The organism is Pseudoalteromonas maricaloris (genome assembly GCF_024746855.1).
GTDB classification, from domain to species: Bacteria; Pseudomonadota; Gammaproteobacteria; order Enterobacterales; family Alteromonadaceae; genus Pseudoalteromonas; species Pseudoalteromonas maricaloris.
Genome location: NZ_CP024625.1, coordinates 590,515 through 648,185, shown reverse-complemented (window position 1 = coordinate 648,185; position 57,671 = coordinate 590,515). Strand labels below are relative to the sequence as shown.

The window sequence follows — 57,671 nt, the reverse complement described above, 5'->3', positions numbered from 1 at the left end:
GCTCGATATAGGATTTGTCAACATTATACACTCCGACATCTTTGGGATTTGTGGACTTACATGCCGAAAGAGTGAGTACCGTGATCATACTAAAGCAGAATGACTTATTAATTTGTTTCATGAGCTTTACTGCACCTCTTGTGAAGCTGTTGGAAGTTGGAACATCGTTAACTGTATTTTTTGTTCACGGCTTTCAATTGTTCGAGTTAGTTCTATACTCAATGTGTTGATCACTCTGACTTTAAAACTAAACAAATCACTATTATTTGTCACCTGTGAAATAGATAACTCACCAGTTTGCTTATTTTCCACTTCAATAATAACCTGAAAACTTTCGCCTTTACTGATAACTGCCTTCAACTTTAAAACATTGTTATCAACAAAAACTTCTGTCAACGAACCACTTTGGGTGTATTCGTCTTCTTTTGTAAACTGTTTTTCTACCGGTTCAGACGATTCGACTTCTTCATATCTATATCCATCAAAACTTTCTTTATACTTAGATATAGTTTGGTTTGAAATCCCCCACTGAACTCGTGCCAATGCGCTAATATCGACTTCATTAGGCGATATTTCGCTTGATGCCCAAAAGGCTTTATCACTGAAGTCTATAACACAAAAGATTATGGTTAGACTCATGGTTAGCATAACAATTTTTGGATAAATCCCGCCCACTTTAGCATTCATATTAGCTAGAACCATGATTACTCCTGAAAACCGGCACTATTGGGATCAAAATAAAACTTACGATTAAGGTATACACTAAAAATGCCAAGCTGTTGTTCTCTTTGACCCCGAAAAGATAATCTAAACTCTGAGTCAATTGCTAACTTATCTTTAGCTTTTATATCGAGCAAATAGTCAACAATTTTATCGCCATCCCCTTCTATTTGAAGCTCTAAATCTAATCGGCCAAGTCCAGAAACTGGTTCGATAAAAGGCGTTTTCCAACCAAAGCGTTTAATTCGCAACTCTTGACTTTCAGCTAAAGACTGCCATCTAGTTTGCTCTTCTAACTTAAAGTCTTCTATATTTTCTACTTTATACAGTAACCGCTCAACATCATCAGCAACTACTTGGAGTTGCTCTGAGGTTGCATTAATATGTTCTTTATTTTCTATAACTGATTTTGCCTTGTTCAACTTCTTTTGAGCCAAAAGGAGCGCTTCCCCTTTTGATTCTTGCCAACTTAATACTGGCACCACAACGAAGTTTAATATAACCAAACACGCGATTATAGTTAATGAAACACGGTATTTATATAACTCTTTCATTTATTTACCTTTTCAATAACATGTGTGTTGCTTAACGTAAAACTAATAGTAAACCTTTCATTTGCCCGACTTTGGACTACAGGTAAATCAAACTTGGCATCACGAACGCTAGGGTGCTCTTTGACAATAGCCAATATATCTGTTGCCTTTTCGGCTTCAGCTCTAAACACAAACCGCCCTGACTCAAACAATAGGTTCGACATTTTTACCTTGTTAAATACATTTGTCATGACATAAAGTGCAGCTGGATAGTTTGCATCTTGAGATACAAGACGGTTAATTGCATCTAACTTCGTTTTGGTTTCATCAAACTTATTTTGATTTTCAATTAATGAAAAAGCAGAAGACTCGATCGATTGGTATTTAGAAGTGACATAAAGCTCTTTCCCGATTAGATATAAACTAGATGCAGACAAATATATAAGCAAAACCAAAGAAAGCGGTAGTATAACGCTATTTGTAAGCTTTATCTTGTCAATCCCAGCCGCTTGACTGTTAAAAAATGACAAGCAAAGTCTAAGTGAGTTAAAGCTCGCCAAATTAGTAAGACTATTTATTAAAAGTGAGTTGTCAGCTGATTTAAACTGTTGAGAAAAGTGCTGGGGTTCACCGATTGAAAGCAAAAATTTTTCGGCTGAATTAATCAGGCCAAATTTCCTCGTAACCTGAAAACTTCCTTCTGAAAAGCTCATATAGTAACTGCTGCGATGCCCTTCTACCTCCAGAAATCTAAGCTTATTTGCACACAAATAAAATAGCGCTTCAGGTACAGTGAATACACCTTTTGGCACTGCATCACTGAACCGCCAATAGTTTACCTCAGTTTTTTGAGAGAGCTTTTTACCAACAGTCCAAAATTGCCCTGTGTTGCGCTTAAGCTTTAATGCTCTTCTTACGTCAGCATCCGTGGTAAAAGGAACCGTTCTCAACTCTGTTTTGTAATGGTCACTAGACACGATCACCACTAAAGGAGTTATCTCTTTTTGCTCAACAACACATAGCTGCTTTTTATTAAAGTCAATTGCCTTTAGTTCACCATCAAAATAGTAAACTCCTTTACTTAGCAATTTATTGCACAGATTTTTTATTTTGCTTAACAACTTAATCACTACCTTATGCTGGACTCTTCTAATAACACGACCGGTTTTTTGCTTTTACTGTATGGACTCACATTCAATACATACTTTCTTCTGATAGTGATGTCCTGTTCAGAATATTCTAATAAAACGCTAAACCAGTTTGAAGGAGAAAAACGAATACCATCCCCCCTGACGACCCCAGTCAAATTTTGAAATTGATTAACCGTCAGCTGACCATTATCCCTTAAAGCTACTATATTATCACCATAATCTTCGCCCACCTCTGCTCTCAAAAGGTTGTCAGGCGCTGTTAACGGATTGAACTCACCATTAAAGTGGGTAGTAAATAACGAAGTTACCTGCTTGAGCATTTTCTCATCTAAAGAACTAAACCAGCTTAGTTCACTAATCTGACTCACCAACCCATTTCTTATTTTATAGTCTACTACTCCATCGATACCGACATCAGCGGTAGAAGAGTCTTCATCTTGCCAATCTCGCAGAGCGCTTATTAACTTTAGCGCTTGAGTTTCGTTCATCCCTAGTGCCTTTAATGCACGTGTCATTCTCAATGAACTATAGTGATGTATGCTAATTAACCCAGCATGGTCTTGAATAGAGGCATACACGTTTCCCTCTAGCGGAAATTTCTTTCCATGTAGATTCCAATTTCGTCGGTTGTCTTCTTGGTCAAAATTGTTGTGAGCATCGACCAACTGCTTCGAATTCGTCAACAATTGGAACTCAACTTCTGCTTTAGCTGATTGCAATGCAGCTTCTGCATTTGCTCTGAGCTTTACTCTTTCAGTCTGCTTGATTTTAGCGCTATTAACTTGCTGAATGTACAAAAGGAAGAGCGAAATCATGGCTACCATGATAAGGACCTGTACTAATGCGATGCCACAACACATTCTAGACTTCATCCAGTAGCCTCCCGATATAAGGAGAGATATGTCGATGCGCCCCTTTTTCCGTATCCACCTTTATTACGGCACTTCCCTCCTCGGTTGCTATGCTCACAAGAATGTATAAAGGCAGCAATTGCGTGGTACTTGAAGAGTACTTTTCCATTAAATTAGGGGTTGTGCCAGTACTTCCCGATTCTACTTTTTCGGTAATGCTATTCCAACCATAATATTGAAAGGTGACGTGCTTTATGTTATTCAGCAATACAACACTTTTCTCAAATTCAATTGTATCTGTAGTCTCTAAAAGCCTCATTTTATTAAAGTTATTGTACTGATAAACTAATTGAAAGCCCTCACCTTCTGGCTCTATAAGTATGCGAAAAATTTCCTCTTCATACATCAGGCCTCTTTTTGTATATCCTAACAAAGCGTCGTTGTTACCTTCAAATAAGATAGTAGGGGTCCGAGGTGAGGTTGAAGTATTATAGATAACAAAGGGAGATATGCCTTTAAAAATAGATTGTAAAGCAATAAGACCAGAAGACAGTGATTCAACTTTTGAGAAGGAGCCTAACTCTTTATTCCAACGGTTTGCAAAAAACTGATAGCTAAAGCTACCTACTAGCATCAAGCTTGACATAACCGCCATAGCTATTAGCAGCTCCACAAGTGTGTAGCCTTTAAGACTTTTCATGCCAATACAGCTCTTTGAATTTCATTGTGTCAACTAACCTTCCAAACTGAAAAGTGGCAGAAATTTCTAGCACTTCAAATTTGTCTTCAAAATATTGCATTTGGTTTTCGTCAAAATTAAATACCGCCGGAGGTGCTCCTTTCTTAATCACATTAGCTTCCCAGCTCACCATAACGCCCATATTCGAAAAGCTTCCTTTTCTTTCTCCTTTCCTAATTTCACTTGAAATGAAATCCAACGATAGCATCTTAATCGCTGAGATTTTTATATGGTCCGCAGCTTTCTCCGATGAGATAATTGCCCCTTGAAAAACTTGTGTGCTTAACGCGATGGTCGAAAAAAGAATTATGGACGCAATTAATACTTCGATCAGTGTAAAACCCTTAATTGAATGCATTTACAGGCAGTCCTTTATATTCAGGCCACATTGAGACAAGTTCGATTGTACGCATTTGGTCATTCACGTAATAATTCAAACTTCTTGCACTGCTATCCCCTGTAGCCCCAATCTCAATTTCTCCAGTTTTAAATCGAAGCACTCTAAACTCTTTTTTAACAATCTGTTTCCCACTTATCTCTCTAACAACCAGAATGTTATTTGCTTCGGTGCGAAATAATACTCTCTCATTAAGCCAAAATGCTGTTTGACTGGCATTCTCAAATAGCTTAAGGATTTGAGCAGCTTCTATTTTAGCTTCTGTTTTTTCTACCTGAGAAATTACCATTGGACCTACAAAACTACTAAGTAACCCAATCAATACCAAGACGACCAGCAATTCAACCATAGTAAAGCCACGGCTCGTAGACATTATCTAAATCCCAATGTCATTCATTGATACCATACTCAGTAACATCACAACTACAACTCCCCCAACGAGTAGGCCCATAATCAATATCATAATAGGCTCGAGTAAAGACGTCAGTTTTTGAGTCCAGGATTCAAACTCACTTTTTGAACGGTCAGCAATTTCATTAAAGATCAGCTCTAAATTATTGGATTCTTCACCTACTTCCAATAACGAAACAAAAAATGCAGGATAGAGATCTGTTTGATTTAAGGAAGAAGATAGTTTTTCACCTTCATTAACCTTTTTTCTAGCCACTTCTATTTGATTGGCTAACTCGATATTACGTAAGTTTTTTTGTGCAAACCCTATCGCCTTGTCGACGACGACCCCTGACTTTATCATCATCGTTAAAGCACTATTAAAGCGAATACGTTCGACCAATAAGATAAAATGGGAGAGCACCGGGATTCTTAAAGACTTTAAGTTCAGCCACGATTTGAAGGCATTGTTTTTTTTTGTGAAATTAACTATCCCGTAAGCTGATAACAAAACTCCACCAATTAAATAAAACTGATAATTTTGCATCCATTGACTGGCATCTAACATGAGAGAGGTATACCAAGGCAGCTCTTTCATTCCTTCAAACATCACTGCCATTTTAGGAATAATAAAGTTAAATATAAAAAATACACTGAGTATACAAACAGCAAAAATAACTGCAGGATACGTAAGTGAAGATATGATTTTATCTTTTAGCTGCTTTTTAAACTTTAAATCGTCCGCTAGGTCCTTAAAGACTGCACTCAACATCCCCGACTCTTCACCTAATTGAATAAGGTTACAATAGAGGTCATCAAATATCGGTGAACTTTTTTTAAATGCTTCAGATAGCTTTTCACCCGACTTAATTGCGCTTAATATTTTTTCAATTAATCTGACCAATTGAGGCTCAGATTTAGAGTTTTTAATAATCTCTAAACTCTTATCTATTTTGACTCCAGAGGCCAAAAGTAAGCTGAGTTCAGATGTCATAAATTCAAGTTCTGACAAGCCAACTTTACTGCCTCCAAAAAGAGTTATCCCTTTTCGTTCTTCCTTTAATTCAATTACGGTTATATCTTGCGCTTCCAACAATTCAATGGCTTGAGTTTTGTCTTCTGCCTCTACATTCCCTTTAAGCTTTGCACCACTGCCATCATAGCCTCGATATATATAGTTCATTAACCCGCAACCCTGAGTACTTCCGCAATCGTTGTTTGTCCCTTAATAACTTTTAATAATCCGTCTTCAACAAGTGTTCTTCTACCTGAAGCTAAATTGTGCTGTCTTGCAACTGTAACGAAGTTACTGTCTTTTGGAGTACTTCTTATAAAATCGTCACAAGGTAAATATTCGATAATGGCAAGCCGGCCTTTAAAGCCTGTAAAACCACAATTTTCACAACCTACACCGGCCTTCGGCTTTAGAGTTTCATTGCATTTGTCTGCAAGATCATGAAGCAGGTACTTCTCTATAATTTCTTGCTCCAAATTCACGGGCTCAGAGCAATGAGAACAATTTTTTCTTACTAAACGCTGGGCGACAATAGAGACTAAAGCTGCATTTAAAAGAAATTCTTCCACACCTAAGTCTAATAACCTAGTATAAGCACTCGCAGCATCGTTAGTGTGAACAGTTGAGAATACCAAGTGCCCAGTCAACGCTGACTGCAACGCTATTTGTGCAGTTTCTTTATCTCGAATCTCACCTAACATTATTACATCAGGGTCTTGACGCACTATAGAGCGTAAACCAGACGCAAATGTAAAACCAATATCGCTATTAACTTGTACTTGGTTGATTCCAGGCAGTTGATATTCTACAGGGTCTTCCAAAGTAATGATCTTTACATCATCATTGTTTAGTTCATTAAGAAATGTATACAGTGTGGTTGTTTTACCGGACCCTGTAGGGCCTGTCATCAGTATAACTCCCGCTGTCTTCTTAATATCTGCACGTAAAGCGGTTTCTATATCTGGTGATAGCCCTAAAACATTTATATCGTAAGTGACATTCTCTTTACGAAGAAATCGCATTACGACCGACTCACCTTCGTTTACAGGTAACGCAGAAACACGGATATCAATTTCTTGACCAGCAAGTTTAAGCTCAATTTTACCATCCTGCGGGCGGCGCTTTTCAGCAATATCCATCCCAGATAAGATTTTTAATCTGGTAACTACAGGCAGCTGCATCGATGACGGGAGTTTTTCTATATCTAGTAGTACACCATCGACCCGATAGCGAACACGACAACGCCCCCTAAAAGGTTCAATATGCATATCCGATGCACCTTCCCTCAAGGCGCGAGTCATTAGGGAGTTCAGCAAATTAACAATCGGAGCTTCTGATGCTAAATCCCTTAGCCTTTGTTCTTCTGAACCCGAACTAACCTCATCTACGTTGCTTTTATTTGTAGAGTATTCAGAAAGAATTGATTTAACTACAGATTCCGACGCTATTTTGATAGTACAGTTGATTTCATGCTCTGCAAGCCAGTTATTTAAAACTGGATTCAACGGATCAGAAGTAACAAACTCAAGCGTTTCATTTTCACCTTTCAGAACAAGCCAGTTGTGGCTAGCAAAATAGGTGAAATATTGATATTCAACAAAAACTGAAAACTCCGAATTGATATCAAACAGAGATAGCTCTAGATATGACGCTAAAATATCAGGAATTAGGCTGTCATCTAAAATGCCCATATTCACCAAAATCTCTTCTAGCTTTCCACCAAACTTTTCTTGATATGTCAGAGCTCTACGAACATCTGAGTCCTGTAGTTCATAGTTATGGACTAGAAAATCACTAAATAAACTCATTTGTGAATAATATCTCGGTTATCGCCTTCACCACCCTCTTTACCATCAGCACCAAAGCTAAACAGTGAATATGGTTCACCATTATTTCCTGGTTGAGAATAATTATAACTATTACCCCATGGATCCAAAGGGATGTTTTTTGGTAAATAAGGTCCATCCCACCTTGGATTGTCACTCTCTCTTAGCTCGTTTAAGCTTTGTGGGTATGTACCAATATCAAGGCGGTAAGTATCAAGTGCAGTTTCAAATGCATTCATCTGTGCCGCAGCGATATCTCGAGAGGCGCTTCCAAGCTTGTTGAAAAATTTTGGTGCCACTAATGAAGCTAGCAAGCCTAAAATTACGATCACAATTAACAACTCCATCATGGTGAAGCCGTTATGTTTATTCTTTGCCTTCATATTGTTTTTCATTGAACTACTCTTTAATTTTTTTGATAAAGACGTGCTTTCTTAAAAACCGTGCTACCTTCCATGCGTGTTGAATACAAGCAGAATAGGCAACAAAAATACCGATAAATAAGACTAACATAAACCAATGGGGAATACCTATCAACTCTCCAACAATCCCTATCGACGCAAGAAATACAGCCAACATTGATATCGTAATTAAGGCCTTTCTGGAGCTAAAACCTATACGCATGAAGACATGATGTAAATGATCTCTGTCTGCTTTGAATGGAGAATGGCCTTTTTTAACACGCCTAATGATAATTGCCATCATATCCATCAGTGGAATAGCAATTATCCAAAGCGCAGTAACTGGACTGAAAGCGTTATCTACTTCTGATTGAGTAGCTATCATTAACAACCAAATGACGCTCAGCCCAATGAACATAGAGCCCGCATCACCCATAAATATTTTCTTATTTCGGTGACCCAATACGCCTAGGTTGAAAGCGAGATAAGGAACTATGGTTGCAATAATGATTAACGGTAAAACCGACAACTGCCCACCATTAACCCCCATTAGTATTAAAATGGCTGCAAACGTTGTAATACTCATGGCACCAGCTAGGCCGTCTATACCATCAATCATGTTAAAAGCATTTATAGCAGCAATAACAGCAATGACTGTAAAAGGGATACCCAACAACCCTAAGTCAATAGAGCCAAACCCAAACAAATTGCCCAAGTTATGAATATACGCGTCGGAGCCCCACATCATAATGAGTGCAACTAACGCCTGAACACCTAAACGGATCTTGACTCCTAATTGGCGATAATCATCAATTACCCCAAGAAGGACGATAGCAGCAGCACAAATTAAGTAAACTATCAGCTTTTTCTCAAGTGGCAAAAACACAATGATTGAAGCCAACACTGCCACAAAAATCGATACACCACCGATAAGCGGAATAGCACCCACATGCTTTTTTCGGCTGCAGGGTACGTCAACTAAGCCAAAACGCTCAGCGACAGGCTTAATCATAAAAATTGAACAGTACGATGCTAAAAATGCAAAGAAAATGACCATAAAGATCCACATGCTTCCATCATTATCTAATTAACGCGCCATTGTAATAGAAATTAAATTTAAACTAAATTGCCAATAACACTAAATAACAACTCTCTACCCTACCCAAAAATTACTTTCTGAGCACAAAATGTCTGAATAATAACAGAACAAACGCAAGTACGCTGCCTAAGAAAGTAATAGCAAGGCAAATCAATGCACGCTTTGGTCCAGCTTTTTGGATCGGTAGAATGGCAGGATCAATTGTCTTAAACACATATTGTGACTGTGTTTGCGCTAGCATCTTTGCCTGCTCTTGTTGCTCGATCAGCTGGTAAAATATCTTCTGCATATCTGCAACCGATGTTTCCGCTAATGCTTTTTTTAAATACTCTATTTTTACATTGGACTCTGTTACTGCCTCAGCTTTCATGTAATCGTTAATTTCCACAACGATGTTTTCAACCATTTCCTTCGCTAAGTAGGGGGAATAATGAGTCATTGCAATAGTAATTAGTCCCTTTTCCTTTTCTTCAATCACAGCTAAGTTTTTTGCTCTGATATGTTCATATACTTCTTGAATGCCTGGCTCGGGCTTAAAAGGTGCTGCAACATCTCTGAGCCAAGTACCAGCTTCTTTATCATAAACTTTACCATTGTATATCAGCTGATTACTACCCAGATCCCAGCCTTCAGTAGCTAGTAGTTTTGGCTTTAACTCATATTTTTCAACAAAGTTATTTAAAAACGAGCGGCTTTGCATTACTTGAAGCGCAAGAGCAGATTTATCACCTTTTCTTCCCCCCAAATTCACCCCTGCCATTGCAGCTAAGCCGCCAAACTCCGATTTCAAATTTGAGAGCATGCCGCCTTGAGTATCTTCAACAGGTGAAAGTAATACTGTCGCTTTATAAGTATTCGGTAGAGAAAGTGCAAAAAACACACTGGATACAGCAAATACAGCAGTGATTAATATAATTAGCCACTTTCCCCTCCAAAGCACTGACAAAATTTCAGTCAAATCAACTTCATTTTTTTTAATGATATCAGCTTCAGTCATCTGTTTATTGTTATCCATTATTTGTTAAGCGTTGCAATTGAAGCCGCAGCTAAGCCAAGCTGATAAATAATCTGTGTCGCTGTACTCCACAGTGTCAAGCTATCAATATGTTGAGCGTCTAGAGGTACAACGATCGTGTCGCCCGGCGCTAGTTGGCCTCCATGGCTGCTGACTGCAAACCATGATCCTGAACTTGGTAATTCAACTGAACCATTGGCTTTTATGATATAAATACGCTCATCATCCGCTTTTTGCTTTAATCCACCGCTAGCTTTAATGTAGTCATCAACAGACTTGGATGAATCGAATAAGTGCGTTGCAGCCAGATTAACCTCACCAATGACACTAACAGAGTCTTGCATCGCTGGGATATATAACGCATCACCATCTTCTAACTGCAAAGATTGGGTCGAACGTTTATCAAGATCAATAACTAAACGTCCTAACGCCTCAACCTTCGATAAATCTTTTAATATTTGATCCATATCTTCATATGGCATAGAAGTATTTGCAGTGGCACTTTTTTGGAAAGTATTAGTAATGATATCGCGTCTTAACTCTTGAGTCAGGCGTTGAATTTGAGAAGTTTCTTTACGCTTGATAGATTCACGCGTAAAAATTGCCGCTTCTTTATGTGCAAATTGATTAAAGCCACCAACTCTTTCTAGTAGGCTATCAAGTGTCTCACCACGCTTAATGGTGTACGTCCCAGGGAACTTAACCTCGCCAACAACCTTTACTTGTAGTCTTTCTTGCCAATTAGGTCTTGGGAAAATGTTAACAGTATCTTTGCTCGTCAGTATTTGAGTTGGATTAGCCAACTCGTTCAACCCGTTGAGCTGGATATGTTCTACCTGTTTACCATCATTATAAACAACTCGAGTTAGCTCAACCTGCTCGAGATACGCAGCTTCTAGAAATCCACCGCCAGCTTGCACCGCCTTTTGGAAATCTGCATTTTCAGATAATGGATAAACACCAGGAAACTTTACTTGACCGTTTACCGCAAACAATTTTGCAGGTTCGCTAGGTGTTGCCTGTCTCTGTAGCTTAGCAACAATTGGCGCAAGTAGCTTTTGACGACTAAATACCGCATAGTCTTCTTCTTCTACTTCTTCAGGCTTTTGAAAAAGTGCATCAATACTTGTGATTAATTTAACTTCTTCCTCAAGCTCAAATAGTTCATCTTCTTTCAAACCAATATATTTTAAGAACTCATCACGCTCAAATTGCTCCCATAATTTCACGTTTTCGCGTAGTTTCAGTTGCTCTTTGTTATACGCGAGGTCTTCTAATAACTGTTCTTCTTCTTCTTTAAGCTGATAACGGCTAAATACGACGATTGTATCGTTAGACTCGAGCTCTATATCTCCCGCTTTACCGTTAAAAATATCTTGTAAAGAAAACTGATGGATAGCGATGTCGCCTTCAAAGTTAACTTCACGAATAATCAATGAGTAGCCAAAATCTGCAATGGATAGCAAGTCTTCACGTGGCGCACTGAAGATATCTTTGAGTGTCTTACCCTGATGCCATTCATAATGACCTGGGCTGGTTACCGCACCAACTACAGTAACGGTATTTTGGAAACGAGTTGAAGCCGCGTTGACCGAAATTTCATCACCGTTTTGTGGTTTGTAGCTTGTGTTTTCAGTAAAGTTGTAGTTTAGGGTGATGCGCCTTCCATCACCGTTGTAGCGTGAGACAACCACTTTCGATTTATTTGCATTGGCTTTGAAGCCTCCTGACATAGCCATCACACTCTCAAGCGAGTCAGATTCTTTAAGCTCAAAGATAGCTTGGCGGTTAACTTCACCTTTTACTTTTATTTTCTTAGCCGCTGGCGGAATAAAAACAACATCGCCAGGCTTTAAAACCACATCATCAGAGCTATCACCAAATAGCAATAAGTCATAGAGATCGAAGGTAGTAACTAGCTTACCAGCCCTTTTGACTTGGATTTTTCTCAGCGAACCATTATCACTCACTCCACCAGAAACAAACAGAGCGTGTGTGACAGTGGCGAGAGGAGACACTGTATAGCTACCAGGCTTATAGGCTTCACCCACTACCATAATACGCATAGGGTTAAGCTCACCCATCGAGACGAAAGCTTGAACACCGATCATTTCCTCAGAGATTTTTTTCGAGATCAGTGCTTTCAATTCCTTAAATGATAAGCCAATTACATGAATTGGGCTTAGGTTAGGAATTGCGAGACGTCCTTCACGATCGATTTGTACTTCGTGCTCTTCATTGGTTTTACCATACAGGTTGATTTTTACTGTATCTCCAATCCCAAGCAAGTAAGTATCAGGAATAGCAGCCAACTCAGAAGGAATAAAAGTCGTAGGCTCACCAGCAAAGAGTTCATAACCAAAAGGCTTAAGCTCTTCTAACTTTGGTTTGAATTTATCCTCTTCTTCTTCCTCTTCCAGTAACCCCTTTTTGTCACGTGGTAAAATCGAAGATTCCTTCTCTTCGTTCTTTTTATCACCTTTTTTGTTGTTATCTAACGCACTTACATCGAAACCATAACGTTTTGCTAAGGCTTCTTGTTGTGCTTTGGGGAGCTTTTTAAACTGCTCTATTTGCTGTTTACTGGGTGTTACCGCTATTGTTTGATGTGAGATCAAAAAAAGCATTGAGAGGAGTAGTAGTCTGAGGAACTTCACGTAAATCTCTTCCATTGTGGATTTTTGTTAAACTTCAGGCATTCTACCGAAGTTTGGAAGAATTAAAAGGGCACTGAGGTGCCCTTTGACAAGATACTTGTTAGAAACTGTAAACCAAAGTAAGTGAGGTTTCTGTATCTGTATTTTCTTTATCGTCTGCTACGTCTGAGTTGTGGATGATGTTGTATGCCACTTTCATCTGTAGAGAGCCGTTGATTTTAGTCAACAATGCTGTTTCAGAGGTTGTCTTGGTGTTGGTATCACCATATTCAATCGCGATAAGCTGCGTAAAGCGTGCGTTTTCTGAGATCTGCCATTGGTAATCTAGTTTACCAACACCGATGAACTCGCTTTCAGAAGTACCAGCAAGTAATTCTCCGTCATCGTCAAGTTCAGTGCTATCGTCTTGGTGCTCAAAACGTTTTACACCGGGACCAATTTCAGCGTTAAGATACATGTCGTCGTTTTCGAATAAACGTTGACCGTAACCCACTGAAATAACAGCTTCACTGCGGTAAGCACCAAAGTAGTCTGAAACATAAGAGCCAAACACGAATAAATGGCTGTTATCTTCATTTAACTTGTAGTTACCTTGAACTGATGCTGAGTATTTTTCGTTAGTACGAGATGTAACATCTACACCCGCATCGTTTTCACGCGTGTCTTCTTTGTAGAAGCCGTCTAACTTGTACTCGTTATTCCAGTTAGTTAGGTTGTGCTTAGCTTTGATCCCACCTTTTAGGGTTGTTGTTTCTGTGTTACCACTGGTGATAATCGCACCCACTTCACTGGTTACATCCCAAACTTTCTTTGGCTTCTTAGCTTTGCTTTCTGCCGCTGCATTAGCGCTTGCTGCAACAAGAATACAACAGGTTAAAACCTTTAATTTCATTTCTAACTAACCTTTTACTGATCTTTGTGTAGGTGAACATCCATTTGCGGGAATGGAATGGTGATATCGGCTTCGTCTAGCGCAATTTTAATATTTTCCACAAGAGTGAAATACGTTGGCCAGTATTCTTCTGTTTTAACCCAAGGGCGAACGACAAAGTTAACACTTGAATCCGCAAGCTCTAGTACCGCAACATTGTATGCTGGTTCTTTAAGAATTCTTGGTTCATTGTCTAGTACAGACTTTAATACTGCTTTTGCTTCTCTTAGATCTGCGTCATAACCAACACCAATAACAAGGTCAATACGACGTGTTTTTTCACGCGAGTAGTTAACGATTGCACCAGACATAATCGAAGAGTTTGGCATTACAATCACTTTGTTATCAGGAGTGCGTAGCTCAGTAGAGAAGATTTCTATCTTTTGTACGCTACCCGCTCTACCGCCAGCTTCAATATAGTCACCTGACTTGAATGGACGTAGCATAATAATAAGTACGCCAGATGCAAAATTAGAAAGTGAACCTTGCAGCGCAAGACCAACAGCCAAACCTGCGGCACCTAGAATAGCAATGAATGAGGTGGTTTCGATACCAACCTGAGATAATGCCATAAGCAGTGTCGCGGCAAACACAATCGCATAAGCAATATTGGCAACGAATGAGCCTACCGCTTTATCTACTTTGCGTTTACCAAATGCTTTTTCGGTGAGATCAGCACTGAGCTTAGCTAGTTTTAAGCCAACGAAGAAAATTATTAGTGCTATAACGCCTTGAAGCACATAGTGTAAGATTAAATCTGAGTTCTCATTAACCCATTTCCAAACAGCTTCCATACTCATCCCCCTTTTTATATTAAGCAGTTATTTATCATTAGATCGGCTGGATCATACATAGGATATATGAATATTTGCTGTATGCGGAAATAATCTCCGAAAAAAAACTTTTATTAAGTTTTTTCGATATTTCCCTTTGCATTTGGAAAAAACTTATGTATTATGCGCGCCACACCAGACAAGGTGTTCAAGTCTTTTGTGGCGGCTGTAGCTCAGTTGGTAGAGCCCTGGATTGTGATTCCGGTTGTCGTGGGTTCAAGTCCCATCAGTCGCCCCACTCTTTCTATAAATGTATTCCACATTTTTTATTTTTACGCACATTGCACCCCTACACACTAAACAGCAAGCACCAGATATCTGCATAGCAATGGTTTTATATCGCGATTTAAGAATGAAAACCTCGCTGCATAAAGCAGCTCCTACACGACCAACACCAAACAACAAGCACCAGACATCTGCGTAGCAGCGATTTTATATCGCGACTGAGAATAAAACCCTCGCTGCATAAAGCAGCTCCTACACGACCAACACCACACAATAAGCACCAAACAACAAGCGCCAAACATCTGCGTAGCAGTGGTTTTATATCGCGACTAGGAATGAAACCCTCGCTGCATAAAGCAGCTCCTACACGACCAACACCAAGCAACAAGCACCAGACATCTGCGTAGCGGCGATTTTATATCGCGACTAAGAATTAAACCCTCTCTACATAAAGTAGCTTCTACACTGCCAACACTAAACAACAAGCACCGAATATCTGAGTAGCATCGATTTTATATCGCGACTGAGAATAAAACCCTCGCTGCATAAAGCAGCTCCTACACGACCAACACCACACAATAAGCACCAAACAACAAGCGCCAAACATCTGCGTAGCAGTGGTTTTATATCGCGACTAGGAATGAAACCCTCGCTGCATAAAGCAGCTCCTACACGACCAACACCACACAATAAGCACCAAACATCTGCGTAGCAGTGGTTTTATATCGCGACTTAAGAATAAAACCCTCGCTACATAAAGTAGCTCCTACACGACCAACACCAAGCAACAAGCACCAGACATCTGCGTAGCAGCGATTTTATATCGCGAATAAGATCTCAGCATTAAGCCGGTTTTGCAGATAAGGGAGTGATTTAGGCATAAAAAATGCCACCTTATTCAGGTGGCATCACACACGGGATTATTTCTACATACATAGAAATTCTGTATTACTTCCAGCTTCTCATTTTATGACCCTTCAATGCATAGAAGAGAATGAATAAGTAGCTAGGTAGCATTAAACTGTACGCACCTTGAGCACCTAGTCCAGCAACGTTGCCTAAACCGATAAGCAATGGTCCAAGTGCACCACCGGCAATACCCATAATAAGTAGGCCTGATGCAGTGCCTGTTAAGCGCCCTAAGCCATCAAGTGCTAAAGGCCAAATTGCAGGCCATACCATGGCATTAGCAAAACCCAACAACGCAATACACAATAGCGGATCTGGTAAGTGAGGTCCACCAAAAGGTACCAATAGTATATTCGATAGGAAGTATGACTCATTACTGCCTAAAACAACAGCAAAAACGGTGATTATACCTGCAATAGCTGACATCACGAGCGCAGTTTGCTGTGACATAAAGCGTGGAATAGTCGCGATCCCGATCGCATAACCGATTAACATACAGCCCATGGTATATGACGTCATCACAGAGTAATCAGCGATCCCTAACTGTAATGCATATGAACCAATCGTATCGGCGGCAATAACTTCAACTGCAACATATAACGCAATACCAATAACGCCTAGCGCTAAGTGAGGGTGACTAAGCGCTTCTTTTACTTCACCCTTACCTGTTGAAGCTTCTTCTTCAAATACGAGATCTGGAAGTGGTGATACTTTTGCAAATAAAGCAAATAAGAAGATTAAACCTGCGATACTCATATATGGGGCAATCAAGCTGTTTGCCATCGCGTCCTTTTGAACTTGTGACAGTGCTTCACCTTCATTTACTACGCCGCTGACCACAACAGCTGCAAATACGATAGGTACGATTACACCCGCAGACTTATTGAGTAAACCCATAATACATACGCGTACAGCCGCTGATTCTTCAGAACCCATTTTTACCACATATGGATTTACAGCGGTTTGCAACACAGTTTGACCAACACCTATCATTAACTGAGCAAATAGGAAGATTTCGATCATTTGCATTTTTGCAGCAGGAATATACATCAATGCAGATAAAGCCATAATCGCGCAACCGATAGCCATACCATTTTTGTAACCGACTTTTTTGATCAGCATCGCTGATGGGATACCTGCGATCGTCACTGCAATATAGAAAGAAGAAATGATAAATGAAGCTTGGAGCGGTGATAGCTCCAACATCTGTTGTAAGAATGGCGTAATAGCCCCATTTAACCAAGTAATGCAGCCCAATATGAAAAACATTGACCCTGCGAGTGTCATAGGTAGCCAGACGCTTTGTTTGGCGAGTTGTTCTTTATCCACTGTCGCTTCCATAAAACTCTTCTTGTTGCTAGGGGTACATTGCAGTTTTGAAGCAAACTCAGCAATGTACAAAGTTAATTTGGATTATTATTTTTGCGCTTTATGTGCTCAATTTGGCATAGATCCAGAAAAATGACAGCGCTGACATTTAACTTTACGTTAAAATCTATTTCATTACCAGTTAGAATTTGAGCAAAATTATCACCAAAAAAGGGCCATTGCCCTTTTTTGCGATAAACTGAATACGAGGGTTTATTTCAACCCTGTGACACGGCTCGTATTTTTTTCTCCGGCTCGCGTTCTCAACAATACCTTACTTTCATCTGAGACACTCATCTGATCAGTATAAGGCTGCCAAGATTCACCATTGTCTAAGCTCACTTCAATTGCAAGATAAGGGAAAGCACTATTCGCTTCAAGTTTACCCAACACCACTTTGGCACCAGGAACCGGAAGGTTTGGCTTAATGCCATCGTTTTGCAACTTTGCAATTTCTTTTAAAGACAAGGCTGCAGCAAAGGTTGAGAAGTCCTTATTTAACTCTTTTTGGTTAATACGACGCCCTTCCCAATCCGCTTTATGCCAAGCGCGTTCCGCGAGCGAAAGCAAACGAGGGAAAATTAATCGTAACACTTGGTCTTCCGAGCGAATGGTCTCACTCCATATTTGCCCTTGCATACCAAGGATATTTTGCGGTCTTTTAAGCGCAGGTAACTCTCGACCAACTAAGGCTTCTAGATTCACGATAGGCTCACGGTTTCGCGTGAAGTCCGCATTTGCATAAATATTATCTGGCATATACGAAAATGTTTTTTTCGTATCTGTGTAACGAGTTGCCCAATAATAGCCGCGCTCTTCAGGGTGTGCTTCATAAGGGTGATCAAAGTACAAATGTGTACCGTGAGACAAAATAACTTGGTAATTGTTGTTTGCAAAACGGTGAGCTCTGTCTGCAACACCCCACTCCCAAATGTTATCCCAAGTATTTACCAAAAACTGTGGATTTGGAAATTCATCACGTTTAAAGGTCGTCGTGGTGTTATACATTAAACCATCTTCCCAAGCGGCAGGGGTGATCCCACGCTTAGCAAGCAACTTTGCAACTTTTTGAGTAAAGTATGGTTTTAAATCATTGGGTCCAGCCACTCCGTTGTCGGCGACCGCAAATAGATCATTACATGCTGGTGATTCAGTCCATGATCCCTTTCCAACCTCATCGCCACCAAAATGGACTGTGGTTAGCATAGTGCCAGCATCGCGATACATTTCCTGCAGCTCATATACCACCTTCTCCATAAAGGCATAGCTTGAGTCCAAGCATACATTAATAGAGTTATCAGTATAGAGTTGCACGGTTAGATACTTTGAAGTGTCATCAATGTCGTTCAGAAGATAGGCTTTGGCCTCTTGCGCTTTACCTGCTTCCATCAATTTGTGATAACGCGCTTCCATGGACTTAATCGCAGCACGAGCATGCCCAGGGCTTTCGATTTCTGGAATGATCTCGATATGACGCGCAGTGGCAAATTTAAGTAACTCGACAAAGTCTTCGCGAGAAAGGTAACCATTTCCACTTCCCGTTTTGAAAGGACCGGTGCCCAGTTGAGTCAGTAAGCACTCACGCTCTTGTAAATCAAAACAACGGAATGCGCCGACTTCTGTTAACTCTGGCAGTCCTGGGATCTCCAAGCGCCAACCTTCATCATCTGAAAAGTGCCAGTGGAACTTATTTAATTTATAACGCGCCATCTGTTCAATTAATTTAAATAACGCATCTTTACCATGATAGTTGCGGGCATTGTCGTAATGCATACCACGCCAGCTAAAGCGCGGAGAGTCTTTGATCTCTACGTGAGACAAGGTAATTTCATTTTTACTATTGGCTGGAAATAGTGCAAGCAAACTTTGAATACCGTAAAACACACCTGCGTTATCAATACCCGTGATTTCAATCACATCATCATCAATATCTAATGTATATGATCCGGCTTGGTTGTAGTCATAATCGCGCCCTAGACTTCTCGCAACTTTAAGGCGGATCGTCGGGATATTCCCTTCAGGCACGTGATTAGCTTCCGCTTTTAAATCCAGACCATACTCTGATAAGTCTTCTTGAAAAACGGCGACTTCTGACTTCAAACGTCCGGCAAAGCGGATCTGCCAGTTTTTGTTAAGGGTGATTTCGCCACGATTAAAGTCGATATGCTCAGGCTTTGGAATGATACGTCTTAGCGCATCTTCTTTTGAGACCGAAATATTGCTTTGATTACGTTCAAAACGCAGCGCTGCATTCGCTATCTGCGTGTAATCGGTAGGTGTATTGTATCTTTTCAGCTGGTTCTCACGCTCAAATGGCGCAACGAACTGTGTCATGTCTTCTGTATCAGTATTTGCAAAAATGACCGGCTTATTTTTACCTGACACAATAAAGGCACGCGGCATAAAATCACTGTATGCAGCAACCCAAGCCGAACCATCAAAAGCTAACTTGAGCTTTTCACCCGCTTTTAAGCCAGCAAACGAATCGGTAGGAGTTATACGATGAAGGTCGCCATTAATATGCTCAAAGCGTAAACCTTCAGCTGTTTCTGTTGAAATATGACGAACTGAGTGCAAGTAGATTTGCCAATCGCTTTGTCCTTTTGGTAGATCAACTTTTGAATTGTTAGTCAGTGTAATAGCACCGCTAAAGCCCCCAGCACCATTACTGAAGTTATTTTCTACCGCAAATTCAAAATGCGTGTCACTTGCAAATTGCGCTAACTGCTGCTGCGTAAATGATGCGTGTGTATAGAACGAGCACCCAGCAATTATCGCCCCAAGCAAAGTCGTTTTTATTCTCATCTTTTGCTCCCAGTCTTCATGTTCAATTCAAAATGAACATCATTTAATCACTTATTGTTCCTAAACATCATATAAAAGTTAAAATGACAGCGCTATCATTATTTTTTCATATCCTTGTGTTAGACAAAATGAAGCTACTCTGATTTGGCTGTAAATACCATCAAATAGCGATGAACTTGACCTGGAAATAGCGAGTGCTTGTAGAAAGTGCTGAATTGAGTGTGATATTTTGTGAGAAGTTCAGAGAATTGTAATTGGATGTTGTAAAAGCGGCGGATTTACTGAAAGAACACAATAAAACCGCCACGAATTCATAATGTGAAATTACCAGATTTTCACTCTGTCTTCTGGTTTAAGATACATCTTATCGCCTTCTTTCACATCAAATGCCTTATAGAATTCAGGCATATTCGGCAGCACACCAATCACTCGATAATGACTTGGTGAATGCGGATCTGTCATCAGACGATTACGCAGCTCTTCATCGCGGTATTTGCGACGCCAAATTTGTGACCAGCCCATAAAGAAGCGCTGCTCTCCTGTGTAACCGTCAATAACCGGCGCTTTTTGATCGCCTAGTGAAATTTGGTACGCTTTATAAGCGACAGTTAATCCGCCTAGATCACCAATATTTTCACCCAGTGTCAGTTGACCATTAACACCAGCGTCTTCAAATGGTTTAAAACCATTAAACTGCTCAACCAGCTTTTGGCTACGCGCTTCGAATTGTGAAAGGTCAGACTCACTCCACCAATTACGTAGGTTACCATCACCATCGTACTTCGCACCTTGGTCGTCAAAGCCGTGACCTAATTCGTGACCGATAACCGCACCGATTGCACCGTAGTTTACTGCATCATCCGCTTCTAGGTTAAAGAATGGTGGCTGTAAAATCGCAGCAGGGAATACAATCTCGTTATTCACTGGGTTATAGTACGCGTTCACCGTTTGTGGTGTCATCAACCACTCGCTACGGTCCACAGGCTTGCCTAATTTATCGATCATTTCCTGATTAGCAAATTGGCTATAGCGTACATAGTTACCGACTAGATCATCAGAGCTTACTTCAAGTGCTGAGTAATCTTTCCATTTATCAGGATAGCCAATCTTTGGCGTAAACTTATTGAGCTTGTCTTTTGCTGCTACTTTTGTTTCAGCACTCATCCACTCTAGGCCGTCAATTGCTTGATCAAAACCTTTAATAAGGTTAGCAACCAACTCTTCCATCCGTGCTTTCGCTTCTGGTGGGAAATAAGACTTTACGTAAATCTTGCCTAACATTTCACCTAACACAGAATTACTTGCATCCACCGCTTTTTTCCACGTTGGCGCTTGTTCCTCTACACCCGTCAATGTTTTACCAAAGAACCCAAACTTAAGGTCAACTACATCTTTACTTAGTAACTCAGCGTAGTCATTGGTAAAGTGGAATGTTAAATAGTCTTGCCAAGCTTCTAGCTTTGAATCAGCAATGATTTTTGATAGCCCTTCAAAGAAACTAGGTTGGCTTACAATAAGTGAATCAGCTTTGATACCAAGCGCAGTTAGAAATGCTGACGTATCAAAGTCTGGCATTAATTGATTAAACGCATCATTGCTTAGCTTGTTATAGGTTTTAGTCGCGTCGCGGCTTTCAACACGTGTCCATTGCACCTCAGCAATTTGCTTCTCTAACGCAACAATATTCAGTGCAGCTTGGCCTGGATTTTTATGACCAGCCTTAGCCAACAACTGTTCAATGTAAAGCTGGTACTGTTCACGGATCTTACTGAATTTTTCGTCATCTTTCAGATAGTAATCGCGATCTGGTAAACCAAGCCCTGACTGGAACATATAAAGTGCATTTTCGCTTGAATTTTTGGCATCATTATTAACGTACCAACCAAACGGTGTACTTGCCCCCGTTAAACGCATTTTAGCAAAGATAGCTGGTAGCTCCGACTTACTCTTCAAGTCTTGAATTTCTTTCAGATAAGGCTTAACTGGGTTTAAGCCCAGCTCGTTTCTCGCCCCTTCATCCATATAGCTTTGATAAAACGCACCTAGCTTCTGCTCATCGCTACCCGCTTTTGCAGATGCGTTATTTGCAGCATCTTCCAGTACTTTACGCAGTGCTTTTTGCGACTCATCATAAAGCTGCGAGAAAGAGCCATAATTTGACTTATCTGCAGGGATTTTTGTTTTTTCTAACCAATGACCATTCACATGAAAATAGAAGTCATCTTGTGGGCGCACTGATTTATCAATATTTTCTAATTCGATACCAGAATTCAAAACTGCCTTTTGTACTTCGGCTTGTTCCGCTGGCTGTTGTTGTGTTTGCGGTTGTTCACTACAACCAATCAATCCCAATGCAAGTGCAACACTCGCAGCGGTCAGTGATAATTTCTTCATTTTATTCCCCTGATAGAGTTTCGCTTGTAAACGTCGAATTCCATTCATCTAGATAAAATAATGCTCAAATTACTTATCCAAACCTCAGGTTAAATAATCAAGCAGGTCAATTGCATATAGATGAATGTAATATAGACATAACCTTCGTGGCTTGAAAAGAATTCCTTCTAGCTGTGTTTCCTATCAAATCTCAGAGTAACGAGAATCGTTGGCTGATGTTTATTTACACGTAAGCGGTCATTCACTAGTCTACCTATGCACATAGTGAATGACTATGACTCAGAGTGCTGAATTTAGTAACAAAGTTTGTCACTAATTTTGGCGCGCTTGTAATAATTCCACAATGGCTTTGTTGGCTTCAGGAAACCCGAGTTCATGCAACTGCTCAACTGCAACCCATTTAGAAGGCTGCCCTTCTGCACCATGAGCTTCACCGGAAAAATCCTCAACATGATGAATGTATAAGCATACGGCTTTATCAGCATAGTCATGCTCAATACGCATTAGCTCAGATGAGTTATAGATCTCAATGCCAACTTCTTCTTGCAGCTCACGTTTCAATGCCGAAAAGACATCTTCACCCGCTTCCATTTTCCCGCCTGGGAACTCCCAAAGCCCACCTTGGTGTTGATCTTCACCTCTTAAACATACAAAGATTTGCTGCGCCTTTTCAATAACACCAACAGCGACTTCCACACGTTTTTTTTGCATCACTTCCTCCATAAAAAAAGCGACTTAGCGTCGCTTTTTATACCAATTTAGATTTAGGGCCTGTTATTTTAGTTTGCCACAACACTGCTTAAACTTCTTACCTGATTGGCAAGGACATGGCTCATTGCGACCAACTTTTGGCTCTGTGCGCTCAGCAACAACCGCCCCCTCAGGCGTTTCACCGCCCACGCGCTCAACTTCTTCGTGTTGATATTCACGCGGAGCTTGCTCACTCTTGCGATGTTGTTCCTCAACTTTCTCAACATCTTCCTCAGCACGAACCTGAACTTTACTTAGTACGCCAACAACGTCAATCTTCAAGTTTTCAAGCATTTGTGAGAATAACTCAAACGACTCACGCTTATATTCTTGTTTCGGATTCTTCTGCGCATAACCACGTAAATGAATACCTTGGCGAAGATGATCCATTGCCGCTAAGTGATCTTTCCAATGCTGATCTAGGCTTTGTAACATAACCGCTTTTTCGAAGTGACGTAGCACATCTGAGCCTACCATCTCTTCTTTTTGCTTGTACGCCTTATCCACGTCCTCTACGATACGATCGCGTAGCATTTCTTCATATAGCTTGCTGTCTTCTTCAAGCCATTTAGCAATCGGAAGCTCAACATGGAAGTCATTTTTCAAGCGTTCTTCAAGTGCTGGGATGTCCCACATTTCCGCCAGACTTTGCGGTGGAATATACTGATCAATTGTCGCATTCAATACATCTTCACGAATAGCCGTGATCGTCTCTGAGATATCGCCTTCTTCAAGTAGCTCGTTACGTTGTTCGTAAACCACTTTACGTTGATCGTTCGCAACGTCATCGTATTCAAGTAATTGTTTACGAATATCAAAGTTACGCGCTTCCACTTTACGCTGGGCGTTTTCAATTGCACGGTTAACCCATGGGTGTTCAATGGCTTCACCACGTTGCATACCTAGTTTACGCATCATGTTAGTCATACGCTCACCTGCGAAGATACGCATCAATGCATCATCCATCGATAGGTAGAAGCGGCTTGAACCAGCATCACCTTGACGACCTGCACGACCACGTAGCTGGTTGTCGATACGACGCGATTCATGACGCTCAGTACCAATAATATGTAAACCACCAGAAGCCAGTACTGCATCATGACGCGCTTTCCAAGCGGCTTTAATTTCTGCTACTTGCTCTTCCGACGGGTTTTCTAATTTTTCAACATCCGACTGCCAGCTGCCACCCAGTACGATATCCGTACCACGACCAGCCATATTCGTCGCAATCGTTACCTTGCCCGGTAGACCCGCGTCCGCGATAATATCTGCTTCTTGCGCGTGGAATTTCGCATTCAGTACGTTATGGTCAATTTTTTCTTTGCGAAGGAAGTGAGAAAGATACTCAGAACTTTCGATAGATACCGTACCCACCAATACAGGCTGACCACGTTCTTGGCAAGAACGAATGTCTTCAAGAATGGCTTCAAATTTCTCTTCTTGCGTCAAATATACAAGATCTGCACGGTCATCACGCACCATAGGTTTATTGGTTGGGATAACTACCGTATCTAGGCCATAGATTGACTGGAATTCGAACGCTTCAGTATCCGCAGTACCTGTCATACCTGCAAGCTTGTTGTACAAACGGAAGTAATTCTGGAATGTGATTGAAGCCAAGGTTTGGTTTTCGTTTTGAATACGAACCCCTTCTTTCGCTTCAACAGCTTGGTGAAGACCCTCAGACCAACGACGACCTTCCATCGTACGGCCAGTGTGCTCGTCAACGATGATAACTTCGTTATCTTTTACAACGTAATCAACGTCTTTTTGATATAACTTGTGAGCACGAAGTGCTGCGTAAACATGGCTAAGTAATGAAATATTACCTGCTGAGTAAAGCGAATCACCTTCTTCAATCAAACCACGCTCAGTCAGTAACTCTTCAACTTTGATTTGACCACGCTCGGTAAGGTGAACTTGTTTACCTTTTTCATCAATGGTGAAATCGCCATCGCCTTCCACGCCTTCTTCGTCTTCTTTTTCTTGCTGTACAAGATCAGGCACAATTTTATTGATTTCGGCATAAAGCTCAGAGCTATCTTCAGCAGGACCAGAAATGATCAGTGGTGTACGCGCTTCATCGATTAGGATTGAATCCACTTCATCCACAACCGCATAGTTAAGTGGACGTTGTACACGCTCTTCAACACTAAACGCCATGTTATCGCGCAAGTAATCAAAGCCGAACTCGTTATTGGTGCCGTAAGTGATATCCGCTGCATAGGCTTGCTTTTTCTGCTGTGGCATCATGCCTGGTACGTTACAACCTACAGTAAGGCCTAGGAATTCAAAGAGTGGACGGTTTGTCTCGGCATCACGCTTAGCTAAGTAGTCGTTGACGGTAATAACGTGAACACCCTTACCTGAAACCGCATTTAAATACGCAGGTAATGTTGCTGTTAGTGTTTTACCTTCACCCGTTCTCATTTCTGAAATACGACCTTGGTGAAGCACCATACCACCAATCATCTGCACATCGAAATGACGCATTCCAAATACGCGCTTAGATGCTTCACGCACCGTAGCGAACGCCTCTGGTAATAAATCATCTAGACTTGAACCTTGCTCAATACGCTGTTTAAATTCAGCCGTTTTTGCTTTTAGTTCCTCATCGCTTAATTTGCCATATTGCTCTTCTAACGCATTGATTAAAGCGACTGTTTTTCTTAGGTTTTTGATGGTGCGATCATTACGACTACCAAAAATTTTGGTAAAAATATTTGCTAACATGTTTAAACCGTTTCACTCTGTGTATTGGCTGACCCATTTCTCTAAGCCAATGTGGTTAAGGCTGGGTCGCGCTTGTCCTGTTGGCGACAAAAGCGTTCCTAAATTCCGGTTTTCATTTTGCCAATTTAGGAGTGAGCATTTTGTATCTTGCCGAGTTAAAATTATGCCCTATCATACCAGACTCTTTGTTTCTGCAAACCTTATTGGGTAAATAATACCAAGTTCAATTGCAAGAAATCTTTACTGTTGGGCGTAAGCGTACCGTTGCAAGTGATAAAGTTTAGTTAGCATCTAACTCGACTCAGTTATTCGAGTACAGAGCTAAGCGCTTTCGACAACAAATGTTGGTACTTTTGGATTTCTCAAAAATTTGTCTCTGATATACTTAGAAGACTGAGAAACTACCAGTACGGAGTAATTTGACTCCGTATTATCCCGATATGGCGGTTATTTTTTATTTTTCAACCTATGGGAAGTAAGTCATTGGCTAAAAATCGCTACAATCCAAAGCCGCTTGATGAAGTGATGGGTGGGTGGTCAGATAAGCTCAATCAATATGGCCAAAAAAGTGCCCAAGCGGCACAGTTGCAGAGCTGTTTGGAAGACACGCTAGGCCCTATTTTGAGTAAAAAATGCCGTGTCGCTCACTACAAAGAGGGGACACTGACGATAGAAGCGGCTTCGGCAACGCTTGCTACTCGGCTAAATTTTTTGAAAATGGATATTCTCAGTGCATTTAGAAAAGTTGGGTTACATGACTGTGCATTGGTTAAAATTACCACTAATCCAGAAGCCCAACAGCGTCTCACCAACAAGGTGGAATCCCAATCTTCGACCTATCAAGCCAATCGCAGTATGAGCCAAGCCACTGGCGAGCATTTGCTAGCGCTAGCGCAATCCGCTCCACCATCGCTTAAGGCGAAACTAGAAAGACTCGCTAAACACGCAAACACAACGCAAAAAAAATGACGCCTTAGCGTCATTTTTTATCAAACTGTATTAGCCTAAAAGCCTTATGCCGTTGCGGTATTGATACCCGCTTCCATTCCTGGCGCTGGCATACTGACTGGCTCTTCGAATGTTGCCCACTCCCATGCTGACTCAGTTGCCATGATTTCACGAAGCAACATATTGTTTAAGCCGTGGCCTGATTTATAGCATGAGATCTTACCTAAAATGTTGTGACCTGCCATAAACATATCACCCACACAGTCTAAGATCTTGTGTTTAACAAACTCATCCGCATAGCGTAGGCCATCAGGATTTAATACTTTAAACTGGTCTAAAACAACCGCATTATCCATGCTGCCACCTAAGGCTAGGTTGTTTGCATGCATGTATTCGATATCACGCATAAAACCAAAAGTACGAGCACGACTGATCTCTTCAGTAAAGCTTTGAGCGGTAATGTCTAATCCAATACGTTGGCGGCTAGCGTTGATCGCAGGGTGATTGAAGTCGATTTCAAAGTCGATGTGGAAACCATCGTAAGGCTCAATTTCGGCCCACTTGTCGCCATCTTCAACACGCACTTTTTCTTTGATGCGAATAAAGCGCTTGGCAGCGTTTTGCTCTTCAATACCGCCTTTTTGAATTAAGTAGATGAATGGCAATGCACTGCCATCCATAATAGGCACTTCGGCGCTGTCTAGCTCTACGATGAGGTTATCAATCCCAAGCGCAGCTACCGCGGCAATCAAATGCTCGGTAGTAGACAAGCGAACGCCGTCTTTATTTGTTAAACACGTACACAGTTGCGTGTCGCCCACAGCTTCCGGTGTTGTTTCAAAATCAACAACAGGGTCTAGATCAACGCGGCGAAATACAACACCTGTATTCACACCAGCTGGTCGGAGAGTGATCGTGACCTTTTCACCTTTGTGTAAACCTACACCTGTGGCTTTAACGACTTGTGCAATCGTACGTTGTTTAATCATATATTCGCCCACTTAAATTCTAGATAGGCGGCGGAGTATAACATAGTTCCACCAAACTGCCAATCTTTGTTTATTTTTTATACCAACTTTAGTCTGACTGCTTACGTAAAAAAGCCGGAATATCGAAGTAGTCACCTTTTTCTTTACTGTCGTTGCCTTTTGCACTTGCTGAACTAGAAGCTTGTTGTGGCTTCTGCTCTTGTACTTGTGGTGCAGGCGCTTCAGCTGGCTGCTCAGGCTCTGCCGCTGACGTTTGCGGTTGCGTAAAGCTTGGCACATACATGCTCGTTTGTGAGCTAGTTTGTGTTCCACCTACCGCATCTGAGCCTGAGGCTTGTCTAAAGCCATTGTCTACAATACCAAATTGCGGACGACGGTCACCACCTAAGCCTGTAGCAACCACGGTCACTCTTAGCTCTTCGCTCATTTCAGGGTCAATAACAGCACCCACTACCACAGTCGCGTTCTCTGACGCTAACGCTTTAACATGGTTACCAACGACCTCAAACTCTTCGATAGTAATGTCCATGCCTGCGGTGATATTCACCAAAATACCTTTCGCGCCAGTTAGATCAACATCTTCTAAAAGCGGGCTAGAAATCGCGGCTTCCGCTGCTTCTTGCGCACGATCAGGACCTGTTGCCGAAGCCGTCCCCATCATTGCAGTACCCATTGCTGACATTACGGTTCTCACATCCGCAAAGTCAACGTTGATTAGACCTGAACGTGTGATCAATTCTGCAATACCTTGTACCGCACCATAAAGTACGTCATTTGCTTTTGCGAAGGCATCTAGCAGTGTAGTCCCTTTACCAAGAACTTTAAGCAATTTGTTGTTTGGAATTGTAATAAGTGAATCTACAATTTCTGACAACTCAGCAATACCTTGCTCAGCCGCAGCCATGCGCTTTTTACCTTCAAGATCGAAAGGGCGCGTTACTACAGCCACAGTCAAAATACCTAGTTCTTTTGCTGCGCGTGCAACAACAGGTGCGGCACCGGTACCTGTACCGCCGCCCATACCGGCTGCGATAAATACCATGTCTGCGCCTTCAAGGCTGCTCTTGATGGTTTCTAGATCTTCTTCTGCTGCGCTGCGGCCCACTTCTGGGTTTGCGCCAGCTCCAAGACCTGAAGTAATCTGAGTCCCCAGCTGTACGGTAATATCCGCAGACGAACGACGTAACGCTTGTGCGTCAGTATTCGCAACGATAAAACGTACACCTTCAATTTCTTGGTTTACCATGTGTTCTACGGCGTTACCGCCGCCGCCACCGACACCGATGACTTTAATGACAGCTTCTTCGCTGTGCTGTTCCATAATATCAAACATCTTCACTCTCCGACTTGAGTATTAAAACTCGCCTTGGAACCATTTTGTAACACGGTTCCACCAACTCCCCTCTGCATCTACTTTCGACTTCTGTGCATTCATCGATTGTAGTGAACGGCCGTATTGTAACAAACCTACCGCCGTTGCATATGCAGGGTCATCCACATAATCTGTTAATCCCTTAATGCCAATTGGTTTCCCTATTCTTACTGGCATTTGGAATATATCTTCTGCGACTTCTTGTGCACCTTGCATCTTGGCACTACCGCCAGTGATAACAAGACCCGCCGCAATTTGATCTTCAAAACCTGAGCGACGTAATTCTTCTTGTGCAAGCTCAAACAGTTCTCTAAATCTTGGCTCTACCACTTCAGACAAAGTATGACGAGACATTACCCGAGCAGGACGTCCACCAACACTTGGTACTTCGATGGTTTCTTCGCTTGATGCCATTTGGCTCGACGCGAAGGCATATTGTACTTTCAGAGACTCTGCATGCGAAATAGGTGTTCTAAATATTTTTGCTATATCGCCCGTGACCTGATTACCCGCAACCGGGATTACGGCAGTATGACGCAGCGCCCCATTCACATAAATCGCAATATCCATGGTGCCACCACCAATATCTAATACCGCAACACCAAGCTCTTTTTCGTCTTCAGTCAACACTGAGTAACATGACGCCAAGGCGTTAAACGTTAATTGGTCTACCTGTAAACCACAGCGTTCAACACACTTTTCAATATTCTTTGCCATGTCATTCGAACACGTAATGATATGTGCTTTCGCTTCCATCCTTACGCCACTCATGCCTAGCGGGTTTTTGATCCCCTCTTGCATGTCGATGCTATATTCTTGCGGCAATGAGTGCAGCATTTTGCGTTCGGCAGACATAGGTACAGAACGTGCAATGTGAATAACATTGGCAATATCATCGTCTGTAACTTCAGCATTGTTTATTGCCACCACGCCGCTTTCGTTTTGACACTGAATATGTTTGCCTGAGATCCCCAAATAAACCGAGCTTATTCTGCAATCAGCCATTAGCTCTGCTTCATCTACAGCGCGTTTAATAGACTCAGAAACGAGGTCTAAATCGTTTACCCCGCCCTTATCCATGCCGTGAGACTCTTGGCGTCCGACACCGACAATACTAAGTTGATTGTCCACAGTGATCTCCCCAACTGTGGCGACGACCTTTGATGTGCCAACATCTAATCCAATCACTAAGTTTCTTTCTGCCGACTTTGTCATGCTTCACTCTTGTTATTTTGTTGTTCTTGCTGCTCAGTAGGTTCTTTCCAACTCACTGCCAGTCCCGTGTCGTAGCGTAAATCAATGACATCGATTACTTTACCTTCAGGGCGTTCCATACGTGGATACACGTCAATAAAACGTTGTACTCGTTTGGCTTTGTCTTCACGCCCTAAATTTAAGCGGATCCCATTGTCCAGCCATAGCTGCCAAGCAAATCGTTCTGAAAGCGCTAAACTTTCCAACCTAAACTGATTTACCGCCAACAAGGCTTTAAACTGCTTAAATGTTTGCCATGCTTCTTCAGCACTCCCTTCAGGGCCGTATAATTCAGGCAGCCCTTGCGGCAATTTGTTACTACTCGCTTGGAATACTTCGCCATCATCATTGAGTAATGAATCGCTATTCCAATGCGCAACCGGCTTATGTTCCACTACATAGACTTGCAGCGTATCCGGCCATTGTTTTCTGACTGACACTGTCGCAATCCAAGGCAAAGACTTTACCGCCTTGTGGACTGCTTTTACATCAAGCTCAAAAAAACTATTTAAATCTGCGGTTTTAATTGCCGCCACAATGTCATCTTCATTGGTATAATGCGGTTTACCGAGCACTTTGAGTGTTTTTATTTGCGCATCATGATGTGCAACTAACCAATCACTTACCCAGTATGTTCCTCTTACCAATGTAAAAATCACCACAAAGAAGAAGCTAAGTCCCCAAAAAAGGGGCCAGTTCACTCTTGAACCGATCAGCTTCAACCCTGCCAAAAATGCTCGCATATTAAAGCGTTTGCTCCAAAATGCGAACAACTAATTGTTCAAAACTTACACCCGTTGCTTTTGCTGCCATCGGTACCAACGACTTTTCGGTCATACCAGGTACGGTATTTACCTCGAGTAGATAGAAATGACCTTGCTCATCTTGCATGGCGTCAACGCGCCCCCAACCAGTGGCACCAACCAATTCAAAAGCGTGCTTTGCCATCACTTGTAATTGCTCAGTGTGTGCAGCGCTAATATCCGCCGGACAATAATACTCAGTACTGTTGACTTGGTATTTGGCTTCATAATCGTAAAAACCACGAGGCGTACGCATTTCAATAACAGGCAATGCCTCTTTAGCGAGCATAGACACGGTAAACTCGCGTCCAGTGATCCATTGTTCAACGAGAACTTGATCGTCAAACGTAAAGGCATTATTTAATGCCGCAGTCAGGGTTTCTTCGCTGTCTGCCTGAGCCATACCTATGCTCGAGCCTTCGTGACTTGGCTTTACCATGACTTTGCCAAATTCAGCTATCAGCGCTTTAGCATCAAAACCCGTCTCTTTGCTTACGACAGCATAAGGTGCCGTACTTAACTTGGCAGACTGAAAAAGATGCTTACAGCGGACTTTATCCATTGCAAGCGCACTACCAAGTACACCGCTTCCTGTATATGGTATCCCCATAAACTCAAGCGCACCCTGAATAGTGCCATCTTCACCGCCACGGCCATGCAGTGCAATGAATACGCGATCCACACCAAGGTCTTTAAGTTGCCATAAATTACGTTCTGCTGGATCAAAAGCAATCGCATCTACACCTTGATTAACGAAGGCATTTAACACTGCATTACCGGATTTTAGCGACACCTCTCGCTCTGCTGAACTACCGCCAAGTAATACGGCTACTTTTCCAAACTGACTACTCATAATTCACTCTGTTTTAACTGCGCTATCGATAGCCCGGTTGCGGCTAGCTGCTTCACGATTTGACCTATATTGCCGGCCCCTTGCGTCAACACTAAATCACCATCTGCCATGGTGCTTGCCAACACTTTCGCCAATTCACCATGGTCACTGATATGGATCGGCTCAACGCCACGTTGACGGAGACTACGGCACAAACTTTTACTATCCGCACCAACGATGGGCGCTTCACCGGCACTATATACATCTAACAGCAGTAGTTTATCAACATCGCAAAGCACTTTTACGAAATCTTCATATAAATCGCGTGTTCGACTATAGCGATGTGGCTGATAAATCATAACCAAACGCTTATCAGGCCAACCAGACTTAGCTGCTTTTATCGTCATCGCAACCTCAGACGGATGGTGACCATAATCATCAACCAACATCACCTCACCCACTTCATTATTGAATGAGCCGTAATGCTGGAAGCGACGTCCTACACCTTCAAAATTGGCTAGCGCCTGATAAATCGCTTCGTTTTCAATATTGTGATCTTTTGCAACCGCAATAGATGCCAGCGCGTTCAATGCATTGTGCTTACCTGGCATATTTAGCTTCACTTCAAGTAACTCACCATCTTTGGTTCTGACTTTAAAGTGTGATTCACTTTGTGTTTGCTTGAAGTCCAGTAACTGATAATCCGCATCGTTAGCCTCACCATACGTGATTGTCGGCCTTGCAAAGCGTGGCAATAATTCTCTCACGACTGGCGAATCGATACACACCACCGCTAGACCATAAAATGGTAAGTTATGGATAAACTCGATGTAGGTGTCTTTCATTTTTTCAAAGTCACCGTCGTAAGTATCCATGTGGTCTTCTTCGATATTTGTTACCACCGACACCATCGGCTGCAAATGCAAAAACGATGCATCGCTCTCGTCCGCTTCTGCGATAAGATATTCACTGCTGCCGACTTTGGCATTACTGCCAGCACTATTGAGCAAGCCACCGATAATAAAGGTTGGATCCAGCTCAGCCCGCGCAAAAATACTCGCAATCAGGCTCGTCGTTGTGGTCTTACCATGTGTTCCTGCCACCGCAATCCCGTGACGAAAGCGCATCAACTCAGCGAGCATTTCGGCGCGACGAACGATTGGCGTACGGTTTGCCTTCGCCGCTTGGATCTCTGGGTTTTGGTCGTTGATGGCACTCGATACCACAACCACATCAGCCATTTTTACATTTTCAGCTTGGTGGCCGATAAAGATCTCGGCGCCCATATTTGTTAATCGCTCTGTCATCGTACTTTTAGCGATATCTGAGCCTGTAATTCGGTAACCTTCAAAGGCCAGCACTTCTGCAATCCCACCCATACCCGCACCACCAATCCCGATAAAGTGGATGGTGTTGATACGTCGCATTGCTCTTCTGCTTGAAGCTTCCATTTAATATCCTAGTTCGATAATTCTGTACAAATTTGGGCAACTTTCGCTGTTGCCTCCGACTTACCGCATTGTCTCGCTTTTGCTGCCATGGTCGCAATTTTTTGCGGCTCAATAACAAGTGGCTGCAGTGTAGTTGCTAGCGTTTCTGGCGTCAGTGCAGTTTGCTGCAATATAAAAGCTGCCCCAGCCGACACTAAAAATTGCGCGTTAGCCGTCTGGTGATCGTCAACGGCATGTGGGAAAGGCACAAAAATCGCCGTTTTCCCAGCTGCGGCTATCTCACTCACGGTAAGCGCGCCAGCACGGCAAATAACCAAGTCAGCCCAAGCGTATGCGGCATCCATATCATGAATGAACTCGCTGACCTCAGCATTAATGCCTGCACTTTCATATCGTTGTTGTGTATCGTCTTGGTTATGTTTACCGCTTTGATGGCGAATATTTAATCCGATACTGGCCACCTGTAGCTTTAGTAACTTGAGTCCTTCTGGCACGGTTTCATTCAGTGCTTTTGCTCCCAATGAACCACCGACAATTAATAGATTTAACGGCACTGAAACGGGTTTATCGCTAATCTCAGCAACACTTGCACGTACCGGATTCCCCACAACCTGAGCGAGCTTTTCACTGAATGCGCCGGGAAAACCAGCCAATACGCGACTTGCAATTTTCGCCAGCAACTTATTGCTCATACCCGCAACCGCATTTTGCTCATGGATCACCAAAGGGATCCCAAGCAGTTTCGCAGCAACACCTACAGGGCCAGTTACATAACCGCCCATGGCTAACACCACATCAGGTTTACGCTGTTGTAAAATACGCTTTGCTGCAAGTACCGCTTTTAAAACCATAAATGGTGCGGTTAGTAATCGTTTGACCCCGTTACCACGGACGCCTTTCATGGCAATAAAATCAATTTCAAAACCGTAACGCGGCACCACATCGGCTTCCATTCTATCCGCAGTGCCAACCCAGCTCACTTGCCAAGCCTGCGCCTGTAAAAATTGTGCCACTGCAATACCTGGAAAAATATGTCCACCTGTACCGCCCGCGACCACTAGAAGACGTTTTGTCATCGTCTACCTCCACGGGATGTTGCCTGCCTTGTCGACATTTTTGTCTCAAAATCTATACGTTGTAGAATGCCTGCCGCAATTGTCATCACCCAAAGACTCGACCCACCATAAGAAACAAACGGCAGCGTTAAGCCTTTAGTGGGTAAAATGCCGGCGCTCGCGCCAATATTAACGACTGCCTGAAAGGCAAACCAAATACCAATGCCCAGGGCAAAATACCCTTCGTATTCTTTGCCTGCTTTAAGGGCCTTTTGCCCGATAAAGAGCGCTCGAGTAACCAATACGCCGAGTACAATAATAATGCTAAATACCCCAATAAAGCCCAGTTCTTCCGCTATTACAGCAAAAATAAAGTCATTATGTGCTTCCGGCAAATACTGTAGCTTTTGTATGCTATTACCCAGACCTTGACCAAACCAGCCACCTTGGCCGTATGCCATTAGGGATTGTACCAATTGATAACCGGCACCAAATGGATCTTCCCAAGGATTTAAAAAGCCCACGACACGCTTCATACGATATGGCTCAATGATAATAAGCAGTACCACCAAAGAGACACCGGTAAGCATTAAGGTAAAAAACTGCCAAAGCCTTGCACCGGCTAAAAACAACAGGCCAACGGTCGTCACAAACATGACCACCACAGTACCTAAATCTGGTTGCATCAAAATTAAGAACGCATACACCGCAAACACAATCATTGGCTTGGCGAAGCCTTTGATGTTTTCTTGTACTTCATCGCGTTTACGTACCAAGTAGCCGGCAATATAGCTGAAGAAAAATAGCTTAGATGCCTCCGCCACCTGCAAACCAAAAGGACCTAGCGGGATCCAGCGTCTTGCACCATTTACTTCGCGACCAATAATGAGTACCGCCACTAACAGTACCAAACCAAAAAGCAGCAAATATGGATTACTGCGCTTCCACCAAGTCATTGGCACACTCGTCGCAAACCAAAAGAGAATAAACGAGCCCACTAAAAAGATAACGTGGCGAATAGTAAAGTGAAAAGGATTATCAAATAGTCGCTCGGCAACCGGCATAGAAGCACTTGTTACCATCACAAATCCCACTCCAATAAGCATGAGCATGCAGTACATCAAAGGTACGTCAAATAAGCTTTCGGACTGGCGAGGCGTTAGCGCCTCTTTGATATCAGCGACGTTAATCAAGCATGTTCCCCCACTAAACGGACGAACTCATCCCCACGCGCCATATAGTTTGGATACATATCTATGCTGGCACAGGCTGGTGCTAATAGCACAATATCACCATTGGTCGCTATCGTTTTTGCCGCCAACACGGCTTCTTCCAAATTGTTAACCTGATGGCTATTGCGCAGCAGTGGCATAAACTGTGCGCCGTCTTGTCCGAAACAAAATAGCGCTTTGCAATGCGTAGTGAGTGGCGTCTTGAGTGGTGAAAGGTCTGCCCCCTTCGCATCACCACCCACGATCAAAATAATATTTTTTCGGCCTGAAGCCAAAGAATCAATAGCGGCGACCGTCGAGCCAACATTCGTTGCCTTTGAATCGTTGAAGTAACGAACCCCTGCAACATCAGCAACCAACTGACAACGATGAGGTAACCCTGTGAAACTCGCAAACGCGCTGGCAAATGCCTGCATAGGCAATTGCATCGGCGCTAATAACGCCAATACAGCCAAGGCGTTAAATTGATTATGTCGCCCCACCATCGCCAACGTTTTTACCGCTAGCAGTGGTGTTTGTTTGTGTGCGAAATGCGGCTCACCGTCAAAGGGCATTAAGTGATAATCCCCCTCAGTGAGGGATACACTGCTGCCTTGCCCATGCTGCGCAAAGGTATAATGATCTTCAGCATTAAAGACAATATGCTCAACATGCTGGTAAATACGCTGCTTCGCTTCAATATAAGCTTGAAAATCAGGATAGCGATCCATGTGATCTTCAGTAATATTGAGGATCATTGCCGACAAACAAGCCAAGCTATGCGTGGTTTCAAGCTGAAAACTAGACAGCTCAAGTACATAAACATCATACGGCTGCTCTAACAACGACAACACAGACGTGCCAATATTGCCGCCGAGTCCGACTTTTAAGCCAGCGGCTTTCAATACTTCTGTCGCAAGCGTAACGACGGTGGACTTACCGTTAGAGCCCGTGACGGCAATCACTGGACGGGTATTGAGACGTGCAAATAGCTCGATATCGCCGATGACTTCAACGCCTTCGGCAATGGCTGCGGCAACGCTCTGTTCAAATAGCGGGATCCCCGGGCTGATGATAATCAGATCCGTTTGCGCCAAAGCGGCATCAGCAAGATTGCCAAATACCGCTTCACATTCAGGTGCGTTGTGACTTAGCCAATCCGAGCCCGGAGGCACTGGACGACTATCAACCACTTTTGGATTAATACCGTGCGACAGCAGAAAACGCACAATCCCCTGTCCTGTGACTCCAAGCCCCAGTACCGTGACATGCTTTTTCTGTAATTGCTCAATATACATCATTATCTAATCTTCAACGTCGCAAGACCGGCCAAAACCAAGATAATCGAGATAATCCAAAAACGGACTATCACGCGCGGCTCAGGCCATCCTTTTAATTCGTAATGATGGTGAATGGGGGCCATTCTAAAGATCCGCTGACCTCTGAGTTTGTATGACCCTACCTGTAAAATCACGGATAATGCCTCCATCACAAATACACCGCCCATAATGATCAGCACTAGCTCTTGGCGTACTAAAATAGCGATGATCCCGAGTGCACCACCCAACGCCAATGAACCCACATCGCCCATAAAAACTTGTGCCGGATAAGTGTTAAACCATAAGAAACCAAGGCCTGCGCCGACAATCGCCGTACATACCACAACCAATTCACTTGTGAGTGGCAAATGAGGAATATGAAGGTAGCTTGAGAAATTAGCGTTACCAGTCACGTATGCAATAATCGCGAGTGCTGAGGCAACCAAAATGGTCGGAACAATGGCAAGACCATCCAAACCATCAGTCAGGTTAACTGCGTTTGACGTACCCACAATCACAAAGTAGCTCATGACTAAATAGAACAAACCAAGTTGTGGTAATACATCTTTCAAAAATGGCACGACTAGCGTGGTTTCCGCAGCGCTGGTGGACGTAAAGTACAAAAATGCCGCCGTAGATATCGCAATAACCGACTGCCAGAAGTATTTCCAACGTGCAATTAGGCCTTTACTGTCTTTTCTGATCACCTTACGGTAATCGTCCACGAACCCAACAATACCTAAGCTGCCAATGACAAATAACGTCACCCATACATATTTGTTGCTAAGGTCGCCCCACAGGAGCGTACTGGTAAAGATCGCAGCAAGAATTAACAGCCCACCCATAGTTGGGGTACCCGACTTGGACAAGTGCGATTCAGGGCCATCATCACGTACGGTCTGACCAATTTGCATACGTTGTAATGCAGCAATAAGTTTAGGGCCAAAATACAACGAAATCATTAAGGCCGTTAAAATGCCTAAAATCGCCCTCAGCGTAAGGTAAGAAAATACGTTAAACCCAGAATAATATTGGGTAAGATACTCGGCTAGCCAAACTAACATGATACTTCTCCTGTCTCGCTATCCGACTGGCCAGCGTTTACTAATTCTTCAACGAGCAGTTCCATCCGCGCACTACGTGATCCTTTAACGATAACGGTGCATTGTCCTGATTGCTCAGCCAATACAACCCGTAACGCCTTCATTAAATTCTCGCGAGTCGAGAAATGACGATTTGGCTTTTCAAATACATTGCTTGCGCTACTACTCAGCACCCCCAATGAAAACAATTCATCAATGCCTTGCTGCTTAGCATACTCGCCGACTTCACGGTGATATTCGCGGGCATCTTCACCCAGTTCTGCCATATCGCCCAACGCCAATACTTTATAGCCAGACATAGACGCCAGTAAATCAATCGCCGCGTTGACAGATTTCACGTTTGCATTGTAGGTGTCATCGACGACACGCAGCGTGTCCGAGACTTGGATCATGTTGACACGGCCCTTTACTTCAGCCATTTGTTCAAGACCCGTTGCCACCTCACTTAAGCTTGCGCCCAGTTCAGTTGCCAATGCTGCCGCAATCAACGCATTGCCAACGTTGTGCTGGCCACTAAGCGGTAAACTAATGGTGGTACGCTGTTCACCTTGGCATAGCGTGAAGGTCGGGCGAGCTAGCTCATCCAGCTCAATTGCTTCCACCCAAATATCAAGCTGAGCATTTAGGCTATAACGTTTCACTTTAGAAACAGCTAAGCTTTCCTGCCACATCTGAGCATAATCGCTATCAGCATTGATGACTGCGACACCGTCAGCTTTTAGGCCTGAGAAAATCTCACCTTTCGCTTTTCCTACCCCATCAATTGAACCAAACCCTTCGATGTGGGCTGGTGCGACGTTACATACTGTCGCCACGTCTGGACTTACCAATGCAGTGGTATAAGCAATTTCACCCAAGTGGTTAGCGCCGAGTTCTATCACCGCATATTCATCATCTTCACTTAAGCGCAATAGCGTCAACGGTACCCCGATGTCGTTATTAAAATTACCTTTCGTCGCAAGGACTTTACCTTTTTGCGCCAAAATCGCCGCACACATTTCTTTCACTGTGGTTTTACCGACACTGCCGGTAATTGCAATGGTTTTAGGGGCAACGGTTTCAATTACTGCTCGGCCAATTTGGCCTAAAGCAATGCGCGTATCTGCAACAACAAACTGTGGTAAATCGATATCTTCATCGTGCTCAGAAACAATAGCTGCAATAGCACCCTGCGCTTTGGCCACATCCAAGAAGCGGTGGCCGTCAAAGTTAGGCCCTTTAAGTGCTAAAAATACCTCTCCAGACTGTATTGTTCTGGTATCAGTATTAATATTGGCGACTGCCAAATTCTCCCCGTCGTAAGGGGTTTTTAAGACTGCTGCAAGCCAAGAAAAATCCATCTTGATCATGCCTTTTCCCCTCGTAAAATCGCTGCAACGCATTGCCTATCACAAAAATCAATGCGCTCAGTACCTATAATTTGATAATCCTCGTGCCCTTTCCCCGCTATCAGCACCACACTATTTTCATCAGCTAGGTCTATCGCGTGTTGAATGGCTAGCCCTCTATCAGGCTGGCAGACAGCATACTCAGGGTGGATGAGTCCTGCCTTAACGTCATCAATGATTAAATTGGGATCTTCACTTCGTGGATTATCGCTGGTGATCACCAGTTTATCTGCATATTTCTCTGCCGCTCGCGCCATTTCAGGACGCTTACCTTTATCTCTATCACCACCGCAACCAAACACACAGATAAGATTACCCGGTACATGTGCTCGCAAGGCTTGTAGTGCAAGTGCCAAAGCGTCTGGGGTATGGGCATAATCAACAATACATGTAGGTTTTTCAGGGGCACTAAATGGCTGCATGCGGCCTGCAACTGGCGAGAGCTGGCTGCAAGCTTCGCTTAATGCTTCAAGACTTGCGCCTTGTAATAGTAAAGTCGCAATCGCAGCAGCTAAATTATAAAGATTAAACTCACCATACAGTGGCACACTGACTTCACATTCACCCCAGCTGGTTTTTAACGTCGCCGTTAAACCATTTGGGTGTGCCGACACGGCATCAAAGAATACATATTGTTGGTAGCTATTTTTTTCAGTCCAGCGACCGTAAACAACCACAGTGTCGTCGCCGAACTCAGCGGCCCAACTTGCACCTACTTCGTCGTCAATATTGATGACTTTGTGATTTGGCGCACAGCGAGTGAATAGCTGTTTCTTGGCTTCTGCATAGCTTTGCATATCACCGTGATAATCTAAGTGATCGCGCGTCAAATTGGTGAAAACAGCCACATCAAAGTCGCATTCGTCAACTCGACCTTGCACCAAGCCATGGGAAGAGACCTCCATCGCGACTTTTTCATACTGTTGCTGTAAAAACGCTAAAATACGTTGTAAATCTGCGTTTGACGGCGTGGTATTTGCCAGCGGAATAAGGCTGTCTGGTTGACCATAACCAAGCGTACCTATCACAGCCCCTGCACTACCGGTTAGGCTAGCTAAATTGGCAATCATCGCTGTCGTGGTAGATTTACCGTTGGTGCCAGTAACGCCTGTGAGTTTGAGCTTTTTACTCGGGTATGCATAAAACTGCGCTGCAATTGCCGCCAACTTATCGGCAAGATTATCGATAAAAATCGCTTGCTCTGGTGCAACATTAAGCTCGCTTCCCGTTTCTGCAAGCACACATTTAGCGCCTTGCGCAACGGCACTGGCAGCATATTTAGCACCGTCTTGGACATGACCTTGAAGTGCAACAAAACAATCACCTGGTTCAATCGCTCGACTGTCTATACGTAGATGCTCAACCTTAACAGGGGCAATATTGACACCAAAATCACTGAGTACCTGAGCCAGATCACGCATCGTTATCTGCTCCCGAAATATAAGCTACGCGCTCTTTATCAGGCGCTACGTTTAGAATTCTCAGTGCATTAGACATAATTTCAGCAAAAGCAGGCCCTGCGGTTTGACCGCCATAGTAAACATCTCCCGCTGGTTCATTGACCATCACCACAACCGCAAGCCTTGGGTCACTTACCGGTGCAACGCCCGCAAAGTAACCAACGTACTCATCACCATAGCCACCCGCAACCGCTTTTTCTGAAGTACCTGTTTTACCAGCGGCACGGTATCCATCAACTTTTACGTTGTGGGCAGTACCACCACGTTCAAATACTGACTCCATCATCTCTACCACGGCATGCGTATCTTGCTCGCTAAAAATACGCTTACCTTCAGGAACTTCATCCTGCTTCACAATTGTAAGTGGTCGCAAGATACCACCGGCTCCAAACATGGCGTAAAGTCTTGCCATTTGCGCGGTGCTTACAGATACTGCGTAACCATAAGAGAGTGTTGCGATTTCAAAGTTAGACCAACGGCGGTTTGGATAAAATAGACCTGCGCTTTCACCAATCATGTTTGAGCCCGTTGGCTCACCAAATCCCACTTCTTGGTATAAATTGATAAAATACTCTTTTGGCAGCATTTGCGAGATCTTCGCAACCCCCATGTTACTGGAGATTTTAAGAATCTCTCTTAAGCTCAGCTCACCGTTATTACGAGTGTCTTTCACTAAGCCGCCGCTTAAGTTCATCCAACCTGGGTATGTATCCACTGTATCGGTTGCTTTCACGACACCATAGTCTAAGCCCGCCAATACCGCTAAAGGCTTTAATGTCGAACCGGGTTCAAACAAGTCAGTCATGGCACGATTACGTCGTTTATAAGGCGCTGCGGTACTTAGGTCGTTAGGATTAAAGCTTGGGCTATTCACCAAAGCTAAAATTTCGCCAGTGTGTACATCAACAACTATCGCCGAACCAGAGGTAGCTTTATAGCTCAGTACCGCTGATTTTAACGCGCGATAGGCAATAGCCTGGATCCGTAAATCGATACTCAAGTAAACGTCTTCAGGCTCAACACGCTGTTCTTCTGAAAGTACTTGTACTTCACGACCCTGCGCATCTTTACGAATGGTGCGTTTACCAGCCGTACCGGTTAATGCAGAGTCGAACATACGCTCGACGCCTTCGATACCTTTGCCATCAATATCGGTTACACCAATCATGTGCGCCGTTACTTCGCCGCTTGGGTAAAACCGTTTGGACTCGTCAAGCAAGTGCACGCCCGGCAGGCGCATTTGACGAATATAGTTGGCAACAACCGCCGTCACTTGACGCTTCAAATAGACAAAACGACGGCTTGGGTCTCCCCTAAGCCGTTCATCGACATTTTCTGGTTTAAGTCTGAGCACATCTGCAAGCTCTTTCCACCTGAGCTCATCATCGTACCAAGCTTGTTTCCGTATTTTCAGCTCAGCATCGTTTTGCTCTAACGCTTTATAATCTTCACCTTCTTTACGGGCTTTACGTAACACTTTTTTGGCAAGTGCCTTATCAATGGCAAGGGGATCAGCATAAACGCTCACAACTGGCACACTCACAGCCAGCTCTTTGCCATTGCGGTCGAAGATCATGCCTCGTTGGACATTGAGTTTCTCAACCCGTACGGTGCGCTTATCGTTTTCTTCAATGGCCTTATCGGGCTCAATTACTTGCAAAAATGCAGCGCGCGCAACAAGCGTCATAAAAACGGTGAGCATCACGCCGCAAACTAAAGCAAAGCGCCAGGTGATAATAGATTGAGTTTTTTGCTTTTGTTTATTCATGGCAGCACAATCACCTGTTCATCTTTACTGGTTGGGCGTTTCATCTCTAACTGCATCTTGGCTATCTCTTCAATCCTTGCATGCTGGGAGTAAAACTCTTCTTCCACAACGAGATATCGCCATTGTAGGTCTAGCTCATCGCGCTGTTGCAATAACTCATCCTGCTGTATCAATTGCTGACGAGTTAAATGGGTAATTTGCACTACCGCGAGTGCAGAAATCAAAATCGTAAGTAGCAAGAATGCCGTCAACTTATTAGCAATGATGTAATAGCCTATTTCTACAAATAGATTCGGTTGACGTTGCTTACTTGCATTCATTAGAGCTTCTCCGCCACTCTTAATACTGAGCTTCGCGAGCGTGGATTTTGTGCAATCTCTGCATCGCTAGGCTTAATGGCTTTACCCACTGCCTTTAAGGTGAGATTTTGTTTAAGTTGTTCATCCGTTAAAGGCAGACCTCTGGGTATCGCCTCTCCCTTACTCTGCTTCTTGATAAACTGCTTCACAATGCGATCTTCTAGAGAATGAAACGAGATCACCACTAACCGACCACCAGGTTTTAACACCTCAAGCGACGCTTGCAATGCAGTCTGAATTTCTTCTAACTCGCTGTTAATATAAATACGAATCGCTTGGAAAGTACGAGTTGCGGGATGCTTGTGTTTGTCCTTGACAGGCACAGCTTCATCAATCAATTGCGCTAATTGCGCTGTGGTTGTAATCGCGGTGTGCTCACGTACTTCAATGACTTTACGAGCAATACGAGTGGCAAACTTTTCTTCGCCATACTTTTTGATCACGAATACCATTTCTTCAAGCTCTGCTTCAGCTAGCCACTGTGCAGCGCTGCGACCTGAATCAGGATCCATACGCATATCTAGTGGCCCGTCTTTCATAAAGCTAAAGCCACGGTCTGCATCATCAAGCTGAGGTGAAGACACACCAATGTCCAACAAAATGCCATCAACCTGACCTAAGATACCGGCTTGTTCCGCGACAGATTTAATTTGCGAGAAGCGGCTTCGCGCTATAGAGAAACGTGTATCATCAGCAAACTTTTCAGCCGCCTTAATCGCTTGAGGGTCTTGATCTATGGCTTGTAAACGCCCAGTCGACAATCTTTTGAGGATTTCACCTGAGTGCCCACCACGACCAAACGTCCCGTCGATATATATACCTTCAGGGTTAATTGCTAGGGCATCTAGGGTTTCGGTCATTAATACCGAAATATGCTTAAACTCTTCGCTCATTAATTTGTTTACCCCTACAAGGAAAAGTTTTCCAATTCAGGGCTTTCCTCAAAGTTTCCTGAGTGTTCAATTTCGGTATCTGCCTGCATTTGCTGATACCAGCGTTCTTCGTCCCAAATTTCAAATTTATTGAGTAACCCAACTAGCATGATCTTTTTGCCTAATTGCGCATGGGACCGCAATGAAGGCGCCAGTAAAATTCGGCCATTTTTGTCTAGTTGGTATTCTGTAGCATGACCTAGCAACATCCGCTGCCAACGTCTCACTCTGGGATTGGTATTAGAGATGCGACTTAGTTTGGTCTCAATTTCTAGCCATTCGGAGAGTGGGTAGAGCCACAAGCACGGTTCGTTGATCGCAATAGTACAAATAACAGTTCCCTGATCTTCGGACAGCAGCGGTTGACGGTACTTAGTCGGTACCGCAAAACGCCCTTTGTCATCCAAAGCTAGCGAACTTGCACCTCGAAACATGCGTGATCCTATTTCTAAGTTGGTTGATCCAATTTGATCCACTAAAACCCACTTTTTACCACAGAAGAACAGTCTAGGGCTTGACAAGCACTTTTGTCAAGCTCAGTCGGTACCTTTAACGCCTTTGAAAGCCAGAAAAATCGCGGGATTTGTGGAAGATCATGAATTTTGTGGAAAAAAGTGGAGAGATGAAAAAATGCCATATTTTTTGGCCGGATAATCACGTCATACTTTCAAATTAGAAATTAAAAATTCCATTTGTTAACCCTTGCTTAAGGATGCTTTTGCAGCTGAATTATTTATGCAAATTAGCTTGGTTGTCCCTACTCGATTCGGTATCATTCGCGCTCTCTGATCAGCTCCATAGGTGGGATTATTCTGAAATCTTCAATACAGTTTCGATTTTATCGCTTACTCGTTCTACTGTGCTTGCCATGTCTGATCATTATTTTATTTCTATTATGTGAGCAACGTCAGCAGGCATTAACACAACAGTCACAACAGGCGCTGCATTACGCCAAACAAGTTGCGGCGATCCAGCAGGTAGAACTCGCAGATACAGAACAAGTGTTACAGCAACTGTCGACCCGTATTGATCACCTTACGGTAGAGCACGGTAAATGCCCGCCGCTGCTTTATCACGCGATGCTGCTCAGCCCCAATCTAGCTAACCTTGGCATAGTTGACGCACAAGGGAACGTACTTTGTACTACGCATCAAGCAGATCAACGCGAGATCAATATCGCCGATCGTGGTTACTTTAAAACCGCAATGCGCACTGCCCAGTTTAGTTTTGGTGAGTATCAAATTGACCGCAGCATGCAACGTGCAACAGTCAACTTCGCGCTACCAATTTACGATGATCAGCAACAATTTTTATTTATGCTTGTTGCGGTGAAAGGCTTAACGCATTGGAGCCAGACCCTTGCAAAACAGCCTCTTCCTGTTGGTACTCGGGTAATGATTGCCGACGCTAAAGCGCAAATCATTGCGCAATATCCAGCAGCAAATACAGAGCTTGGTCGTGCTGTTAGCAGTTCTTGGCCAAGCAATTTAAGCACGCAGGCGACGCTACTAAACACCCCAGAAGGCAATCGCTTGGTGTATGTAAAGCAATCACTCAATAACAGCAACCGAGCGTTACAAATCTACTTTAGTTTCGATTTTGAGTCCCAGTTGAGCAGCATAGACAAGCGTTTTGCGCTCTTTTTAGGGATCTTCTTTGTGCTTGTATGCATTTTGTTTTGGCAAACCCATTGGCAATTAAAACAACAGCTTTTAAAACCGCTTAGTGCACTCAAGCATGCTATTGCAAAGCTTGAATCTGGCAAGCAAGATCCCCGTTTTGATGCAACCAAAGTACCCAGTGAATTTGAGCATATCGCCGAGCGTTTTGCTCATATGGCACAAACACGCCTAGCCGCTGAAGACAACGCAAATCATAGACTTGCAGTTGTAAAAGCCTTGATTAATGCACTCCCCGATAGCTATGTGCGCTTAGATCAACAGGCTCAGATCTTATCTCGCTATGGTGATTATACCGATAAGGCACAAACGCTGAGAGAGTTGCTACCAGAACATATTTATAAGCGGATCCGAGCAGAACTTGCACTGCTAAACGATAAAACCTATGTGCAACTCGAGTTTTCTCCAACCTGCAATCAAGTAGTTGAATGTCGCCTGTGCGCCATTGAATCCCATCCTCAGGCGTTGCTGATTTTCCGTGATATTAGTCAACGTAAGCATCAAGAAGAGGCACTAAACCTTGCAGCATTGGTGTACAACAATAGTAGCGAGTGCATGATCATCACGGATGCTAATGGCTTTATCTTGGACGTCAACCTCGCCTTTACGCGTGTAACTGGTTACTCACGCTCAGAGGTGCTGGGTAAGTCCACTGCCATGTTGGGATCGGGTCAACACGACCATAGCTTTTACGAATTAATGTGGCAGCAGCTTAACGAACACGGCCGTTGGCAAGGTGAGATTGTCAACCGTAAGAAAAATGGCGAGCTTTACACCGAATGGCTAACTATTGATAGCGTTTATGATAGCAACCTTGAGATCTATCGCCGTGTCGCGATCTTCACCGATATTACCGAAGTTAAGCGTAAAGATGCGCTGATCTGGAAACAAGCACATTTTGATGAATTAACCGATCTTCATAACCGCGTGGGACTTAAAAAGCACTTAAAAAAGCAGGTTGCCAGCGGACAACAGCAAACCGCCGTATTGTTACTCGATCTCGACAATTTCAAAGATATTAACGACACTTTAGGCCATTATTACGGTGACTTACTCTTAAAGTTAGTCGCGCAACGTTTGAAGAGTATGGCTCCGCACGCGTTTTTATCTCGCATTGGAGGTGATGAGTTTGTCTTTGTGTTGGAAGATGACGAACACAAAACAACATGCAAAGCATTGGCCTCCCAGATCCAATCAGCACTTAAACAACCGTTTGAGATCAAAGATGAGCAGTGCCATATCACGGCAAGTATGGGGATTGCCACCGCACCAACAGATGGTAATGGCGCAGAAGCCCTATTAAAGGCCGCCGATCAAGCAATGTATCGAGCAAAGCAACAAGGTCGTAATGGCTACGTGATTTTTGATGACACCTTACGCAAAGTCGCGGAATCTAGAATGCAAATGCTCAAAGGTATTCGTACTGCACTGCATAACAATCAATTTGAAATGCACTACCAGCCTATCGTATCACTTGACGATAATCGCGTCGCCAAAGCCGAGGCCTTGATCCGCTGGCGACACCCAGAGCAAGGCATGGTGAGTCCAGCTGAGTTTATTCCGTTAGCCGAAGAAACCCAGCTCATTCATCATATTGGAGATTTAGCCTTTGCGCAGTCTGTTGACACGTTGACGCAACTACAGCACTTAGGCCATACAACACAAATTAGCATCAATGTTTCACCGGTCCAATTTGCCGCTAAAAATTGCACCTTGGCAAGCTGGAGTGACAAACTCACGACGCTTGCGATCCCCCCTGAGCACTTGGTTTTAGAGGTCACTGAGGGAATGATGATGCACAATGATAGCCGCACAAAGCAACGTGTTGAACGCTTAAAGCAGCAAGGTTTTCAATTTGCGTTGGATGACTTTGGCACGGGTTACTCGTCACTTGCGTATCTAAAACAATTAGATTGTCACTTTGTGAAAATTGATAAGCGCTTCGTCGATGGCATCGCAACCAATGCAGACGATTTAACCCTGTGTGAAACCATTATTTTGATGGCCCACCGCCTTGGTTTAAAAGTCATCGCTGAAGGCGTTGAGACTGCGACTCAGCATCAGCTATTAAAACAGGCTGGATGTGATTTTGGTCAGGGTTATTACTATTCAAAGCCGCTACCACAACGCGAGTTTCTAACCTTAATGACAGAAAAAAGCCACATTGCTGTGGCTTAACTGAAGTTACTTAAATCTAGGTGCTTGGTTTATTCAGTTAAACCAAGCGCAGTCATCATTTTGTTTGCAACGTCCACATGGTGCTGCATGGTTGAGAACTGCTTAGTTACGCCTGCAGGACCGAAAGTATAAACCGGTACTGGCGCAGCCGTATGCGTACCAGTACCCCACACTACGCTTTGCTCTGAGGCAATCGCGCGAGCGATTTTTCCAGTGTAATCTTCTTTAGCGTATACATAGAAGTCACCGAAGTCCTCAAACGCAGGGATCATCGTTGCATCTTTGTCGTCATAAACACTTTGACCAACCTTCTCTGCATTATCTAGCGTCACCGTGTAAGCCGTCATATCTTCAATGGTCGCTTTCCAAGTTGGGCCCGATACATTTTCATAGGCTTCATCAGGCGCAGCTTCAGCAAGAATATCGAAGAAGGTGCCTGTTTGCGCGTAGAGCTTGTCTAGTTGCGCAAGTGGGCCAAAGTTAAACTTAGGATGATATTCTTTAGCAACACCATTTACATACATACCATCGCCAGATAGCGTTTGTGCTTCAGGACGCTCATGCTTTGAATAACTAAAGCCAAAACTACCCGTTTCATGGTCTGCAGTCACAACGACTAGTGTATCGTTACGGTCTTTTACCCATTCATGAACAGCTTCAACAGCTTCATCAAATTTAAGCAGCTCATTTAGCATCCAACCTGCATCGTTTGCGTGACCCGCCCAGTCAATTTGACCACCTTCAATCATCAAGAAAAAGCCATCTTCATCTTTAGACAAGATATCAAGCGCTTTCACCGTCATTTCTTTTAATGAAGGCTGAGTACAGCTGTTGCTTTGTTGACAAGCTTTGTAAGCAATTGCGTCACTCATACCGGAGTTTGCGAATAGACCTAGTACTTTCTCGCCTTCAAAACTGCTTAATTGTGCTTTATCAAAAGCAAGGCCATAACCATGTTGCTCTTTTGCTTCAACAACTAGGTTAGTTTCATCTCCACGTTTTGATTTTTTATATACGCTACTAGGCATGCCAAGCGCGTCAAGTTGTGCTTGTACTTCAGCGTTATCAGGCGTGCTCTTTGGTACAAATACGCGAGCACCACCAGATAACATCACATCAACGCTGCCAGAGCGAACTAATTGCTCAGCGATTTCAGCTTCGTATGAACGATGCGGCATATGGGCAGCAAATGCTGCTGGCGTGGCGTGCGTAATACGCGTATCTGAAACAAGACCCGTCGCTTTACCCGCGGCTTTGGCTTTTTCTAAGATAGTCGCTACTTTATTGCCATCGGCATCAAGGCCTATCATTTCTGAGCCTGCAGCAAGGCCGGTTGCTAATTGAGTTGCCGAACAAGCAGAGTCGGTCACTAGACTGCCAGTCGCGCCATGTGGTGCGTTCATGGAAAGGCCTAAGTGGCCACCCGCAGCAAGTTTAGACAGCGCAGTTTGATTGCCTTTGTTTTTATAAGTTGAGTTTGGCGCGCGCTGAGCATACTCTTCAAGTAAGCCAACTTGCTGTGGTCCCATACCGTCACCGATCATAAGGATCACATTTTTTACTTGTGTCACTTCTTGCACTGGTACTTCTTTGATGACTTCAACTTCTTTGATCACCTCAACGGTTTTTGTATCGTCATCACACGCGGTAAGTAGAATTGCAGAGATAGCAACTGTAAGTAACTTTTTATTCATTGTACTGTTCCTGAAACGTAATATTTGTCTGTAAGGCGGGCACAGTCTAGGCGCGCTACATGACTTTTTTATTTCAGCAAAGTGACAAAAAATATTTTATTTCACAATAAGTTACAATATAACAGTACAATTCAGATACGAAATCACACGCTACTCCAGTTGTGATTTAGAGTAATCACTCTCGACCAGAAGCACCGGTAAATAATTTAGAAATAGGTCGACTAGATAATCCAAACACAAAAATGCTCAACAGCACCGTTGCCATCGCCACTTGAGTAATTTGCAAACCATTTGGCAACTCTTCGCTGAGTAGCATTAAGGTGAGCACCACCGAAGCCAACCCCTTGGGGCCAAACCAAGCTAACGTAAAGCGCTCTTTGGTTGTCAGTTCACCACCTAACAAGCAGAGGAATACCGGGATCAACCTAAACATGGCGGTTGCTAACACTGCGTACACCCAAACCTGCCATTGGGTAACATTTAACAACACTACACTTGCCGACAAACCAAATACTATCCAGATCATAAAAGCCGCAAATTCGGCGAGGTGCTCCCCTTCTTCGATAAGCTGATCTTTAAACTCATCACGATAATATTTATCAAACAGCAACCCGCTGACAAATGCAGCGATAAAACCGCTGCCATGCAGAGCTTGGGTTACCGAAAAAACTAAAAAAGCGATGCCAACAAAGAGAAAAGGGCTGGTTTTAGACGCAAAGTAATGATGTTGATAGGCGCGTTTAAGTAACCAAATGATCACCCCAGTCAGTAACCCCGCGACAACGAGTGCAATCCCCACTTCACGTATAAAAATCCAAGCAAATGATTCAGTTGTCGCTTGCATTCGCTCAGCTAATACTCCCAGTAAAAACAGAAATACCGGAATACACAGGCCATCATTCAAGCCACTTTCCACATTAATTGCCTCACGCAATCTGGTGGGCACGGACTTATCCTGAATGAAGGTTTTGCATAAAGTAGCATCAGTTGGGGTGATGATCACCGCAATTAAAAAGCAAGCCAACCAAGATAACTGAAACAGCTCATGGGCCACCCACGCGCCAAATACCATGGTTAATGGCAGCCCGAGTAACAATTTAACCGGTAACTGAAAGCTGTGAGATAACACCCGTAATCGCGTTTTTGCAGCATCGGAAAATAAATAAATCGCAAGCGTCAGCTCAATAATCGGCAACCAAGTCTGTAGGCCATTAATATCTACCGCTAAAGCTTGTTGCCCTCCTTCAATATTACCAAGCACAAAGCCTATCGCCCCGCCCGTTAGCACAAACCACATAGGTGCGGTGAGCTCCGCCCTATCTAGTTGTCGAGCTGTGATGCTATAGATAAAAAGAGAAAGTCCAATCGCCGCAATCAAAGCATAAATCACGTTGCCATTCCTTTACTGAAAACCTGCTGCTGATAACGCGAGTATGACAAATCTTATTCAGTTAAGCCAAACATCTAACAACATCCTCCTATCTCATTTAAAGCGAATCAAACAACAAAGAGCAGTAGGCGCTAGTTAATTTTTCACCTTTGTGTCATCGGAATGTAAAAAACCGTCATTACTCTATCTGCAACAAACTGGACTAGACCAGAAAACTTAACCCAAACTTTTGAGAAAAGAGCAATGAAAAAACTAACCCAAATCGCTGCTGCCGTGTTACTCGCCACCAGTCCCAGCTTATATGCTGCGACAGGTAAACTTGTTGGTGTTGTAAAAGATCCACAAAGTAATCTGTCTGGCGCTGTTATCTCAGTAAAAGGCCAAGATGTATCCACTGTATCTGATTATCGTGGTCGCTTTGAACTGCCAAAACTAGATGCCGGTCGCTACACCTTAGTCGTGAAATATATGGGTTATCAGGAAACTGAACTTCAAGTTGAAGTAACTGATGGCAAAGTCACTACCTTGTCTCCAATCTTATTAAACCACCAACAAGCGATGGAAGAAGTAGTCACCGTTGGGCAAATCTTCCGTGGCGCAATGGCCGCAGCAAATAACCAAAAAAATGCCAGTAATATCAAAAGTATCATTTCTGCCGATGGGATTGGTAAGTTACCAGATAGAAATGCCGCTGAAGCCGTGCAACGTATTCCAGGTGTGTCGATAGAGCGTGACCAAGGTGAAGGCCGTTTTGTTGCAGTGCGCGGTTTACCGTCACAATGGAGTTCGGCCAGCATCAACGGTAACCGCCTTCCAACCGCTGAAGAGGAAACCACCAGCCGCGCTACTGCGTTCGATTTTTTTCCAAGCGAATTGATTGAATTTGTGGAAGTGTCTAAGGCTATCACCCCTGACATGGAAGGCGATGCGATTGGCGGTAATGTTAATTTCGTGACCAAAAAAGGCGCTGATGATTTTATCCTCAAAACCAACTTCGCTGTGGGCCAAAATGAACTGGCCGATGGCACAAACTATTCTGCCAATGTGGTGTACGGCGATCGTCTACTCGACGACAAGCTAGGTTTTATCATTAACGCCACAGCTTGGCAACGTGATTGGGCAACCGATAACTATGAGCCGCGCCGAGGTAACGATGGCTTAGGCATTTACCGTTTAGAGCTGCGTGATTATACGGGAACCCGTGAAACTTACGGCTTAAATGGCTCGCTGGAATATCAACTTGAAAACGGCACGCTCAGCGCCAGCGCGCTATATGGCACACTGATTGATGATGAAACCCACTATAAGCACAGACTGCGTTTTGATAAAGACCGTGCTGAGCTGCAGCATATTCGCAACGAACTCATCACCGAAATGCAAGGCTTTGAAATTGCAGGTGAACATGACTTTGGCTTTGATAAAACGCTCTCTTGGCAACTAGCCACGTACGAAAATGAATTCCGCTATGGCGACAAACCCAACAGTGAAGACAATAGCTATTTTGTCGCCCGTTTTGATCAAAAAGAGGTGGGATATGTTGGACTTGAAGACCGCGATACCGGTAAAAATTATGCCTACAACCAAGTAGACGGCGGCAGCGATCCTTGGAACGCCATAAGTAATCACTTCCCTTCGGGCTTTACACTCGATCCAAGCAAAATGGGATTGTCTTGGGTTGAGCTATACAAGGTCTACGTCAACGAAAAAGACAGACTGGTGGCCAATGCCGACTTTGACTGGCAATACAATAACCAGCTAGCCGTTAAGTTTGGGGCGAAATACCGTGACAAAGTCCGTAAAGCTGACTTTGCCGATGAGTTTTACGCGTGGGACAGCGAACAATATGGCGCAGCGCCAACGCTTGCAGACTTTGCCTTAAGCGATCAACCCGGTCGCAGCGATTACTTAAGCGAAGCCAAGTTTGATTATCGCACGCAGCTATCACAAGTGGCTTCCACCGATGCTCTTGCTCAGTTTTGGACGCAAAATCGCAATAAGTTCAAGCTAGATACGGGTGAATCAGCACTCATCAGCAACGGTGGAGCGCTGGGCAGAAACTTTGATGTTGAAGAAACCCACACCTCGCTCTACGGTATGGCAACTTACCAAGCTAGCGACAACTGGGAAGTATTAGGTGGCTTACGCGTTACCCGCACCGATACCGAAGTGTCTGGTTACACTTATTTAGCCGACGAAGACAAAGTTGTTGATACCACCAACAGCAATGATTATTGGTCCATATTACCCGCACTACATGTTACTTATCGTGCCAATGACGATACCAATTATCGCCTCGCACTAACTCGCACCTTTGCCCGTCCTGACTTTGGTTCGTTAACACCAGGCGCAACTTACCTTGAACAAGACAACCAGCTTAATTCAGGCAATCCAGCACTCGACCCTACTTACTCAAATAATCTCGACTTGATGGTGGAACATTATTTTGACCGCGTTGGTTTGGTCTCTGCGGGGGTATTCTACAAAGATATCCAAGACCCAATCTTCCAAGCCACCAGCGTTGGCAATTACAACAACAAGCAAGGCGTGACCATCATCCGTCCTGAAAACGGCGATAGCGCTTGGCTTGCGGGCATTGAGCTGGCATTTAACCGCGACCTTGGTTTTATTTCTGACAGTTTGAGCAACTTTGGGGTAATGACCAATGCGACCTTTATGGATTCTGAAATGCAGATCCCAGAGCGCACAGAAAAAGTAGCCATTCCACGTCAGGCCAATGAGCTTTACAACTTTACGCTGTATTACGACGACACCCGTTTTGCAGCTCGAATAGCGCTTAATCATAAAGGTGCTTATATCGAAGAGCACGGCGGCGATAGCCAATCGGATAGCTACTATGGCGCCAATACCAGCGTCGACTTTACAACGTCATACCAACTTAACGAACAAACGTTAGTTTACCTAGAGCTAAGTAACCTCACCAATGAAGCATTGCAGTACTACCAAGGTGAGCAGGGTCGTCCATTACAGGTGGAATACTATGGTATCCGCGGCATGGTCGGCATTAACTACCAATTTTAATACCAATTCACTTGATTAAGCCGATTGGTATACACCGGTTGACGGGCAATCCACAAAGGATTGCCCTCGAATTACCGAGGATCCTATGATGTTGCAGATCACGCTATTTAACGCCCGCCCGCGCTGGCTAAAAGACGCCCAAGGTATCGGCTTTGTGCTATTTGCCGCGACTAGTGCGTTTATGACTTACTTTTGTATGTACGCCTTTCGTAAGCCATTTTCGGTCAATACCTATGAAGCCTTTGATGACCCAAGCTGGGTTGTTAGCTTTAAAATTGCCTTGATCCTTTCGCAAGTGTTTGGCTACCTATGCGCGAAATTTATCGGCGTTAAAGTGATTGCTGAAATGCAGCATCATTATCGCGGTCGTGCGATTTTGGCCATGATTTTAGCCGCCGAGCTCGCACTGGTGCTATTTGCCATTACTCCTACGGGCTGGAATCTGGTTTGGCTGTTTGCCAATGGCCTATCCCTTGGCATGATCTGGGGGCTGGTTTTTAGCTTTTTAGAAGGTCGCAAAACCACCGAAATCTTAGGCGCGGTACTCAGCGTGACTTTTATTCTTGCCTCTGGATTAGTCAGAACTGTGGGCAAATGGCTGGTGAGCGAACTCAATGTGCCTGAACTGTGGATGCCAGCGGCAACCGGAGCGATTTTTCTGCCGCTGCTTGTACTCAGCGTTGCTTGTCTTAATAGCATTCCTGAACCTACACAAGAGGATGAACAATTACGACAAAAGCGCGCGCCAATGGATGGCAAAGCCCGGCTGGCGTTTTTTAAACAGTATTGGTTTGGAATAACCGTACTGGTGCTTAGCTTTTTACTCTTTACCGGCTTTCGTGACTTTAGAGATAACTTTTCAGCCGAGATCTGGCAGGCCTTAGGGTATGGGCAAGAACCCGCGATTTTTGCTTATGCCGGGATCCGCATCGCCTTTATCGTGCTCATTGCCCTTGCCGCTTTGGTGTTAATTAAAAATAACCGCATCGCATTTTTTGCCAACCATGGCTTTGTCTTACTCGGGGCTTCACTGCTGGCTGGCAGCACCTATTTATACCAAACCCAAAGTCTCGATCCTAAAACTTGGATGGTACTGCTCGGGGCTGGTCTTTATATCAGTTATATCCCCTATAACTGCTTTATGTTTGACCGCATGATCTCAGCAGTTGGCTCGACTGCGAACGCAGGGTTTTTGATTTATCTGGCGGATTCGGCGGGCTACATCGGTTCAGTGGGCATTTTGCTCTATAAAACTTTTGCCACACCTGAGCTCAGCTGGCTGCACTTCTTTACCATGGCTTGCTATTGGGTAGCGTTTATCGCAAGCGCCCTCGTAGTGAGTTCAATTATTTATTTTGCCGTGAAATTAAAGCGACCACGTAAGGCGTCAACGCAAGTACGCGCCACGGCACTTTCATCACATATTTCCTAGCTAGGAGTCATAACAACATGAAACACATTGAAGCGTTAATTTTGGATTGGGCTGGTACTGTGGTCGACTATGGTTCGATTGCCCCTACCAGTATTTTTGTTGAAGCATTTAAGCAAGCATATCAATTTGATATTTCCTTAGCTGAAGCGCGCGGTCCGATGGGAATGGGTAAATGGGATCACATTAATACCTTGCTACAAATGGACAGCGTCCGCACCCGCTGGATAACGCAATTTGGTCAGGCACCGAGTACGGCAGATGTTGACCATATTTATCAAACCTTTATGCCGCTCCAACAAGCAAAAGTCGCCGACCGAGCTGCCCCCATTCCGGGCGTGCTTGCGGTGATCAAACGTTTGCAACAACAAGGCGTTAAGATTGGCAGTTGTTCTGGGTATCCCAAACCTGTGATGGACGTACTAGTGCCTGCCGCTGCCGACTATGGTTATCAGCCAGATTGTGTGGTTGCCAGTGATGAATGTGCAGCTGGCTCTCGCCCAGGCCCCTGGATGGCGTTAGAAAACGTACAACGACTTGGGATTAATCGCGTGTCTGGGTGCGTAAAAGTCGATGACTCCGCGCCGGGAATAAGCGAGGGATTAAATGCCGGCATGTGGACCGTAGGACTTGCTTTAACGGGTAATGCGGTGGGGCTTAGCGAAGAAGAATGGACGGCGCTCGGTCACGAAGAGCAAAGTGCACATTCCCTTAATGCTTATCAGCAGCTTGGCGAGGCTGGTGCGCACTATGTGATTGATTCACTGGCTGATATCGAAATGGTTTTGGTGGATATTTCTGCTCGTATCGCCCGTGGAGAGCGCCCGTAATGCGTTTTCAGCCTTTTTGGTTTGATGAAGCAATCACTCAAGCCGATATTGAAGCCGCAGCAAGCGCGCCACCTCATGGCGCGTTGGATACCCAAGTTTGTATCATAGGTGGCGGCTTTACTGGCCTTTGGACAGCCATAACGCTGAAAAAGCAAAAACCTGAGCTAAATATCGCCATTATTGAAAAAGACCTCTGTGGACAAGGTGCTTCGGGTCGAAATGGCGGTGCCATGCTGACATGGTCGACTAAGTTTGCCAGTTTAATTAAAGAGTTTGGCTTAGAACAAGCCTGCTTTTTAGTGCGCCAGTCGGAGCAGGCCGTTCATGACATTAAAGCCTTTACCAGTAAACACGGGATTGAATGTGATTGCCGCGTTGATGGTACTTACTACACGGCTTCTAATCACAGCCAGCGTAATGCCTTTGGCCCCATTACCACCCTACTCGAGCAACACCAGCTTAATGCGTGGCAAACTCTGGATAAAGCGCAGTTGCAAGCAACCGGCTCTAATGCCAACCTTGCTGGAATTTACTCCCCCCATGCCGGTAGTGTTCAACCCGCCAAGCTTGTGCGTGGACTGATGAAGGTGGCAAAAGCCCTTGGGGTCAAGGTATTTGAACACACCCGCTACCTAAAGCACCTAGGCCAAGACACACTAACCATTACCACAGACAAAGGCGAGATCAGAGCCAATCAGCTGGTATTTGCCGTTAACGCTTGGCTGCCAAGCTTATTGCCGCAGTTTTCTCGCAGCGTGGTGTTGGTTTCGAGCGATATGGCGATCACCACACCAGCACCTGAAAAGCTTGCGGCAATGAGACTGAACCACGGCGCTCCGGTGATTGATGCACGTATTTTTGTGAATTACTACCGCACCACTTCAAGCGGTCGATTAATGCTTGGCAAAGGCGGGAATTATTTTAGTTTCAATAACCAAGTGAGAGACACCTTTCACCGCGCCAGCCGTTATCAAGCCATTCTTGAACGCTCATTGAGCCATTTCTTTGCCTCTCACCAGCTCGAGATAGACAGAACTTGGACCGGCCCCTCAGACCGAAGTGTCTCTGGCATGCCTTTCTTTGGTCACTTAAATGGTCAAGCTAATGTGTTTTATGGCAGTGGTTACTCGGGTAACGGCGTGGTGCAATCCTATTTAGGTGGACAAATCTTAGCAAGTCTTCTGCTTAATCAACATAACGACTGGCGTCACTGCGCTTTAGTCAACCAAACGCTTAAACAGTTTCCCGTCGAGCCATTTCGCACCGCGGGGGCCTTAATGGTGAGAAATGCCATTCGCCGTAAAGAAAGCGCTGAGGATAACAACACGCCGCCGCATAAACTCGATGTTTGGCTAAGCAAGCTTAGTGGCAGCGCAGCAAAATTAGATCCGAACGTGAAGCAGGAGTATATAAAGTGAATGCCATCGCACAAATAAAACAGCTATT

The 57,671-nt window shown here is 43.7% G+C and carries 46 protein-coding genes and 1 tRNA gene (2 of these 47 only partly in view); 8 read left to right on the top strand and 39 right to left on the bottom strand.

Annotated elements, in window-relative coordinates; genetic code table 11:
- The 16 genes from CTT31_RS02605 to CTT31_RS02530 all read right to left on the bottom strand — a co-directional run.
- Positions 1-121, bottom strand: partial view of a secretin N-terminal domain-containing protein gene (locus CTT31_RS02605; protein WP_045962957.1) — the beginning only. The gene continues 1,943 nt to the left of window position 1, outside the view; 121 of the gene's 2,064 nt are visible here — the first part of the coding sequence; the start codon lies at positions 119-121; its stop codon lies beyond the left edge, outside the window.
- A 5-nt stretch (positions 122-126) separates the two neighbouring features.
- The gene (locus CTT31_RS02600) at positions 127-702 is read right to left on the bottom strand and encodes a hypothetical protein (RefSeq protein WP_260491912.1); all 576 of its coding nucleotides are present in this window, start codon (positions 700-702) and stop codon (positions 127-129) included.
- A 2-nt stretch (positions 703-704) separates the two neighbouring features.
- Positions 705-1,274: a hypothetical protein gene (locus tag CTT31_RS02595; protein ID WP_211859172.1), complete on the bottom strand. Its 570-nt coding sequence runs from the start codon at positions 1,272-1,274 to the stop codon at positions 705-707.
- Positions 1,271-2,383, bottom strand: a complete 1,113-nt coding sequence (locus CTT31_RS02590) for a hypothetical protein (RefSeq protein ID WP_260491911.1) — start codon at positions 2,381-2,383, stop codon at positions 1,271-1,273. Before CTT31_RS02590 ends, CTT31_RS02595 begins: the two co-directional genes overlap by 4 nt.
- Positions 2,383-3,228: a type II secretion system protein GspK gene (locus CTT31_RS02585; RefSeq protein ID WP_165383822.1), complete on the bottom strand. Its 846-nt coding sequence runs from the start codon at positions 3,226-3,228 to the stop codon at positions 2,383-2,385. The genes CTT31_RS02590 and CTT31_RS02585 overlap by 1 nt, the downstream gene beginning before the upstream one ends.
- Before the next feature lie 37 nt (positions 3,229-3,265).
- Positions 3,266-3,955 carry a PulJ/GspJ family protein gene (locus tag CTT31_RS02580; protein WP_039494210.1) on the bottom strand — a complete coding sequence of 230 codons (690 nt, stop codon included), beginning with the start codon at positions 3,953-3,955 and terminating at the stop codon, positions 3,266-3,268.
- Positions 3,942-4,352 carry a PulJ/GspJ family protein gene (locus tag CTT31_RS02575; RefSeq protein WP_211859170.1) on the bottom strand — a complete coding sequence of 137 codons (411 nt, stop codon included), beginning with the start codon at positions 4,350-4,352 and terminating at the stop codon, positions 3,942-3,944. The genes CTT31_RS02580 and CTT31_RS02575 overlap by 14 nt, the downstream gene beginning before the upstream one ends.
- A complete protein-coding gene (locus tag CTT31_RS02570) occupies positions 4,339-4,764 on the bottom strand; it encodes a prepilin-type N-terminal cleavage/methylation domain-containing protein (protein WP_017217147.1) in 426 nt (141 codons plus the stop codon). Before CTT31_RS02570 ends, CTT31_RS02575 begins: the two co-directional genes overlap by 14 nt.
- Before the next feature lie 3 nt (positions 4,765-4,767).
- Positions 4,768-5,964, bottom strand: a complete 1,197-nt coding sequence (locus tag CTT31_RS02565) for a type II secretion system F family protein (protein WP_017217148.1) — start codon at positions 5,962-5,964, stop codon at positions 4,768-4,770.
- Complete coding sequence (locus CTT31_RS02560) at positions 5,964-7,604, bottom strand: GspE/PulE family protein (protein ID WP_260491910.1); 1,641 nt, start codon at positions 7,602-7,604, stop codon at positions 5,964-5,966. The genes CTT31_RS02565 and CTT31_RS02560 overlap by 1 nt, the downstream gene beginning before the upstream one ends.
- A complete protein-coding gene (gene gspG / locus CTT31_RS02555) occupies positions 7,601-8,017 on the bottom strand; it encodes a type II secretion system major pseudopilin GspG (protein ID WP_052258245.1) in 417 nt (138 codons plus the stop codon). Before gspG ends, CTT31_RS02560 begins: the two co-directional genes overlap by 4 nt.
- A gap of 4 nt (positions 8,018-8,021) precedes the next feature.
- On the bottom strand, positions 8,022-9,092 hold the full coding sequence (gene wecA, locus CTT31_RS02550) for a UDP-N-acetylglucosamine--undecaprenyl-phosphate N-acetylglucosaminephosphotransferase (protein WP_039494208.1): 1,071 nt from the start codon (positions 9,090-9,092) through the stop codon (positions 8,022-8,024).
- Positions 9,093-9,192: 100 nt separating this feature from the next.
- Positions 9,193-10,137, bottom strand: coding sequence for a Wzz/FepE/Etk N-terminal domain-containing protein (locus CTT31_RS02545; protein WP_260491909.1), 945 nt, complete (start codon positions 10,135-10,137; stop codon positions 9,193-9,195).
- Positions 10,137-12,794, bottom strand: coding sequence for an SLBB domain-containing protein (locus tag CTT31_RS02540; RefSeq protein ID WP_415838951.1), 2,658 nt, complete (start codon positions 12,792-12,794; stop codon positions 10,137-10,139). The genes CTT31_RS02545 and CTT31_RS02540 overlap by 1 nt, the downstream gene beginning before the upstream one ends.
- 100 nt (positions 12,795-12,894) lie before the next feature.
- Positions 12,895-13,686: a DUF481 domain-containing protein gene (locus tag CTT31_RS02535; protein WP_010368621.1), complete on the bottom strand. Its 792-nt coding sequence runs from the start codon at positions 13,684-13,686 to the stop codon at positions 12,895-12,897.
- Between the two features lie 14 nt (positions 13,687-13,700).
- The gene (locus CTT31_RS02530; protein ID WP_010368624.1) at positions 13,701-14,519 is read right to left on the bottom strand and encodes a mechanosensitive ion channel family protein; all 819 of its coding nucleotides are present in this window, start codon (positions 14,517-14,519) and stop codon (positions 13,701-13,703) included.
- Between the two features lie 201 nt (positions 14,520-14,720).
- Here CTT31_RS02530 and CTT31_RS02525 point away from each other — a divergent pair.
- Positions 14,721-14,796, top strand: a tRNA-His gene (locus CTT31_RS02525).
- Positions 14,797-15,731: 935 nt separating this feature from the next.
- On the opposite strand, the gene nagP is transcribed toward CTT31_RS02525, so the two are convergent.
- From nagP to secA, 5 genes are all read right to left on the bottom strand, one after another.
- Complete coding sequence (nagP, locus tag CTT31_RS02520; RefSeq protein ID WP_045987925.1) at positions 15,732-17,033, bottom strand: N-acetylglucosamine MFS transporter NagP; 1,302 nt, start codon at positions 17,031-17,033, stop codon at positions 15,732-15,734.
- A gap of 240 nt (positions 17,034-17,273) precedes the next feature.
- Positions 17,274-19,865 (bottom strand): family 20 glycosylhydrolase, encoded by a 2,592-nt coding sequence (locus CTT31_RS02515; RefSeq protein ID WP_260491908.1) that lies wholly within the window; start codon positions 19,863-19,865, stop codon positions 17,274-17,276.
- 324 nt (positions 19,866-20,189) lie between these two features.
- A complete protein-coding gene (locus tag CTT31_RS02510) occupies positions 20,190-22,259 on the bottom strand; it encodes a M13 family metallopeptidase (RefSeq protein ID WP_260491907.1) in 2,070 nt (689 codons plus the stop codon).
- 312 nt (positions 22,260-22,571) lie between these two features.
- A complete protein-coding gene (gene mutT / locus CTT31_RS02505; RefSeq protein ID WP_260491906.1) occupies positions 22,572-22,970 on the bottom strand; it encodes an 8-oxo-dGTP diphosphatase MutT in 399 nt (132 codons plus the stop codon).
- 63 nt (positions 22,971-23,033) lie between these two features.
- Positions 23,034-25,742, bottom strand: a complete 2,709-nt coding sequence (gene secA, locus CTT31_RS02500) for a preprotein translocase subunit SecA (RefSeq protein ID WP_260491905.1) — start codon at positions 25,740-25,742, stop codon at positions 23,034-23,036.
- A 483-nt stretch (positions 25,743-26,225) separates the two neighbouring features.
- Here secA and CTT31_RS02495 point away from each other — a divergent pair, with 483 nt between their 5' ends.
- Positions 26,226-26,711, top strand: a complete 486-nt coding sequence (locus tag CTT31_RS02495) for a DUF721 domain-containing protein (protein ID WP_010368638.1) — start codon at positions 26,226-26,228, stop codon at positions 26,709-26,711.
- A 44-nt stretch (positions 26,712-26,755) separates the two neighbouring features.
- Here CTT31_RS02495 and lpxC read toward each other — a convergent pair whose 3' ends face one another.
- The 16 genes from lpxC to mraZ all read right to left on the bottom strand — a co-directional run bounded on the left by lpxC (position 26,756) and on the right by mraZ (position 44,420).
- Positions 26,756-27,679 (bottom strand): UDP-3-O-acyl-N-acetylglucosamine deacetylase, encoded by a 924-nt coding sequence (lpxC, locus tag CTT31_RS02490; RefSeq protein ID WP_010368639.1) that lies wholly within the window; start codon positions 27,677-27,679, stop codon positions 26,756-26,758.
- Between the two features lie 88 nt (positions 27,680-27,767).
- Positions 27,768-29,012: a cell division protein FtsZ gene (gene ftsZ / locus CTT31_RS02485; RefSeq protein ID WP_253104152.1), complete on the bottom strand. Its 1,245-nt coding sequence runs from the start codon at positions 29,010-29,012 to the stop codon at positions 27,768-27,770.
- 21 nt (positions 29,013-29,033) lie between these two features.
- Positions 29,034-30,266: a cell division protein FtsA gene (gene ftsA / locus CTT31_RS02480; RefSeq protein WP_010605798.1), complete on the bottom strand. Its 1,233-nt coding sequence runs from the start codon at positions 30,264-30,266 to the stop codon at positions 29,034-29,036.
- Entirely contained in the window at positions 30,263-31,048 is a 786-nt protein-coding gene (locus CTT31_RS02475; RefSeq protein WP_260491904.1) for a cell division protein FtsQ/DivIB, read from the bottom strand. The genes ftsA and CTT31_RS02475 overlap by 4 nt, the downstream gene beginning before the upstream one ends.
- Before the next feature lies 1 nt (position 31,049).
- Positions 31,050-31,961, bottom strand: a complete 912-nt coding sequence (locus tag CTT31_RS02470; RefSeq protein WP_211859166.1) for a D-alanine--D-alanine ligase — start codon at positions 31,959-31,961, stop codon at positions 31,050-31,052.
- Positions 31,958-33,391, bottom strand: coding sequence for a UDP-N-acetylmuramate--L-alanine ligase (murC, locus tag CTT31_RS02465; protein WP_045962936.1), 1,434 nt, complete (start codon positions 33,389-33,391; stop codon positions 31,958-31,960). Before murC ends, CTT31_RS02470 begins: the two co-directional genes overlap by 4 nt.
- An 8-nt stretch (positions 33,392-33,399) precedes the next feature.
- The gene (gene murG / locus CTT31_RS02460; protein ID WP_039494195.1) at positions 33,400-34,467 is read right to left on the bottom strand and encodes an undecaprenyldiphospho-muramoylpentapeptide beta-N-acetylglucosaminyltransferase; all 1,068 of its coding nucleotides are present in this window, start codon (positions 34,465-34,467) and stop codon (positions 33,400-33,402) included.
- Positions 34,464-35,639: a cell division protein FtsW gene (gene ftsW, locus CTT31_RS02455; protein WP_010368646.1), complete on the bottom strand. Its 1,176-nt coding sequence runs from the start codon at positions 35,637-35,639 to the stop codon at positions 34,464-34,466. The genes murG and ftsW overlap by 4 nt, the downstream gene beginning before the upstream one ends.
- The gene (murD, locus tag CTT31_RS02450; RefSeq protein ID WP_211859165.1) at positions 35,636-36,958 is read right to left on the bottom strand and encodes a UDP-N-acetylmuramoyl-L-alanine--D-glutamate ligase; all 1,323 of its coding nucleotides are present in this window, start codon (positions 36,956-36,958) and stop codon (positions 35,636-35,638) included. The genes ftsW and murD overlap by 4 nt, the downstream gene beginning before the upstream one ends.
- Positions 36,958-38,040, bottom strand: a complete 1,083-nt coding sequence (gene mraY / locus CTT31_RS02445; RefSeq protein WP_010368649.1) for a phospho-N-acetylmuramoyl-pentapeptide-transferase — start codon at positions 38,038-38,040, stop codon at positions 36,958-36,960. The genes murD and mraY overlap by 1 nt, the downstream gene beginning before the upstream one ends.
- Positions 38,034-39,428 (bottom strand): UDP-N-acetylmuramoyl-tripeptide--D-alanyl-D-alanine ligase, encoded by a 1,395-nt coding sequence (locus CTT31_RS02440; protein ID WP_130126932.1) that lies wholly within the window; start codon positions 39,426-39,428, stop codon positions 38,034-38,036. Before CTT31_RS02440 ends, mraY begins: the two co-directional genes overlap by 7 nt.
- Positions 39,425-40,888, bottom strand: coding sequence for a UDP-N-acetylmuramoyl-L-alanyl-D-glutamate--2,6-diaminopimelate ligase (locus tag CTT31_RS02435; protein ID WP_260491903.1), 1,464 nt, complete (start codon positions 40,886-40,888; stop codon positions 39,425-39,427). The genes CTT31_RS02440 and CTT31_RS02435 overlap by 4 nt, the downstream gene beginning before the upstream one ends.
- On the bottom strand, positions 40,881-42,695 hold the full coding sequence (locus CTT31_RS02430; protein WP_260491902.1) for a peptidoglycan D,D-transpeptidase FtsI family protein: 1,815 nt from the start codon (positions 42,693-42,695) through the stop codon (positions 40,881-40,883). The genes CTT31_RS02435 and CTT31_RS02430 overlap by 8 nt, the downstream gene beginning before the upstream one ends.
- Positions 42,692-43,015, bottom strand: a complete 324-nt coding sequence (gene ftsL / locus CTT31_RS02425) for a cell division protein FtsL (RefSeq protein WP_010368658.1) — start codon at positions 43,013-43,015, stop codon at positions 42,692-42,694. Before ftsL ends, CTT31_RS02430 begins: the two co-directional genes overlap by 4 nt.
- A complete protein-coding gene (gene rsmH, locus CTT31_RS02420; protein WP_039494187.1) occupies positions 43,015-43,947 on the bottom strand; it encodes a 16S rRNA (cytosine(1402)-N(4))-methyltransferase RsmH in 933 nt (310 codons plus the stop codon). Before rsmH ends, ftsL begins: the two co-directional genes overlap by 1 nt.
- A 14-nt stretch (positions 43,948-43,961) precedes the next feature.
- A complete protein-coding gene (mraZ, locus tag CTT31_RS02415; protein ID WP_010368661.1) occupies positions 43,962-44,420 on the bottom strand; it encodes a division/cell wall cluster transcriptional repressor MraZ in 459 nt (152 codons plus the stop codon).
- Between the two features lie 429 nt (positions 44,421-44,849).
- Between mraZ and CTT31_RS02410 the strand changes: the two genes are divergently transcribed.
- Positions 44,850-47,843 (top strand): bifunctional diguanylate cyclase/phosphodiesterase, encoded by a 2,994-nt coding sequence (locus CTT31_RS02410; protein ID WP_260491901.1) that lies wholly within the window; start codon positions 44,850-44,852, stop codon positions 47,841-47,843.
- A 29-nt stretch (positions 47,844-47,872) separates the two neighbouring features.
- Here CTT31_RS02410 and CTT31_RS02405 read toward each other — a convergent pair whose 3' ends face one another.
- Both CTT31_RS02405 and CTT31_RS02400 read right to left on the bottom strand, forming a co-directional pair.
- Positions 47,873-49,537, bottom strand: a complete 1,665-nt coding sequence (locus tag CTT31_RS02405) for an alkaline phosphatase (RefSeq protein ID WP_039494183.1) — start codon at positions 49,535-49,537, stop codon at positions 47,873-47,875.
- 175 nt (positions 49,538-49,712) lie between these two features.
- Positions 49,713-50,927, bottom strand: coding sequence for a cation:proton antiporter (locus tag CTT31_RS02400; protein WP_211859161.1), 1,215 nt, complete (start codon positions 50,925-50,927; stop codon positions 49,713-49,715).
- Between the two features lie 243 nt (positions 50,928-51,170).
- On the opposite strand from CTT31_RS02400, the gene CTT31_RS02395 reads away from it, so the two are divergent.
- The 5 genes from CTT31_RS02395 to CTT31_RS02375 form a co-directional block, all read left to right on the top strand.
- Positions 51,171-53,966: a TonB-dependent receptor gene (locus CTT31_RS02395; protein WP_260491900.1), complete on the top strand. Its 2,796-nt coding sequence runs from the start codon at positions 51,171-51,173 to the stop codon at positions 53,964-53,966.
- 85 nt (positions 53,967-54,051) lie between these two features.
- The gene (locus CTT31_RS02390) at positions 54,052-55,398 is read left to right on the top strand and encodes a DUF5690 family protein (protein ID WP_249122452.1); all 1,347 of its coding nucleotides are present in this window, start codon (positions 54,052-54,054) and stop codon (positions 55,396-55,398) included.
- Between the two features lie 17 nt (positions 55,399-55,415).
- Positions 55,416-56,225, top strand: a complete 810-nt coding sequence (phnX, locus tag CTT31_RS02385; protein WP_211859159.1) for a phosphonoacetaldehyde hydrolase — start codon at positions 55,416-55,418, stop codon at positions 56,223-56,225.
- Positions 56,225-57,643 (top strand): FAD-dependent oxidoreductase, encoded by a 1,419-nt coding sequence (locus tag CTT31_RS02380; RefSeq protein ID WP_260491899.1) that lies wholly within the window; start codon positions 56,225-56,227, stop codon positions 57,641-57,643. The genes phnX and CTT31_RS02380 overlap by 1 nt, the downstream gene beginning before the upstream one ends.
- Positions 57,640-57,671, top strand: partial view of an HD domain-containing protein gene (locus tag CTT31_RS02375; protein WP_260491898.1) — the 5' portion only. The gene runs 517 nt beyond the window's last position; only the first 32 of its 549 coding nucleotides appear in the window; the start codon lies at positions 57,640-57,642; the stop codon falls past the right edge of the window. The genes CTT31_RS02380 and CTT31_RS02375 overlap by 4 nt, the downstream gene beginning before the upstream one ends.

Bases quoted from the DNA above. Each gene is read 5' to 3' on its own strand.
- CTT31_RS02405 (WP_039494183.1), bottom strand. From the start codon at position 49,537: ATGAATAAAAAGTTACTTACAGTTGCTATCTCTGCAATTCTACTTACC.
- CTT31_RS02565 (WP_017217148.1), bottom strand. From the start codon at position 5,964: ATGAACTATATATATCGAGGCTATGATGGCAGTGGTGCAAAGCTTAAA.
- CTT31_RS02545 (WP_260491909.1), bottom strand. From the start codon at position 10,137: ATGGATAACAATAAACAGATGACTGAAGCTGATATCATTAAAAAAAAT.
- mutT (WP_260491906.1), bottom strand. From the start codon at position 22,970: ATGCAAAAAAAACGTGTGGAAGTCGCTGTTGGTGTTATTGAAAAGGCG.
- CTT31_RS02575 (WP_211859170.1), bottom strand. From the start codon at position 4,352: ATGCATTCAATTAAGGGTTTTACACTGATCGAAGTATTAATTGCGTCC.
- nagP (WP_045987925.1), bottom strand. From the start codon at position 17,033: ATGGAAGCGACAGTGGATAAAGAACAACTCGCCAAACAAAGCGTCTGG.
- ftsZ (WP_253104152.1), bottom strand. From the start codon at position 29,012: ATGTTTGATATTATGGAACAGCACAGCGAAGAAGCTGTCATTAAAGTC.
- CTT31_RS02595 (WP_211859172.1), bottom strand. From the start codon at position 1,274: ATGAAAGAGTTATATAAATACCGTGTTTCATTAACTATAATCGCGTGT.
- CTT31_RS02570 (WP_017217147.1), bottom strand. From the start codon at position 4,764: ATGTCTACGAGCCGTGGCTTTACTATGGTTGAATTGCTGGTCGTCTTG.
- CTT31_RS02440 (WP_130126932.1), bottom strand. From the start codon at position 39,428: ATGATCAAGATGGATTTTTCTTGGCTTGCAGCAGTCTTAAAAACCCCT.
- mraZ (WP_010368661.1), bottom strand. From the start codon at position 44,420: ATGTTTCGAGGTGCAAGTTCGCTAGCTTTGGATGACAAAGGGCGTTTT.
- CTT31_RS02535 (WP_010368621.1), bottom strand. From the start codon at position 13,686: ATGAAATTAAAGGTTTTAACCTGTTGTATTCTTGTTGCAGCAAGCGCT.
- rsmH (WP_039494187.1), bottom strand. From the start codon at position 43,947: ATGAGCGAAGAGTTTAAGCATATTTCGGTATTAATGACCGAAACCCTA.
- phnX (WP_211859159.1), top strand. From the start codon at position 55,416: ATGAAACACATTGAAGCGTTAATTTTGGATTGGGCTGGTACTGTGGTC.
- ftsA (WP_010605798.1), bottom strand. From the start codon at position 30,266: ATGACAAAGTCGGCAGAAAGAAACTTAGTGATTGGATTAGATGTTGGC.
- CTT31_RS02380 (WP_260491899.1), top strand. From the start codon at position 56,225: ATGCGTTTTCAGCCTTTTTGGTTTGATGAAGCAATCACTCAAGCCGAT.
- CTT31_RS02585 (WP_165383822.1), bottom strand. From the start codon at position 3,228: ATGGTAGCCATGATTTCGCTCTTCCTTTTGTACATTCAGCAAGTTAAT.
- CTT31_RS02435 (WP_260491903.1), bottom strand. From the start codon at position 40,888: ATGCGTGATCTGGCTCAGGTACTCAGTGATTTTGGTGTCAATATTGCC.
- CTT31_RS02470 (WP_211859166.1), bottom strand. From the start codon at position 31,961: ATGAGTAGTCAGTTTGGAAAAGTAGCCGTATTACTTGGCGGTAGTTCA.
- mraY (WP_010368649.1), bottom strand. From the start codon at position 38,040: ATGTTAGTTTGGCTAGCCGAGTATCTTACCCAATATTATTCTGGGTTT.
- murG (WP_039494195.1), bottom strand. From the start codon at position 34,467: ATGACAAAACGTCTTCTAGTGGTCGCGGGCGGTACAGGTGGACATATT.
- CTT31_RS02560 (WP_260491910.1), bottom strand. From the start codon at position 7,604: ATGAGTTTATTTAGTGATTTTCTAGTCCATAACTATGAACTACAGGAC.
- CTT31_RS02390 (WP_249122452.1), top strand. From the start codon at position 54,052: ATGATGTTGCAGATCACGCTATTTAACGCCCGCCCGCGCTGGCTAAAA.
- CTT31_RS02510 (WP_260491907.1), bottom strand. From the start codon at position 22,259: ATGAAGAAATTATCACTGACCGCTGCGAGTGTTGCACTTGCATTGGGA.
- lpxC (WP_010368639.1), bottom strand. From the start codon at position 27,679: ATGATTAAACAACGTACGATTGCACAAGTCGTTAAAGCCACAGGTGTA.
- CTT31_RS02515 (WP_260491908.1), bottom strand. From the start codon at position 19,865: ATGAGAATAAAAACGACTTTGCTTGGGGCGATAATTGCTGGGTGCTCG.
- CTT31_RS02475 (WP_260491904.1), bottom strand. From the start codon at position 31,048: ATGCGAGCATTTTTGGCAGGGTTGAAGCTGATCGGTTCAAGAGTGAAC.
- CTT31_RS02395 (WP_260491900.1), top strand. From the start codon at position 51,171: ATGAAAAAACTAACCCAAATCGCTGCTGCCGTGTTACTCGCCACCAGT.
- CTT31_RS02580 (WP_039494210.1), bottom strand. From the start codon at position 3,955: ATGAAAAGTCTTAAAGGCTACACACTTGTGGAGCTGCTAATAGCTATG.
- ftsL (WP_010368658.1), bottom strand. From the start codon at position 43,015: ATGAATGCAAGTAAGCAACGTCAACCGAATCTATTTGTAGAAATAGGC.
- secA (WP_260491905.1), bottom strand. From the start codon at position 25,742: ATGTTAGCAAATATTTTTACCAAAATTTTTGGTAGTCGTAATGATCGC.
- CTT31_RS02530 (WP_010368624.1), bottom strand. From the start codon at position 14,519: ATGGAAGCTGTTTGGAAATGGGTTAATGAGAACTCAGATTTAATCTTA.
- gspG (WP_052258245.1), bottom strand. From the start codon at position 8,017: ATGAAAAACAATATGAAGGCAAAGAATAAACATAACGGCTTCACCATG.
- wecA (WP_039494208.1), bottom strand. From the start codon at position 9,092: ATGTGGATCTTTATGGTCATTTTCTTTGCATTTTTAGCATCGTACTGT.
- murD (WP_211859165.1), bottom strand. From the start codon at position 36,958: ATGATGTATATTGAGCAATTACAGAAAAAGCATGTCACGGTACTGGGG.
- murC (WP_045962936.1), bottom strand. From the start codon at position 33,391: ATGGAAGCTTCAAGCAGAAGAGCAATGCGACGTATCAACACCATCCAC.
- CTT31_RS02600 (WP_260491912.1), bottom strand. From the start codon at position 702: ATGGTTCTAGCTAATATGAATGCTAAAGTGGGCGGGATTTATCCAAAA.
- CTT31_RS02430 (WP_260491902.1), bottom strand. From the start codon at position 42,695: ATGAATAAACAAAAGCAAAAAACTCAATCTATTATCACCTGGCGCTTT.